Source organism: Streptomonospora mangrovi (assembly GCF_027604915.1).
Classification (GTDB): Bacteria; Actinomycetota; Actinomycetes; order Streptosporangiales; family Streptosporangiaceae; genus Streptomonospora; species Streptomonospora mangrovi.
Genome location: NZ_JAJAQC010000042.1, coordinates 1 through 53,819 on the forward strand (window position 1 = coordinate 1; position 53,819 = coordinate 53,819).

At 74.6% G+C, this 53,819-nt stretch carries 59 protein-coding genes and 1 pseudogene (1 of these 60 running past the window's edge); 30 read left to right on the forward strand and 30 right to left on the reverse strand.

What is annotated here, in order from left to right; genetic code table 11:
• A pseudogene (locus LG943_RS20970) lies at positions 1 to 389 on the forward strand (DNA polymerase III subunit gamma/tau); the annotation flags it as partial.
• 242 nt (positions 390 to 631) lie between these two features.
• Entirely contained in the window at positions 632 to 979 is a 348-nt protein-coding gene (locus LG943_RS20975; protein WP_270074113.1) for a YbaB/EbfC family nucleoid-associated protein, read from the forward strand.
• A gap of 66 nt (positions 980 to 1,045) precedes the next feature.
• On the opposite strand, the gene LG943_RS20980 is transcribed toward LG943_RS20975, so the two are convergent.
• Positions 1,046 to 1,771: a DUF6882 domain-containing protein gene (locus LG943_RS20980; protein ID WP_270074043.1), complete on the reverse strand. Its 726-nt coding sequence runs from the start codon at positions 1,769 to 1,771 to the stop codon at positions 1,046 to 1,048.
• Between the two features lie 194 nt (positions 1,772 to 1,965).
• Between LG943_RS20980 and recR the strand changes: the two genes are divergently transcribed.
• From recR to LG943_RS20995, 3 genes are all read left to right on the forward strand, one after another.
• On the forward strand, positions 1,966 to 2,565 hold the full coding sequence (recR, locus tag LG943_RS20985; protein WP_270074044.1) for a recombination mediator RecR: 600 nt from the start codon (positions 1,966 to 1,968) through the stop codon (positions 2,563 to 2,565).
• A gap of 236 nt (positions 2,566 to 2,801) precedes the next feature.
• Positions 2,802 to 4,073 (forward strand): aspartate kinase, encoded by a 1,272-nt coding sequence (locus LG943_RS20990; protein WP_270074045.1) that lies wholly within the window; start codon positions 2,802 to 2,804, stop codon positions 4,071 to 4,073.
• Positions 4,070 to 5,131 (forward strand): aspartate-semialdehyde dehydrogenase, encoded by a 1,062-nt coding sequence (locus LG943_RS20995; RefSeq protein WP_270074046.1) that lies wholly within the window; start codon positions 4,070 to 4,072, stop codon positions 5,129 to 5,131. Before LG943_RS20990 ends, LG943_RS20995 begins: the two co-directional genes overlap by 4 nt.
• A gap of 79 nt (positions 5,132 to 5,210) precedes the next feature.
• Here the strand turns inward: LG943_RS20995 and LG943_RS21000 are convergent, their stop codons facing one another.
• The 8 genes from LG943_RS21000 to LG943_RS21035 form a co-directional block, all read right to left on the reverse strand.
• The gene (locus tag LG943_RS21000) at positions 5,211 to 5,603 is read right to left on the reverse strand and encodes a hypothetical protein (RefSeq protein WP_270074047.1); all 393 of its coding nucleotides are present in this window, start codon (positions 5,601 to 5,603) and stop codon (positions 5,211 to 5,213) included.
• A gap of 77 nt (positions 5,604 to 5,680) precedes the next feature.
• Entirely contained in the window at positions 5,681 to 6,412 is a 732-nt protein-coding gene (locus LG943_RS21005; RefSeq protein ID WP_270074048.1) for a GntR family transcriptional regulator, read from the reverse strand.
• Between the two features lie 2 nt (positions 6,413 to 6,414).
• Complete coding sequence (locus tag LG943_RS21010) at positions 6,415 to 7,011, reverse strand: alpha/beta hydrolase family protein (RefSeq protein WP_270074049.1); 597 nt, start codon at positions 7,009 to 7,011, stop codon at positions 6,415 to 6,417.
• 113 nt (positions 7,012 to 7,124) lie between these two features.
• Positions 7,125 to 7,643, reverse strand: a complete 519-nt coding sequence (locus LG943_RS21015) for an NUDIX hydrolase (protein ID WP_270074050.1) — start codon at positions 7,641 to 7,643, stop codon at positions 7,125 to 7,127.
• A 277-nt stretch (positions 7,644 to 7,920) separates the two neighbouring features.
• A complete protein-coding gene (locus LG943_RS21020) occupies positions 7,921 to 9,252 on the reverse strand; it encodes a dihydrolipoamide acetyltransferase family protein (protein ID WP_270074051.1) in 1,332 nt (443 codons plus the stop codon).
• Between the two features lie 16 nt (positions 9,253 to 9,268).
• Positions 9,269 to 10,267: an alpha-ketoacid dehydrogenase subunit beta gene (locus LG943_RS21025; RefSeq protein ID WP_179768289.1), complete on the reverse strand. Its 999-nt coding sequence runs from the start codon at positions 10,265 to 10,267 to the stop codon at positions 9,269 to 9,271.
• A gap of 15 nt (positions 10,268 to 10,282) precedes the next feature.
• Positions 10,283 to 11,389, reverse strand: coding sequence for a pyruvate dehydrogenase (acetyl-transferring) E1 component subunit alpha (gene pdhA / locus LG943_RS21030; protein WP_270074052.1), 1,107 nt, complete (start codon positions 11,387 to 11,389; stop codon positions 10,283 to 10,285).
• A 423-nt stretch (positions 11,390 to 11,812) separates the two neighbouring features.
• A complete protein-coding gene (locus tag LG943_RS21035) occupies positions 11,813 to 12,490 on the reverse strand; it encodes a GntR family transcriptional regulator (RefSeq protein ID WP_270074053.1) in 678 nt (225 codons plus the stop codon).
• Between the two features lie 687 nt (positions 12,491 to 13,177).
• Between LG943_RS21035 and LG943_RS21040 the strand changes: the two genes are divergently transcribed.
• The gene (locus LG943_RS21040; protein ID WP_270074054.1) at positions 13,178 to 13,915 is read left to right on the forward strand and encodes a phosphatase PAP2 family protein; all 738 of its coding nucleotides are present in this window, start codon (positions 13,178 to 13,180) and stop codon (positions 13,913 to 13,915) included.
• 33 nt (positions 13,916 to 13,948) lie between these two features.
• Here the strand turns inward: LG943_RS21040 and LG943_RS21045 are convergent, their stop codons facing one another.
• Both LG943_RS21045 and LG943_RS21050 read right to left on the reverse strand, forming a co-directional pair.
• Positions 13,949 to 14,926 (reverse strand): TIGR03557 family F420-dependent LLM class oxidoreductase, encoded by a 978-nt coding sequence (locus tag LG943_RS21045; RefSeq protein WP_270074055.1) that lies wholly within the window; start codon positions 14,924 to 14,926, stop codon positions 13,949 to 13,951.
• A 186-nt stretch (positions 14,927 to 15,112) separates the two neighbouring features.
• Positions 15,113 to 15,748 carry a DUF1349 domain-containing protein gene (locus LG943_RS21050; RefSeq protein WP_270074056.1) on the reverse strand — a complete coding sequence of 212 codons (636 nt, stop codon included), beginning with the start codon at positions 15,746 to 15,748 and terminating at the stop codon, positions 15,113 to 15,115.
• A 263-nt stretch (positions 15,749 to 16,011) separates the two neighbouring features.
• Here LG943_RS21050 and LG943_RS21055 point away from each other — a divergent pair, with 263 nt between their 5' ends.
• The 7 genes from LG943_RS21055 to LG943_RS21085 all read left to right on the forward strand — a co-directional run bounded on the left by LG943_RS21055 (position 16,012) and on the right by LG943_RS21085 (position 21,572).
• Entirely contained in the window at positions 16,012 to 16,377 is a 366-nt protein-coding gene (locus LG943_RS21055) for a VOC family protein (protein WP_333486409.1), read from the forward strand.
• A gap of 472 nt (positions 16,378 to 16,849) precedes the next feature.
• Positions 16,850 to 18,286, forward strand: a complete 1,437-nt coding sequence (locus tag LG943_RS21060; RefSeq protein WP_270074057.1) for an endo-1,4-beta-xylanase — start codon at positions 16,850 to 16,852, stop codon at positions 18,284 to 18,286.
• A 256-nt stretch (positions 18,287 to 18,542) separates the two neighbouring features.
• Complete coding sequence (locus LG943_RS21065) at positions 18,543 to 19,028, forward strand: hypothetical protein (RefSeq protein ID WP_270074058.1); 486 nt, start codon at positions 18,543 to 18,545, stop codon at positions 19,026 to 19,028.
• Positions 19,025 to 20,254 (forward strand): NRAMP family divalent metal transporter, encoded by a 1,230-nt coding sequence (locus LG943_RS21070; RefSeq protein ID WP_270074059.1) that lies wholly within the window; start codon positions 19,025 to 19,027, stop codon positions 20,252 to 20,254. Before LG943_RS21065 ends, LG943_RS21070 begins: the two co-directional genes overlap by 4 nt.
• Positions 20,255 to 20,256: 2 nt before the next feature.
• Positions 20,257 to 20,664, forward strand: coding sequence for a hypothetical protein (locus LG943_RS21075; protein ID WP_270074060.1), 408 nt, complete (start codon positions 20,257 to 20,259; stop codon positions 20,662 to 20,664).
• Complete coding sequence (locus LG943_RS21080; RefSeq protein WP_270074061.1) at positions 20,642 to 20,977, forward strand: PRC-barrel domain-containing protein; 336 nt, start codon at positions 20,642 to 20,644, stop codon at positions 20,975 to 20,977. Before LG943_RS21075 ends, LG943_RS21080 begins: the two co-directional genes overlap by 23 nt.
• Positions 20,978 to 21,077: 100 nt before the next feature.
• Complete coding sequence (locus LG943_RS21085; protein ID WP_270074062.1) at positions 21,078 to 21,572, forward strand: YciE/YciF ferroxidase family protein; 495 nt, start codon at positions 21,078 to 21,080, stop codon at positions 21,570 to 21,572.
• 107 nt (positions 21,573 to 21,679) lie between these two features.
• On the opposite strand, the gene LG943_RS21090 is transcribed toward LG943_RS21085, so the two are convergent.
• The 3 genes from LG943_RS21090 to fes all read right to left on the reverse strand — a co-directional run bounded on the left by LG943_RS21090 (position 21,680) and on the right by fes (position 24,692).
• A complete protein-coding gene (locus LG943_RS21090) occupies positions 21,680 to 22,588 on the reverse strand; it encodes an alpha/beta hydrolase fold domain-containing protein (RefSeq protein ID WP_270074063.1) in 909 nt (302 codons plus the stop codon).
• A gap of 212 nt (positions 22,589 to 22,800) precedes the next feature.
• Positions 22,801 to 23,343, reverse strand: coding sequence for a MarR family winged helix-turn-helix transcriptional regulator (locus LG943_RS21095; RefSeq protein WP_270074064.1), 543 nt, complete (start codon positions 23,341 to 23,343; stop codon positions 22,801 to 22,803).
• Complete coding sequence (gene fes, locus LG943_RS21100; RefSeq protein WP_270074065.1) at positions 23,340 to 24,692, reverse strand: enterochelin esterase; 1,353 nt, start codon at positions 24,690 to 24,692, stop codon at positions 23,340 to 23,342. The genes LG943_RS21095 and fes overlap by 4 nt, the downstream gene beginning before the upstream one ends.
• A 56-nt stretch (positions 24,693 to 24,748) precedes the next feature.
• Here fes and fepB point away from each other — a divergent pair, with 56 nt between their 5' ends.
• On the forward strand, positions 24,749 to 25,708 hold the full coding sequence (gene fepB / locus LG943_RS21105; RefSeq protein ID WP_270074066.1) for a Fe2+-enterobactin ABC transporter substrate-binding protein: 960 nt from the start codon (positions 24,749 to 24,751) through the stop codon (positions 25,706 to 25,708).
• 75 nt (positions 25,709 to 25,783) lie between these two features.
• Here the strand turns inward: fepB and LG943_RS21110 are convergent, their stop codons facing one another.
• Entirely contained in the window at positions 25,784 to 26,626 is an 843-nt protein-coding gene (locus tag LG943_RS21110) for a helix-turn-helix transcriptional regulator (protein ID WP_270074067.1), read from the reverse strand.
• 168 nt (positions 26,627 to 26,794) lie between these two features.
• On the opposite strand from LG943_RS21110, the gene LG943_RS21115 reads away from it, so the two are divergent.
• From LG943_RS21115 to LG943_RS21140, 6 genes are all read left to right on the forward strand, one after another.
• The gene (locus LG943_RS21115) at positions 26,795 to 27,574 is read left to right on the forward strand and encodes an SDR family NAD(P)-dependent oxidoreductase (protein ID WP_270074068.1); all 780 of its coding nucleotides are present in this window, start codon (positions 26,795 to 26,797) and stop codon (positions 27,572 to 27,574) included.
• A 42-nt stretch (positions 27,575 to 27,616) separates the two neighbouring features.
• The gene (locus tag LG943_RS21120; protein WP_270074069.1) at positions 27,617 to 28,264 is read left to right on the forward strand and encodes a nucleoside/nucleotide kinase family protein; all 648 of its coding nucleotides are present in this window, start codon (positions 27,617 to 27,619) and stop codon (positions 28,262 to 28,264) included.
• 51 nt (positions 28,265 to 28,315) lie between these two features.
• Complete coding sequence (locus tag LG943_RS21125; protein ID WP_270074070.1) at positions 28,316 to 28,657, forward strand: VOC family protein; 342 nt, start codon at positions 28,316 to 28,318, stop codon at positions 28,655 to 28,657.
• A 162-nt stretch (positions 28,658 to 28,819) separates the two neighbouring features.
• Complete coding sequence (locus LG943_RS21130; protein ID WP_270074071.1) at positions 28,820 to 30,115, forward strand: glycoside hydrolase family 6 protein; 1,296 nt, start codon at positions 28,820 to 28,822, stop codon at positions 30,113 to 30,115.
• A 239-nt stretch (positions 30,116 to 30,354) separates the two neighbouring features.
• Positions 30,355 to 31,056, forward strand: a complete 702-nt coding sequence (locus LG943_RS21135; protein WP_270074072.1) for an alpha/beta fold hydrolase — start codon at positions 30,355 to 30,357, stop codon at positions 31,054 to 31,056.
• Positions 31,053 to 31,880, forward strand: coding sequence for a TIGR03619 family F420-dependent LLM class oxidoreductase (locus LG943_RS21140; RefSeq protein ID WP_270074073.1), 828 nt, complete (start codon positions 31,053 to 31,055; stop codon positions 31,878 to 31,880). Before LG943_RS21135 ends, LG943_RS21140 begins: the two co-directional genes overlap by 4 nt.
• Before the next feature lie 92 nt (positions 31,881 to 31,972).
• On the opposite strand, the gene LG943_RS21145 is transcribed toward LG943_RS21140, so the two are convergent.
• From LG943_RS21145 to LG943_RS21165, 5 genes are all read right to left on the reverse strand, one after another.
• Positions 31,973 to 32,749 carry a hypothetical protein gene (locus LG943_RS21145; RefSeq protein ID WP_270074074.1) on the reverse strand — a complete coding sequence of 259 codons (777 nt, stop codon included), beginning with the start codon at positions 32,747 to 32,749 and terminating at the stop codon, positions 31,973 to 31,975.
• Positions 32,746 to 34,920, reverse strand: a complete 2,175-nt coding sequence (locus tag LG943_RS21150) for a hypothetical protein (RefSeq protein WP_270074075.1) — start codon at positions 34,918 to 34,920, stop codon at positions 32,746 to 32,748. Before LG943_RS21150 ends, LG943_RS21145 begins: the two co-directional genes overlap by 4 nt.
• The gene (locus LG943_RS21155) at positions 34,913 to 35,791 is read right to left on the reverse strand and encodes a hypothetical protein (RefSeq protein ID WP_270074076.1); all 879 of its coding nucleotides are present in this window, start codon (positions 35,789 to 35,791) and stop codon (positions 34,913 to 34,915) included. The genes LG943_RS21150 and LG943_RS21155 overlap by 8 nt, the downstream gene beginning before the upstream one ends.
• 141 nt (positions 35,792 to 35,932) lie before the next feature.
• Complete coding sequence (locus LG943_RS21160; protein ID WP_270074077.1) at positions 35,933 to 36,910, reverse strand: bile acid:sodium symporter family protein; 978 nt, start codon at positions 36,908 to 36,910, stop codon at positions 35,933 to 35,935.
• Between the two features lie 68 nt (positions 36,911 to 36,978).
• Entirely contained in the window at positions 36,979 to 37,881 is a 903-nt protein-coding gene (locus LG943_RS21165) for a LysR family transcriptional regulator (protein WP_270074078.1), read from the reverse strand.
• A 72-nt stretch (positions 37,882 to 37,953) separates the two neighbouring features.
• Between LG943_RS21165 and LG943_RS21170 the strand changes: the two genes are divergently transcribed.
• Together LG943_RS21170 and LG943_RS21175 are read left to right on the forward strand one after the other, a co-directional pair.
• Positions 37,954 to 38,961, forward strand: coding sequence for a DMT family transporter (locus LG943_RS21170; RefSeq protein ID WP_270074079.1), 1,008 nt, complete (start codon positions 37,954 to 37,956; stop codon positions 38,959 to 38,961).
• Positions 38,962 to 39,050: 89 nt separating this feature from the next.
• Positions 39,051 to 39,347 (forward strand): hypothetical protein, encoded by a 297-nt coding sequence (locus LG943_RS21175; protein WP_270074080.1) that lies wholly within the window; start codon positions 39,051 to 39,053, stop codon positions 39,345 to 39,347.
• Between the two features lie 27 nt (positions 39,348 to 39,374).
• Here the strand turns inward: LG943_RS21175 and LG943_RS21180 are convergent, their stop codons facing one another.
• Positions 39,375 to 39,605, reverse strand: a complete 231-nt coding sequence (locus LG943_RS21180) for a hypothetical protein (RefSeq protein WP_270074081.1) — start codon at positions 39,603 to 39,605, stop codon at positions 39,375 to 39,377.
• A 117-nt stretch (positions 39,606 to 39,722) separates the two neighbouring features.
• Positions 39,723 to 40,673, reverse strand: coding sequence for a DUF389 domain-containing protein (locus LG943_RS21185; RefSeq protein WP_270074082.1), 951 nt, complete (start codon positions 40,671 to 40,673; stop codon positions 39,723 to 39,725).
• Positions 40,674 to 40,878: 205 nt separating this feature from the next.
• Between LG943_RS21185 and LG943_RS21190 the strand changes: the two genes are divergently transcribed.
• A complete protein-coding gene (locus LG943_RS21190; RefSeq protein ID WP_270074083.1) occupies positions 40,879 to 41,805 on the forward strand; it encodes an AEC family transporter in 927 nt (308 codons plus the stop codon).
• A 63-nt stretch (positions 41,806 to 41,868) separates the two neighbouring features.
• On the opposite strand, the gene LG943_RS21195 is transcribed toward LG943_RS21190, so the two are convergent.
• On the reverse strand, positions 41,869 to 42,711 hold the full coding sequence (locus LG943_RS21195) for an alpha/beta fold hydrolase (RefSeq protein ID WP_270074084.1): 843 nt from the start codon (positions 42,709 to 42,711) through the stop codon (positions 41,869 to 41,871).
• A gap of 91 nt (positions 42,712 to 42,802) precedes the next feature.
• Here LG943_RS21195 and LG943_RS21200 point away from each other — a divergent pair, with 91 nt between their 5' ends.
• Entirely contained in the window at positions 42,803 to 43,378 is a 576-nt protein-coding gene (locus LG943_RS21200; protein WP_270074085.1) for a TetR/AcrR family transcriptional regulator, read from the forward strand.
• A gap of 49 nt (positions 43,379 to 43,427) precedes the next feature.
• On the opposite strand, the gene LG943_RS21205 is transcribed toward LG943_RS21200, so the two are convergent.
• The 4 genes from LG943_RS21205 to LG943_RS21220 all read right to left on the reverse strand — a co-directional run bounded on the left by LG943_RS21205 (position 43,428) and on the right by LG943_RS21220 (position 45,262).
• Complete coding sequence (locus LG943_RS21205; RefSeq protein ID WP_270074086.1) at positions 43,428 to 43,895, reverse strand: hypothetical protein; 468 nt, start codon at positions 43,893 to 43,895, stop codon at positions 43,428 to 43,430.
• On the reverse strand, positions 43,892 to 44,047 hold the full coding sequence (locus LG943_RS21210) for a hypothetical protein (protein WP_270074087.1): 156 nt from the start codon (positions 44,045 to 44,047) through the stop codon (positions 43,892 to 43,894). Before LG943_RS21210 ends, LG943_RS21205 begins: the two co-directional genes overlap by 4 nt.
• Positions 44,048 to 44,220: 173 nt before the next feature.
• Positions 44,221 to 44,694, reverse strand: coding sequence for a hypothetical protein (locus LG943_RS21215; protein ID WP_270074088.1), 474 nt, complete (start codon positions 44,692 to 44,694; stop codon positions 44,221 to 44,223).
• Positions 44,695 to 44,833: 139 nt separating this feature from the next.
• Positions 44,834 to 45,262, reverse strand: coding sequence for a winged helix-turn-helix transcriptional regulator (locus LG943_RS21220; RefSeq protein ID WP_270074089.1), 429 nt, complete (start codon positions 45,260 to 45,262; stop codon positions 44,834 to 44,836).
• Positions 45,263 to 45,379: 117 nt separating this feature from the next.
• Here LG943_RS21220 and LG943_RS21225 point away from each other — a divergent pair, with 117 nt between their 5' ends.
• The 3 genes from LG943_RS21225 to LG943_RS21235 all read left to right on the forward strand — a co-directional run bounded on the left by LG943_RS21225 (position 45,380) and on the right by LG943_RS21235 (position 48,119).
• Positions 45,380 to 46,240: an SDR family oxidoreductase gene (locus LG943_RS21225; protein WP_270074090.1), complete on the forward strand. Its 861-nt coding sequence runs from the start codon at positions 45,380 to 45,382 to the stop codon at positions 46,238 to 46,240.
• Positions 46,241 to 46,461: 221 nt separating this feature from the next.
• Positions 46,462 to 47,073: a dihydrofolate reductase family protein gene (locus tag LG943_RS21230; RefSeq protein ID WP_270074091.1), complete on the forward strand. Its 612-nt coding sequence runs from the start codon at positions 46,462 to 46,464 to the stop codon at positions 47,071 to 47,073.
• 200 nt (positions 47,074 to 47,273) lie between these two features.
• On the forward strand, positions 47,274 to 48,119 hold the full coding sequence (locus LG943_RS21235; protein WP_270074092.1) for a DUF6585 family protein: 846 nt from the start codon (positions 47,274 to 47,276) through the stop codon (positions 48,117 to 48,119).
• 177 nt (positions 48,120 to 48,296) lie between these two features.
• Here LG943_RS21235 and LG943_RS21240 read toward each other — a convergent pair whose 3' ends face one another.
• Entirely contained in the window at positions 48,297 to 48,989 is a 693-nt protein-coding gene (locus LG943_RS21240) for a carbon-nitrogen hydrolase family protein (protein ID WP_270074115.1), read from the reverse strand.
• Between the two features lie 271 nt (positions 48,990 to 49,260).
• On the opposite strand from LG943_RS21240, the gene LG943_RS21245 reads away from it, so the two are divergent.
• The gene (locus LG943_RS21245) at positions 49,261 to 50,484 is read left to right on the forward strand and encodes an FAD-dependent monooxygenase (protein WP_270074093.1); all 1,224 of its coding nucleotides are present in this window, start codon (positions 49,261 to 49,263) and stop codon (positions 50,482 to 50,484) included.
• Between the two features lie 62 nt (positions 50,485 to 50,546).
• Here LG943_RS21245 and LG943_RS21250 read toward each other — a convergent pair whose 3' ends face one another.
• A complete protein-coding gene (locus tag LG943_RS21250; RefSeq protein ID WP_333486411.1) occupies positions 50,547 to 51,470 on the reverse strand; it encodes an alpha/beta fold hydrolase in 924 nt (307 codons plus the stop codon).
• Between the two features lie 166 nt (positions 51,471 to 51,636).
• Between LG943_RS21250 and LG943_RS21255 the strand changes: the two genes are divergently transcribed.
• Both LG943_RS21255 and LG943_RS21260 read left to right on the forward strand, forming a co-directional pair.
• Positions 51,637 to 52,290 (forward strand): TetR family transcriptional regulator, encoded by a 654-nt coding sequence (locus LG943_RS21255; RefSeq protein ID WP_270074094.1) that lies wholly within the window; start codon positions 51,637 to 51,639, stop codon positions 52,288 to 52,290.
• Positions 52,287 to 53,600, forward strand: coding sequence for a glycosyltransferase (locus LG943_RS21260; RefSeq protein WP_270074095.1), 1,314 nt, complete (start codon positions 52,287 to 52,289; stop codon positions 53,598 to 53,600). The genes LG943_RS21255 and LG943_RS21260 overlap by 4 nt, the downstream gene beginning before the upstream one ends.
• Before the next feature lie 25 nt (positions 53,601 to 53,625).
• On the opposite strand, the gene LG943_RS21265 is transcribed toward LG943_RS21260, so the two are convergent.
• Positions 53,626 to 53,819 carry the end of an alpha/beta fold hydrolase gene (locus LG943_RS21265; protein ID WP_270074096.1) on the reverse strand. It continues 613 nt past the right edge of the window, so 194 of the gene's 807 nt are visible here — the last part of the coding sequence; its start codon lies beyond the right edge, outside the window; the stop codon is at positions 53,626 to 53,628.

The following is a 53,819-nucleotide window of genomic DNA, read 5'->3' on the forward strand; positions in this document are numbered from 1 at the left end:
GGTGGGACGCCCCGCCCGACCCCGCGCCGCCGGCGCCGCCGTCCCGGCCCGAGCCCGACCCCGCCTCCGGCGCGCCCGCCGGCCCCGCGGCCGCCCAGCGCCCGCCCGGGCCGCCCGCCGCGCCGCACCAGCAGGAGCCGCCGCCCGACCCCTACGAGGACTCCGCCGCCCCGCCGCCCGACGACTCCGACTTCGGCGGCGCGCCCGCCGGGTCCCGGTCGGCTCCGGCCGCGAACCGCCCGGCCGCGCCCGCCTCGGCCGCGCAGGCGGCGCCGCCGCCTCCCGACGACCCCGCCGGGGCGGCCGGGCGCGCCGTCTCCGGCTTCGCGCTGATCGAAACCGAACTGGGCGGCAAGATCATCAACGAGATCGACCACACCGCGCCCTGACCCGCCCCGGCCCACCGGACGCGCCGGCGGCGCTGTCGACACGCCGACACGGTGACAGGCCGACACGGCTACACGGCGACATGTCCGCACGGGGACACGCCGCCCCGTGCCGCCCCCGGCCGTGGCCCGCCGGTGTCCGCCGCGCGCGAAAGCCGCGTCGGCGGCCGGGTCCGCCGCGAGCGGATACGCTCGCAGAGACGGACACGCAGGCAAGGAGAATCGCAGTGAACCCTGGCGGCGGAATGGACATGCAGGCCCTGTTGCAGCAGGCCCAGCAGATGCAGCAGCAGCTCATGGAGGCCCAGCAGCAGCTCGACGAGGCCCAGGTCGAGGGCACCTCCGGCGGCGGTCTGGTCAAGGTCACCGTCAACGGCCGCGGCGCGGTCGAGGAGATCGTCATCGACCCCCGCGCGATCGACCCCGCCGACCCCGAGGACACCGCGCAGACGGTCGCCGATCTCGTGCTGGCCGCCATCCGCGACGCCGAGTCCTCGGTCGAGGAGCTTCAGCAGGAGAAGATGGGCCCGCTGGCCGAGGGCCTGGGCGGCGGCATGCCCGGCGGCGGCATGCCGGGTCTGCCGGGCTTCTAGCCTCCCGCCCGCGCCGCCGGCCCCGCCCCCGACCGGCGGGGCGGGCCGGCGGCGCGCGGCGCGGGGTCAGCTCTTGGCGTTCTGCACCGACAGGTGCGCCAGCGCCCCGTGCTCGTTGAACTCCGCGGTCACCGCGCACTCCGGCCGCACGCCGCGCAGCGCGCGTTCGCCCGTGCGCTCCACCGTGAACCCGTGCCGCGCCAGGTAGCCGTGCACGGTCCCGGGCTGGTCGAAGGGGAAGATCTCGATGCCCTGCATGACCCGGCGGGGCAGGGTGACCATGTCGAACTCCGCGCGCGGGATCACGTCGTCCACCACCATCATCGCGAACCGCGCGCCGGTGTCGGCGGTCACACTGGCGTAGCCGTAGCCCGACAGCGTGCCGGTGGCCGCCAGGCACAGCCGCTCGGCGGCCATGCGCGGGTCGGCGAAGTCGCCGAACTCCAGCCGGGGCGTCACCAGTTCGGGGATCTCGTACTGCTCGCCGAACTCCCGCAGCGCGATCGACGCCGCCAGCCGGGGCGAGCCCGGCGGGTGCATGTGCGGGTTGGCCCACGCCCACAGCCAGCTCCCGTCGGTGCCGAACGTCCCCAGCGGGGCCACCCGCACGGTCTTGTCGCCCTGGCGGAACGTGCTCGCCTCGACGTCGACGTGCCATTGGCCCGTGGGGTGGTGGGTGTTGTACGTCTCGGTCTGCTCCGCCGCCCAGGCGGCGTAGGCGGCGCCCGCCCGCTCCATGGCGGGGCTGAACCAGCGCCGGGGCTCCTGCGGGGGCTGCGTCGGCTCGGTCATGGTGGCCGTGGTCCCTTCTTCTGTGTCGTCCGTGTGCTCCGACGCCGCGCGGCGCCGCGCGGATCCCCCCGCGCGGACGCGATCCGGGCGGGCCGCGCCGGCGCTTTGCCCGGATCGGCCGGCCCGGGGTGGCGCCACCGCGCCCCCGACTCGGCTACGGTGGGAGGCGAATTGCGGACACACGTGGGTGGGCGATGTACGAGGGCGCGGTCCAGAACCTGATCGACGAGTTGGGACGGTTGCCCGGCGTCGGTCCCAAGAGCGCGCAGCGGATCGCCTTCCACCTGCTCGCCGCCGAGACCGCCGACGTCAAACGCCTGGCCAACGCGCTGGTCGAGGTCAAGGAGCGGGTGCGGTTCTGCTCGGTGTGCGGCAACGTCGCCGAGGAGAGCGAGTGCCGCATCTGCCGCGACCCCCGCCGCGACACCGCCGTCATCTGCGTGGTCGAGGAGTCCAAGGACGTCGTCGCCATCGAGCGCACCCGGGAGTTCCGCGGCCGCTACCACGTGCTGGGCGGCGCCATCAGCCCGATCGAGGGCGTCGGCCCCGACGACCTCCGCATCAAGGAGCTGATGACCCGGCTCGCCGACGGCCAGATCACCGAGCTGATCCTGGCCACCGACCCCAACCTCGAGGGCGAGGCCACCGCCACCTACCTCGCGCGCCTGGTCAAACCCATGGGGCTGAAAGTCACCCGGCTGGCGAGCGGCCTGCCCGTGGGCGGCGACCTGGAGTACGCCGACGAGGTCACCCTGGGCCGCGCCTTCGAGGGGCGCCGGAGTCTGGAGTTCTAGCTCCCGGCGTCCGCACCCGCCCGGCCGGGGGTTTCGGCCCCGTGACCGCCGCAGGCGGGACCGCCCGTCGGCGCGGGGAGGAGTACTTGGCCCCGATCGGGGTACACCCCCGCCTCGGTGCCGCCCTCACCCGCCCTCAGCGGCGCAGCGCCGCAGGTGAGACGGCGTCCCGACCGTTCCGCTGACTACACTTCCTAGTTGATTACCGTGATCCCAACCCCTCAGGAGCAACGACCGTGGCTCTGATCGTGCAGAAGTACGGTGGGTCTTCCGTCGCCGACGCGGAGGCCATCAAGCGAGTGGCCCAACGGATCGTCGCTCAGAAAAAGGCGGGTTACGACGTGGTCGTCGTGGTCTCGGCCATGGGCGACACCACCGACGAACTCCTCGACCTCGCCGAGCAGGTCTCGCCGCTGCCCCCCGGGCGCGAGCTGGACATGCTCCTTACCTCCGGTGAGCGGATCTCCATGGCGCTGGTGGCCATGGCGATCGGCAACCTCGGCTACGAGGCCCGCTCGTTCACCGGCTCCCAGGCCGGAGTGATCACCACCTCGCTCCACGGCAACGCCAAGATCATCGATGTCACGCCCGGACGCATCCAGGAGGCCCTGGACGAGGGCTCCATCTGCATCGTCGCCGGCTTCCAGGGCGTCTCCCAGGACAGCAAGGACATCACCACCCTGGGCCGCGGCGGCTCCGACACCACCGCCGTCGCCCTCGCCGCGGCGCTGAACGCCGACGCCTGCGAGATCTACAGCGACGTCGACGGCGTGTTCACCGCCGACCCGCGGATCGTGCCCACCGCCCGGCGCATCCCCAAGATCTCCTATGAGGAGATGCTGGAGATGGCCGCCAGCGGCACCAAGATCCTGCACCTGCGCTGCGTGGAGTACGCGCGGCGCTACGGAATCCCGCTGCATGTCCGCTCGTCGTTCAGTCAGAAGCCCGGAACCTGGGTCGTCTCGGAAGTTGAGGAAGCCGAAGGCATGGAACAACCGATCATCTCCGGAGTCGCGCACGACCGGAGCGAGGCCAAGATCACGGTCGTGGGCGTGCCCGACAAGGTGGGCGAGGCCGCGGCGATCTTCGCGGCGCTGGCCGACGCCGAGATCAACATCGACATGATCGTGCAGAACGTGTCGGCGGCCTCCACCTCGCGCACCGACATCTCCTTCACGGTCCCCATGGACGCCGGCCAGACCGCGCTGGCCGCGCTGAAGAAGATCCAGGACGACGTCGGCTTCGAGGCGCTGCGCTACGACGACCAGATCGGCAAGGTGTCGCTGGTGGGCGCGGGCATGCGCTCCTACCCCGGTGTCACCGCGCGGTTCTTCGACGCGCTCGCCCGCTCGGGCACCAACATCGAGATGATCTCCACGTCGGAGATCCGCATCTCGGTCGTCGTGGAGCAGGACCAGATCGACACCGCGGTCGCCGCGGCCCACACCGAGTTCCAGTTGGACGCCGCCCAGGTCGAGGCGGTCGTGTACGGAGGTACCGGACGATGAGCGAACGCCTTCCCACCCTGGCCGTCGTCGGCGCCACCGGCGCCGTCGGCACCGTCATGCTCGACATCCTCTCCACCCGCGAGAACGTCTGGGGCGAGATCCGCCTGGTCGCCTCGGCGCGCTCGGCCGGCAAGCGGCTGACCGTCCGCGGCGAGGAGGTCGAGGTCCAGGCGCTGGCGCCGGAGGTCTTCGACGGCGTCGACGTCGCCATGTTCGACGTCCCCGACGAGGTCTCCAAGGAGTGGGCGCCCGTCGCCGCCGCGCGCGGCGCGGTGGCCGTGGACAACTCCGGCGCGTTCCGCATGGACCCCGACGTCCCGCTCGTGGTGCCCGAGGTCAACGCCGAGCAGGCCCGCAACCGCCCGCGCGGCATCATCAGCAACCCCAACTGCACCACCCTGTCGATGATCGTGGCCATGGGCGCGCTGCACCGCGCCTACGGCCTGACCGACCTCGTGGTGGCCTCCTACCAGGCCGCCTCCGGCGCCGGCCAGGAGGGCATCGACACCCTGCGCGACCAGATCGAGAAGGCGGCCGGCGACCGCACCCTGGGCACCCGGGCCGGCGACGTCCGCGCGGCGGTGGGCGAGCTGGGGCCGTTCCCGGCGCCGCTGGCCATGAACGTCGTGCCGTGGGCGGGCTCGCTGAAGGAGGACGGCTACGCCTCCGAGGAGCTGAAGGTCCGCAACGAGTCCCGCAAGATCCTCGGCCTGCCCGACCTGCGGGTCGCCGCCACGTGCGTGCGCGTGCCGGTGGTCACCACCCACTCCCTGGTGGTGCACGCCTCCTTCGCCGAGGAGGTCGACGCCCAGGCCGCCCGCGAGCTGCTGGCCTCGGCGCCGGGCGTGGTGGTCCAGGACGACCCCGCGCGCGGGGAGTTCCCCACGCCCGCCGACGTGGTGGGCACCGACCCCACCTGGGTGGGCCGCATCCGCCGGTCGATCGACGACCCGCGGTCGCTGGACCTGTTCCTGTGCGGCGACAACCTGCGCAAGGGCGCGGCGCTGAACACCGCGCAGATCGCCGAGCTGGTGGCCGCGGAGTTCACCGGCGCCTAGCGGGCGCCCAGGCCCCGACCCCTCGGCCGTCCGGCCCCGCGCACCAGGCGCGGGCCGGGCGGCCGCCGCGTCGGCGGGCTCAGCCGCGCGCGGCCGGGCGGCGGCGGGGGCGCGCGCCGATCGCGTCGACGTCGCGGGTGGTCAGCGCCGTGGCCTCCGGCACGCCGGTGCGGCGCGCCGCGGCCAGCCGCTCCTTGACCTCGCGCAGGGTGCGGGGCCGCCAGCCGGGGCCGCCGCAGCAGGAGGAGTGGAAGGTCACCCCGGCTTCCAGCAGGAGGGTCAGCACGCGCCAGCCCTCGTCGTCGCCGGCGCGGGGGACCGCCAGGTCCTGGCCGGCGTCGACCATGGTCCGCCCGCAGCGGGGGCAGTCGGTGGTGCCGTCGGCGCGCACCGCGTCGGCCCGCCGCTTCACCGCGAAGCGGCACGGCGGGCACACGCGGTGCAGTCCCAGCACCGTGGATCGCTCGCACACACCGCCAGGGTCGCACCGGCGCCCGGCTCGCGGCAAGTGAGCACAGGGGCCGGGCGCCGGGGCGGACCGCTGCGCCGCTACCGGGGCTTGCGCGGCGCGCGCGCCAGGCTGAGCCGGTAGAGCAGCCGGCAGTGGTCGACCGATCCCACCAGGTCGGAGGTCTCGACCGGGCGCCGGCCGCTGTAGTGGGTGCGCTCGACCACCAGCACCGGCAGTCCCGGCGCCAGGTGCAGCAGGCTGGACTCCGGTTCGCGCAGCGGGCGCACGCCGACCTCCTCGACCACGCGGTCGATGATGACCCCGGCGGCGGCCAGCCGCTGGAGCACGCTGGTGCCGGGCTCGGAGTCGGCGGGGGTGCGCAGGGTGCCCTGGGTCAGCGCCGCCGGCTCCCACGCGGTGTGCAGGGCCACCGGCGCGCCGTCGGACATGCCCAGGCAGCGGGTGCGGAACACCCGCTCGCCGTCGCGCACGCCCAGCCGGCGCGCCACCGCGCCGCACACCGCGTCGGTCTGGGTGCCCAGGTCGGAGCGCTCCAGCGGGTCCACACCGGAGCCGGAGGTGCGGTCGGTGCGGGAGAACCGGTGGATCTGGGGGACCGGGCGGACGTAGTAGCCCGAGCCGGGGCGGGCCTCGACCAGCCCCTCGCTGACCAGCAGCCGCAGGGCGTGCCGCGACACCTGCTCGCTGACGTCGTAGGTGCGGGCCAGCCGGGAGCGCGAGGGCAGCCGGGTGCCGGGTTCGAGTTCGCCGTTGAGGATGGGCCGGCGCAGCCGGTCGGCCACCCACAGGTAGCGGGGTCGCCCGTCCATGGCTACGACGCTCCCGCTGCCGCGCCCTCCCCTGCGGTGACTCTCAGTGCGAAGTCGAGTTCGGCGGCCGTCTGGCGGATGCGCTCGTCGGCCACGGAGGATCCGTGGCCCGCGTCGAATCGGTACACCTCGTGCTCCTTGCCGAGCGCCGCCGGCCGCGCCAGGTAGGTGTCGACCTGGCGGATCGGGCAGCGGGGGTCGTTCTCGCCGGCCAGCACCAGCACCGGGGCGCGCACGTGTGCCGCGTAGGTGATGGGGGAGGAGCGGCGGTAGCGGTCGGGAACCTCGTCGGGGGCGCCGCCGGACAGGGCGCGGTCGAACGAGCGCAGCGCCTCGGTCTCGGGGGGCGGGTGGGCGGCGCTCGACCACGCGTACTCGACCGTGCCGTCGGGCCGCTCGGCGGCGGCCGACACCACGCCCTCGGTGCCGTGGTGGCGCTTGGTCACCTGCCGCCGCTCGCCGGTCGCGCGGCCCCGGGCGTACAGCTCCCAGGTACCGCGGACGTCGCTGCGGAACAGGGAGTGGTCCGGGGCCTCCCGGGCCCACGAGGGGAGACCGACCCTGCCCGCGCGAAACCGTTCCTGCCAACGCTCACCCATGATCTCCAGTAAAGCAGCGGAGTTCCCGGTCAGGGGCGTGAATCGACGAGTCGACAAGGCGGCGCGCGGGATCGGTCACGGTTCGGTCGCGCCCGGGGCGGGGCGGGCCGCGTTCAGCGCACCAGCACGGCGGCCGACGGCGTCATCGTCACCCCGTCGGCGGCCAGCAGCCGGCGGACCAGGTCGGGGTCGTAGTCGGCCACCCCGGCGTCGTTGAGGATGACCATATCGGTGGGATGGGGCAGGACCTCGCACCAGTGCACCTGGGCGACCCCGGCGACCTCGCGGAGGTCGGCGCGGAACCCGTCGGCGACCGCGCACGGGCGCAGCGCGCGGTAGACGTGGGTGCGCAGCCAGTAGGGCCCGGTCTCGGGGGAGATCCCGCGCACGTCGTAGACCCCGGTGGGCGCCAGCGCGCCGGCCCGCACCCCGGCCTCCTCGGCGGCCGCGCGCCGGGCCGCCTGGTCGGTGCTCTCGTCGGCCTCCACGCCCCCGCCCGGCAGCAGCCAGTGCCCGGCGAACACCCCGCGCCGGCGCAGTACGAACGTGAACGTCCGCCCGGGACCCGGGACGATCGCCACGGCACCTCGAACCGGCTCCGCCCCGGCGGTGTGGGTGAATGCGGGAGTCATCAGCGGTGCCTCCTTGGTTCCAGGCGGGGGCGTCCCCCCGGACACCGGGCCGCCGACGGAGGAGGCCGCCGAGCCCGGTGCCGGAGCAGACGGGTCCAACAGCCTCGCGCATCCTCTCGCCCCAACGCCACCGACCAGCGAATACGGCGGTTCCGGTCACCACGTGCCCAGCCCGGCGAACGGTTTCACGTGGAACCATGCCGGGCGCCGTGCCCTCCAACGCGCGGCGGCGCCCAACCCCCGGATAGGGGCGGGCGCCGCCGGTGGTGCCTCTGGGCTAGAGGATGATGCGCATCGGGTTCTCCAGGACCTCGGCGAGGTCCTTCAGGAAGGCCGCGCCGACCGCGCCGTCGACCGCGCGGTGGTCGACCGACAGCTCCAGCGCGATGGTGTTGCGCGCGACGATCTCGCCGTCGCGCACCACCGGCTGCTGGCGCATGGCGCCCACGGCCAGGATCGCCGCCTCGGGCGGGTTGATGACCGCCGAGAAGCTGTCCATGCCGAACATGCCGAGGTTGCTCACGCTGAACGTGCCGCCGCTCATCTCCTGCGGCTTGAGCTTGCCGTCGCGCGCCTTGCCCGCGAGTTCGCGGGTGCGCGTGGCGATCTCCGACAGCGGGGTCTTGTCGGCGTCGTGCAGCACCGGCACCAGCAGCCCGGCGTCCACGGCCACCGCCACGCCGACGTTGATCCGGCCGTGCTGGAGCAGCTTGTCGTCGACCCAGGAGGTGTTGACCTCGGGGTGGGCGCGCAGCGTGGTGGCCGCGGCCTTGACGATCAGGTCGTTGAAGCTGACCTTGACGCCGGTGCTCTCCAACTGCTCGTTGATCTGGCCGCGGAACGCCTTGAGCGCCTCGGCGTCGATCGTGCGGCGCAGGTAGAAGTGCGGCACCTCCTGCTTGCTCTGGGTGAGACGGCGCGCGATCACCTTGCGCACGTTGCTCACCGGCAGTTCGGTGGAGGCGCGGCCGTCGTCGTAGGCCTCCTGGCCGCGGCCGGCGGGGGCGGCCGGGGCCTGCGCGGCCGGCTGCTGGGCGGGGGCGGCGCCGTCCTGGCGCTGCTTGGCGGCGGCCTCGATGTCGGCGCGGACCACGCGGCCCTTGGGACCCGAGCCGGTGATGGCCTCGATGTCCAGGCCGTACTCGCGGGCCAGCCGGCGGGCCAGCGGGGAGCTGCGCGGCCGGGTGCCCTGCTGCGCGCCGTCGCCGTCCTGGGCGGCCGGGGCCGCCTGCGGCTCGGCCGCGCCGCCCGCGGGCTGCGGGGAGTCCTCCCCGGCCGGCGGGGCCTGCTCGGCCTCCTCCGCCTGCGCGGCCTGCTCGGCCTGCCCGCTCTGCTCGGCCGCGCCGCCGCCCGACTCCTCCGGGGCGGCGTCGGGGCTGTCGCCGATGTAGCCGATCACCGCGCCGATGGGCACGGTGTCGCCCTCGGAGACGGCCTGTTTCACCAGGTAGCCGTCCTCGTAGGCTTCGTACTCCATGACGGCCTTGTCGGTCTCGATCTCGACCAGGACGTCGCCCGAGGCCACCTTGTCGCCGACGCTCTTGACCCAGGAGCTGATGACGCCTTCCTCCATGGTGTCGGAGAGGCGCGGCATGTAGATCTCACTCATCGTCTGCTTCTCCCCTTTACCCGACCCGCTTGCCGACGGCGCTCAGGGTCTCCTTGATGGCGGTGGTGACCGACTCGGTCGACGGCAGCGCCGCGTTCTCCAGCGGTTTGGCGTAGGGCAGCGGCACCTCGGCCATGGCCACCCGGCGCACGGGCGCGTCGAGGTAGTCGAAGGCGCCCTCCTGGATGGAGGCGGCGATCTCGGCGCCGATGCCGTAGGTCAGCCAGTCGTCCTCGGCGACCACGGCGCAGCCGGTCTTCTTCACCGAGTCGACGATGGTCTGCCGGTCCAGCGGGCGCAGGCTGCGCAGGTCCACGACCTCGACGCTGATGTCCTCCTTGGCCAGCGCCTCGGCCACCTGGGTGCCCAGCGCCGCCATGCGGGAGTAGCCGATGAGGGTGATGTCGCTGCCCTCGCGGGTGACGGCGGCCCGGCCGATCTCGGCGACGGACTCGTCGTCGTCGGGGACCTCGCCCTTGGTGTTGTAGAGCCCCAGGTTCTCCAGCAGCAGCACGGGGTCGTCGTCGCGGATGGCGGCGCGCAGCATCGACGCGGCCTCGGCGGGGGTGCTGGGCGCCAGGACCTTGAGGCCGGGCACGAAGGCGTAGAACAGCTCGATGTTCTGGGAGTGGGTGGCACCGAGCTGCTGGCCGCCGCCGCCGGGGGTGCGGATGACCATCGGCACGCTGTTCTGGCCGCCGAACATGCCGTAGATCTTGGCGGCGTGGTTGATGATCTGGTCGATGGCGATCAGCGAGAAGTTGATCGTCATCAGCTCGACGACGGGGCGCAGCCCCAGCATCGCGGCGCCGACTGCGGCGCCCACGAAGCCCTCCTCGGCGATGGGGGTGTCGCGCACCCGGCGCTCACCGAACTCGTTCAGCAGCCCCTCGGTGATCTTGTAGGACCCCTCGAAGACGCCGATCTCCTCGCCGAGCAGGATGACGTTCTCGTCGCGGTGCATCTCGGCGCGCAGGGTGTCGCGCAGGGCCTGGCGGTAGGTGATCACTGACATGTACCCGCTCCTTGTCTACTCGGCGAACACCGGGTCGGCGGGCATGCGGCGCGACTCGTTCGCCACGGGGGTGGCGTAGGTGTAGTCGAACAGTGTCGACACCTCGGGGTGGGGGCTGTTCTCGGCGAAGTCCGCGGCGTCGGCGACCTCGGCGCGGACGGATTCGGCGATCTCCTGCTTCTTGTCCTCGGTGAGGATCCCGGCCTGCTCCAGTCGGTGCTCGAACGCCAGCACCGGGTCGTTGGCGCGGGCCTCCTCGATCTGCTCCTGGGTGCGGTACTTGGCGGGGTCGACCACGGAGTGGCCTTTGAGCCGGTAGCTGGTGGCCTCCAGCAGGTAGGGCCGCTGCTCGGAGCGGGCCTTCTCGACCAGGCGGGTGGCGGCGTCGCGCACGGCCAGCACGTCGCGGCCGTCGACGCGCTCGCCCTCGATGCGGAAGGCGGAGCCGCGCTTGTAGAGGTCGGGCTCGGCCGAGGAGCGCTCGACGGTGGTGCCCATGCCGGTGAAGTTGTTGATCACCACGTAGACGATGGGCAGGTTCCACAGCGCGGCGATGTTCAGCGACTCGTGCCAGGCGCCGATGTTGGTGGTGCCGTCGCCCATCTGGCACATGACGACCTCGTCGCCGCCGCGGTAGGACACCGCCAGCGCGGCGCCGGTGGCCAGCGGCAACTGCCCGCCGACGATGCCGTAGCCGCCCAGCATGCGGGTCTTGGTGTCGAACATGTGCATGGAGCCGCCCCAGCCCTTGGACACGCCGGTGGAGCGTCCGTACAGCTCGGCCATGACCTCGCGGGCGCTCATGCCCTTGCCGATGGCGTACCCGTGGTCGCGGTAGTTCGTGAACAGGTAGTCGCTCTCGCGCAGCGCCTGCATCAGACCGACGACCGTGGCCTCCTCACCCAGGTTGAGGTGGCAGTAACCGCCGATGCGGGCCTGGGTGTAGGCCTGGCCGGTGCGCTCCTCGAACCGGCGGATGAGCAGCATCTGCCGGTAGAAGTCGAGGAGGGTCTCCGGTGTCTCGTCGGCGAGGCGCGAGGAGGTGTCGTCCTTGCGGCTCCGCCGGCGGCCCCCCGTGCTCCCGGCGGTGCCGCCGCCCTTGGCCTTGGCCGTGTCAGCCATGCTGGTGCCTTTCTACGTGCCGAGGTGGCCCGTGCCGTGCCGGTGGGCGCGGGGGCCTGCTGCCCGGGTGCGTCGGCCGACGCCCGCCCGGGCGGGTGCGCCGCCGCCGGGCTCAATCGGCGGGCGCGCGAGTGGCTGTATGCGGTTGTCGCGCTCGCTCGCCTTCCGGTGATGCTGCCCAGTTCGGGCGCTGACATCACGCGTGCGGGGCGGCTCGCGTTGCTCTCCTGACGCACGTACCGTGTGATGTGCGTCGCGCACACTCTACGTACTGATCGATGATCGATCAATACGACTTTAGGGGAGGTCCCGGGCGAAACGGGCCGCGGGTGGGGCGTCGTCCAGCCGCCCGCGAGACCGGCGCCATTTTGGGGCCACCCGGGCGCGACACCGACACCACCCGGGCGCGACCGGCCCTCGGCCTCAGCCGGTGCGGTCGTAGGACTTCAGCGCGGCCTCGACGTAGTTGAGCACGTGCGCGCGCACCATGGCGCCCACGCCGGGATCGCGGCGGCAAAACGCCTCGGTGATCTGGGCGTGGTCGGCGGCCTTGGCGTGCAGCTCCATGTTCAGCCAGCGCACCGACAGCCGGGTCCACACCTCCACCCCCAGCGACTCCCAGGTGTGGGACAGCACACTGTTCTCGGCGGCGCGCACGATCTCGCGGTGGAACTCCACGCTGTGCTTGATCTGGCCCTCGACGTCGCCGTCGGCGGTGGCCCGGCGCAGCGCCTCGACCTCGCGCTCCAGCGGGCGGGGGTCGGCGGCCAGCCGGGGCGCGGCGAGTTCGGCCGCCACCAGCTCCAGCCCGGCCCGCACCGGGTAGATCTCGGCCATGTCGGCGACACCGAAGTCGCGCACCCGGGCGCCCTTGTTGGGCACCGACTCGATGAGGCGCAGGGTCTCCAGCTCGCGCAGCGCCTCGCGCACCGGCGCCTGGCTGACGTTGAACTCGGTCGCCACCCGGCGTTCGACGATACGCTCTCCTGGCTGCCAGCGGCCCGACAGCAGGCCGTCGACGAGCATGCGGCGGATCTGCTCCCGCAGCGGGTTGCGGGCCAGGCGGGAGGGATCATCCGGCCACTCGGGCAGGTCGACCATCAACGGCCTTTCCGGTCGGGGCTAATCGCGTGCGGCGCGTGGGCGGCACCGGTCTCAGCCGGGTCCATACGGCGGGCTCAGCCGTGTCCATTACGAAGAGTGCCATACGGTGCCGCGGCCGCCGGACACGGTCGAGCTTGGCTAACGGAACGCCCACGTCCGGGCGGCGCGGGGATGAACAGTGGCCGGGAGGTCCCTGACGGAACGGGAAATCCGCAGGTGAGAAGGGTTTCCCCTGGGGGACGGCAGTGCCGCGCCGGGTGACGGGGCGCTATGCTCTGCTGTCGGAAATGTTCCACAAATACTCGGTACCGTGGAGGGGTGTGTCCCGCCCCGGCGGCAAGGCCGACCGGACGGCGGTGCCGACCGCCTGTCCCCGGAGTGGATCCCGGCGGGTTCGGCCACCCGCCTCGGGGGCACTCCCCTGTCCGTGTCCCCGATCGTTGACCGCCTCTACCGACGTCCCGACCCCAGCGGCGAGCCCGTCCCCCCAACGCACACCAGTGCCGCAGGCCAGCCCACGATGCGTGAGACAGCACTGAGCACATGATGCAGACACTGCGGATCCGGTCGACCCCGCCGCTATGGGCAGGGATTCCGATACCCGTCTTCCGGCCCCGGCGCGCACTCGACGCCGCGCACCGGGCCGCCGTCGAGCGCGCGCCCGGCCGCCGCCCGCGGTCGCCCATGGTGAGCTGGCCCAGTGTGAGCGAGATCGCATGGGGGCTGGCCTCGGACAAGACGGCGATCGTCATGGCCGTGGCGCTCATCATCATGACGGTGCTCTCGGCCGGCCCGCTCCACCCTATCGACAACTTCATCAACAACGCACCTCGACCGTACTGGGACCAGATCCGCGAATTCCTCATCTACTGGCCCGACACGGTCGCCTCCCGGTTCGTGGCGCTGCCGGTCCTGGGGGTCACCGCGCTGCAACTGGCCTACTGGCACCGGTCCTGGCGGCCGATCATTCTCAGCGCGGTCAGCGTGTTCGGCATGCTCAGCCTGGTGGCGTCGATGAAGCTGCTGTTCGCCCGCAGCCACCCGCGCACCGAGGACCCCGCGTTCTTCTCCGCCGACGGGGTGTCCTTCCCCTCCGGGCACGGCGCCAACGCCATCCTCATCTACGGCCTGGTGCTGTTCCTGATCGTCCGCTACCAGGCCGCGCGCCCGCACATCGTGCGCCGGCTGGGCTACTGCATCGTGGGCATCGCCGTGCTCCAGGCGGTGGTGTCGGTCTACCTGCGCTTCCACTGGTTCACCGACCTGCTGACCGGCATGGTCGCGGGCGGGCTCGTGCTGGTGCTGACCATCCGGCTGGACCGGATGATCCCGCAGGGCCGCACCTTCACCTGGTGGCCGTGGTACGGCCGCAACCCGTGGAACGGCGCCGACCGCGCGCCGGCCGCCGCCGAGCGCGGCTGAGGCGCCGGCCGGTCCCGGCGCGCGGGGCCGGCATCACCGCCCCGGGGTCGCCGGGGTGAGCGCGCGCACGCGTTCGTTCAGCTCCTTCTCGAAGAAGTCGAAGAACCCGTCCGGGTCCGGCCCGGCGTTGACCAGCGCCAGCCGGTCGAACCCGGCCTCGGCGAACTGCTGGACCGCCGCCACGTGGCGCTCGGGGTCGGGGCCGTAGCCGAAGGACGAGCGCAGGTCTTCGGGGCGCACGAACGCGGTGGCGGCCTCGAAGTTCACCACGTTGGGCAGTTCGGCCTGCACCTTCCACCCGGTCACGCCGAACCGGAACAGCCGGTGCGCCGACTCCAGGGCGGTGTCGTCGTCGGGCGCCCACGACAGCGGGACCTCGGCGTACCTCGGCCCCCGGCCGCCCGCCTCGGTGTAGGCGCTCACCAGTTCGGGCTTGGGCTCGGTGGCGAAGACGGCGTCGCCCAGTTCGGCGGCGATCCGCGCCGAGGCGGGGCCGCTGATGGCCACGGCGATCTCCGGTGGCACCTCGGGCAGGTCGAAGACCTGGGCGTCCACGAGCCGCAGGTGGCGCCCCTCGAAGGACCGGTAGCCGCCCTGCCACAGCAGCCGGATGATCTCCAACGCCTCGCGCAGCATCTCGTGGCGCTCGCGGGCGGCCGGCCAGGGGCGGCCCACGACGTGCTCGTTGAGCTGCTCGCCCGCGCCCACGCCCAGCACGAACCGGCCGTCGGAGAGCAGCGCGGTGGTGGCGGCCGCCTGGGCCACGATGGCGGGGTGGTAGCGGATGAACGGGCAGGTCACGCCGGTGGCCAGCCCGATGCGCTCGGTGCGCGCGGCGATCGCCGCCAGGATCGACCAGGCGAACCCGGAGTGCCCGTGGTCGTTCAGCCAGGGATGGTAGTGGTCGCTGATCTCGACGAAGTCGAAACCGGCGGCCTCGGCGCGTTCGGCCTGGCGCACCATCTCCTGCGGGGAGTACCCCTCAGCGAACAGCTTGTAGCCGATCAACATGGTTCCTCCACCCACCCGGGACGGCACCCGGCCCACGGGGGACGGCACGCGGCGGACCGCGCGGCCGCCCGGGGACCGGTGTCGTCGTTCCGTGTGGTCGTGCCTGTCGTGTTCGGGTCGCGGTTCCGCTACCCGAGCCGTTCGACCGGTATGCGCGGGTGGGGGAGGGGGCGGTGATCTTCGCCGCTAACTGCCGTCGCGGATGTCGGCGAGGCGGGTGGGCGTGTAGGTGATTTCGGAGAAGCGCGCCGTGCAGCCCGGCCCGGTGGGGCTCTGGGCCAGGAAGCCCACCTCGGGGGCGACCGCGCCCTCACCCGCCCCTCCGCCCTCTCCCGTCAGCGCGAAGTAGCGCACCAGGTCCCAGCGGCCGCCGCCCACGCGGACGTGGAAGGCGTAGGCGGGCCCCAGGCGGCTGACGCGCATGTGCACGGTGTCGGAGCCGGGGTCGACGGTCATCGAGTTGCAGTCGTCGGAGACCCCGCGCGTCACCACCGACACCACGGTGGGCCGGCCCTGCGGCGACAGTTCCAGGCAGAACTTGGCCCAGGAGTCGGGACCGGCGTGCAGCAGCAGCACCGCCGCGTCGTAGGAGGCGGCGAGGTCGACGTGCACGCGGGCGCTGAGGGTGAAGTCGCCCTCGATCCGGCCCACCAGCGCGGGCGCGTTGGCGTACCGGGCGCTGCCGTCGGGGTCGGTGAACAGGTCGGTGGCCCCGGCCGCGCCGAGGACGAGCGCGTCGTCGCCGACGGCCTTGGCGTGGACCGGTTCGTTCAGGGTGCGCAGCGGTGCGGGGAAGGCGGGCAGGGAAACGGTCTCGGCCACAGCGGCTCCTCGGCGGACGGGGGAGTGCCATGGGAGCGCTCCCGGCAACGGACGCTAACGGACGCCTGCGGCGCGGGCAACGGGGTGTCCGCAAACGGCCGGTCGGTGCGCGTGTTCCCCGAGGAGACACGCGCGGGGCGGGGGCACCGAGGCCCGAGGCCCGGGCGCGCGGGGGAGGCCGCGCTCGGCGGGTGTGGCGCGGCGCCGTGCGGGCAGCATTGGGGCCGGCGGCGGTGAGCGGCACCGCCCGGCCCGGAAAGGGGATGACGACGATGGTCGGTCGGCTGCGAACGGTGGTGCTCGACGCGGCGGACATCGCGACACTGGCCCGCTTCTACTGCGAACTGCTCGGGATGTCGATCCTCAGCGAGCAGGACCACTGGATCGACATCGGCGCGCCCGGCGGCTCCGTCCTGGTGAGCTTCCAGCACGCGCCCGACCACGTGCCGCCGCGCTGGCCCGACCCCGCTCACCCCCAGCAGGCCCACCTCGACGTCCGGGTCGAGGACATCGAGGAGGCCGAGCGGCGGACGCTGGCGCTGGGGGCCACGCACCTCCACAGCGACACCGCGTTCCGGGTCTACGCCGACCCGGCCGGCCACCCCTTCTGCCTGGTCTTCGGGGAGTAGCCCCGGCCCCTCGGCCTCGACCCCGCCCCGCCCTCGGCGAGCGTGCGCGGGCGCCTCCCGGCCGGAGGCGCCCGCGTTTCTCCTGTCTCGTATCGGATTGCTTTTTCCGCCCTTTCCGGTGTTCCGTAAAAGCCGATAGACCGCCGAAAGGCAATCGAAACTATCGGATTCCATTCTCCGTAGAGGCCGCCACCACACCTTCCCTCCTGCCGCGCTCGCCCTGTTCTCGGTTAAGGGGCGCCGTTTTCCCGTCTTTTTGGACCGACGTATACCGCCCATTTCGCACCGATAGTTTCGAATTTCGTGATCTCCAACCATGAAACCCCTGGTGCCGGACTCACGTACGTGCGTCCCGCCGTTCGTCCGTAATTTCTTCTTCACGAGCCGACGCGCCCGGTGTTACGTTCGTCACGCTCATGAGCGGGGAGCGCTCCCACGTCACTGTCCGACGACCGCACCCGGAGGTGCAGCAGTGAGAGCAGATCGACGCGGCAGGCGCGGCACCGCGCGCCGCCCCCTCGGCCGCCTGGCCCGGCGGCTGCTGGGGGCGACGCTCGCGGCCGTCGCCGGCGTTGCGGTGCTGGCCCCCGCACCGGCCGCCAACGCCGACTCCCCGCTCCGCGTCCACGCGGAGGAGCAGGGGTTCGAGATCGGCGCCGCGCTCGCCGTCAACCACCTGAACAACGACAGCCAGTACCGCGCCATCGCGGCCCGCGAGTTCAACGCCGCCACCCCCGAGAACGAGATGAAGTGGGACACCACCGAACCCTCGCGGGGCAACTTCCAGTTCGGCCCGGCCGACCAGTTCATGGACTTCGCCCAGGCCAACGACATGACGGTGCGCGGGCACACCCTGGTGTGGCACAGCCAGCTCCCCCCGTGGGTGGAGGACGGCAACTGGACCCAGTCCGAGCTGCGCACCGTCATGTACGACCACATCGACGCGGTCGCCGGGCGCTACCGCGGTGAGATCGCCTACTGGGACGTCGCCAACGAGATCTTCCTGGAGGACGGGTCGTGGCGGCCGTCGGTGTTCTACAACACCCTCGGCTCGGGCTTCGTGGCCGACGCGCTGCGCAGGACCGCCCAGGCCGACCCCAACGCCGAGCTGTGGCTGAACGACTACAACATCGAGGGCATCAACGCCAAGAGCAACGCCTACTACGAACTGGCCCAGGACCTGCTGGCCCAGGGCGTGCCGCTCGACGGCATCGGCATCCAGGGCCACCTCATCAACGGGCAGCTCCCAAGCGGCATCCAGCAGAACATCCAGCGCTTCGCCGACCTCGGCCTGAAGGTGGCGATCACCGAGCTGGACGTGCGCATCCAGATGCCGGCCGACCAGAGCGAGCTGGCCCAGCAGGCGCGCGACTACACCACCGTCATGAACGCCTGCCTGGCGGTCGACGGCTGCGTGGCCGTGACCGTCTGGGGCGTGTCCGACCAGTACTCCTGGGTGCCCGACGTGTTCCAGGGCTACGGCGCGCCACTGCTCTACAACAGCAATTACCAGGCCAAACCCGCCTACGACGCCGTGCACACCGCCCTGGGCGGCGACGACGGCGGCGGACCCACCGATCCGCCACCCGGCTCCTGCGCGGTCACCTACAACGTGGCCAACCAGTGGAACTCCGGGTTCACCGGAACGGTGTCCTTCACCCACAACGGCACCTCGCCGCTGAGCGGCTGGGAGCTGGAGTTCGACTTCCCCAACGGCCAGCGGGTGACCAGCGGCTGGTCGGGCCAGTGGGCGCAGTCGGGGTCCACCGTCACCGTCTCCAACGCGGCGTGGAACGGCACGGTCGCCGCGGGCGGCACCGTGAGCCTGGGCTTCAACGGCTCCCACACCGGCACCAACAACGAGCCGACCTCCTTCTCCCTCAACGGCCAGGAGTGCACGGTCTCCTGACCTCCTGACTCCCGACCCCCTCCGCCGCGCCGCAGGGCGGCGCGGTCGCCGCCGGTCCGGCCGACCGGCATCCCCCAGCTCGGCCGGCCCGGCGGCTTCGCGCGCCCCCTCCCCCTCACGGCGGAGGGGGCGCCTTGGCGTACCCCCCGGCGCCGCCGGAGGCACCTGAGGCACCGGCGCGGCCGGGTTTCAGCCCGGCCCGCGCTGGTAGTGCGCTGACATGGGGGTATCGGCAAGGCGCGGCCGGTGGCGGGCAATGTTCGCCAAGTCGGCCGCCGGGCCGTCCGCCCGGCTGGCCGTCGGCCTGGCCGCCGGGCTCGCCGTCGCGGCGGCCGCCGCCGGGTGCGTGCCCGGTCCCGCGCTGACCGCCGAGGGCTACCACCGCCACGTCGAGCAGAGCGCCACCGCGCTGCTGTCAGCCGTGCGCACCGGGACGCTCGCCGCCCGGCTCGCCGAGGAGGGCCGCGCCTTCGGCCCGGCCCTGGACACCGCCGTGAGCGGGGCCGAGGACGACGCCCGCTCGGTCGCCGACACCTTCGCCTCCCGCCAGCCGCCCACCCCCGGCGAGGACGCCGTGCGCGACCGGCTGACCGGGCTCGCCGACAACGCCGGCGACGGCCTGGGCGACCTGCGGATCGCCCTGCGGCGCGGCGACGACGCGACCGCGCGGCAAGCCGCCGGCGACCTCGCCGACACCGCCCAGAGCCTGGAGGCGGTCCTGGCGGCCGAGGCGCGGCGATGAAGCGCGTCCTGGCCTTCACCCTCGGCTTCCTCACCGCCATCGGCGGGTTCCTGGACGTCGGCGACCTGGTGGCCAACTCCCTGGTCGGCGCCCGGTTCGGGATGTCGCTGGCGTGGGTGCTGCCGGTGGGGGTCGTGGGGGCCGCCCTGTTCACCGAGATGTCGGCGCGGGTGTCGGCCATCAGCGGCCGGGCGACGTTCGACCTGGTGCGCGAGCGGATGGGCGCCCGCGCCGGGCTGGCCAACCTGCTCGCCTCCTACACCATCACCCTGCTCACCCTCGCCGCGGAGATCGGTGGCGTCGCGCTGGCCCTGGAGATCGCCACCAGCGTGCACTACCTGCTGTGGGTGCCGGTGGTGCTGGTGCTGGTGTGGATCGTGCTGTGGCGGCTGCCGTTCCAGGCGATGGAGCAGACCTACGGGCTGCTGGGGCTGGCCCTGGTGGCGTTCGGCGTGGCCCTGTGGCAGTTGGGCCCCGACTGGGGCGCCCTGCTCGGCGGCGCGCTGCACCCGGCGCCGCCGCCCGGCGAGGACTGGCCGACCTGGTGGTACTACGCCATCGCCGTGTTCGGCGCGGCCATGACGCCCTACACCGTGCTGTTCTTCTCCTCCAGCGGCGTGGAGGAGGGCTGGACGAAGAAGGACCTCGGCCAGGCACGGACCAACGTGTTCATCGGCTTCCCGCTGGGCGGCCTGCTGGCGCTGGCGGTGATGGCGTGCGCGGCGGTGGTGTTCATGCCGGCCGCGATCCAGGTGGAGCACCTGTCGCAGGTGGCCCTGCCGGTGGCCGCCGGCCTGGGGCGGATCGGCCTGGCCGTGGTGATCGTGGGGCTGTTCGCCGCGACGTTCGGCGCCGCGCTGGAGGCCGCGCTCGCCGCCGGCTACAGCGTCTCGCAGTACTTCGGCTGGGCGTGGGGCAAGGCCCGCGCGCCGGCGAGCGCGCCCCGGTTCCACTCCGCGGTGCTGCTGACCCTGCTGCTGGGCACGGCGGTGATCCTGACCTCGCTGGACCCGATCAAGGTCACCGAGTACAGCATCGTGCTGTCGGCCGCCGCGCTGCCGCTGACCTACCTGCCGATCCTCATCGTCGCCAACGACCGCGACTACCTGGGCGAACACGTCAACTCCCGGGTCACCAACGCGCTGGCCACCGGGTACCTCGTGCTGGTGCTCGTGGTCTCGGTGGCGACCCTTCCACTGATGGTCTACACGAAGGCGGGGCAGTAGCCGTGCCGGACCCGGACACGACCGTGGAGGTGCTGCGCCTCGGCTTCGCGGCGCTGGACCGCCAGATCTACGACAGCGACGACCGCCCGGTGGGCAAGGTCGACGACATCGAACTGGCGTGGGGCGAGGCCGACACCGCCCCGCGCGTCTCGGCGGTGCTGACCGACACCGCCGCCCTGGGGCCGCGGCTGTCGGGCCGGCTGGGCCGGGCGTGGGCGGCGTTCCTGCGCCGGGCGGGCGCCGGCGGCGGACCGGTGCGGATCCCCATCGGCTCGGTCGTGGAGTTCCGCCCGGCCACGCGGCTGTCCATGCGCGCGCCCGCGCGCGTGTGGGCGGCCGAGGACTGGCTGCGCGAGCACGTCATCGGACGCATCCCGGGGGCCGGCCGTGCCGACGATCCTGGTCAGTGACCTGCTGGGCCGCGAGGTCCGCGACAGCCGCGGCACCGCGCTGGGCCGCGTGCAGGACGTGGTCGTGCGCCGCACCGCCGACGGCGGCTACGAGGTGGTGGGGCTGGTCACCGGCCGCAGTTCGGTGGCCGGCCGGTGGGGGTACGGCGGCTCGCTGGCGCCGCCCCCGCTGCTGCGCGCCGTGCTGCGCCGGCTGCGCGCACACGAGCGCTACCTGCGGTGGGACCACATCGCCGAACTGGGCGAGACGGTGCGCACCTCGGTGCCGGGCGAGCGGTTGGGGCGGCGGTGGAGCGACGTCGACCCCGCGTGAGCGCGACGGCCTGCCGCAGGTGCCTCTGCCAGAGGTGTCGCAGGTCAGGGTCGGGGTAGCGGCCCGGGGTCCGGAAAACCATCGCTGTAAGGGAGGCACCATGCGCCTCAAAGAGCCCAGGGACCTGCTCCTGTACGAGCTTTCGGCCATCTACGCCGGTGAGAAGGCGATCGCCGACATGCTCAAGGAGGTGGCCGGCGACGTCGACGACGACAACCTCGCCAAGATGCTCAAGACCCACCAGCGCGAGACCAAGGACCAGGCCAAGATCCTGGACACCTGTTTCAAGCACCTCGGCGAGACGCCGATGGACGTCCCCTGCGGCGTGATCGACGCCATCCGCCAGGAGTACCGGGAGTTCACGGCGAACAAGCCCGCGCCGCAGGTGCTGACCATGTTCGCGCTGGGCGGTGCGCTGAAGGTCGAGCACTTCGAGATCGCCACCTACCGGGGGCTGGTCGACAAGGCGATGATGATGGGCGACACCGAACTCGCCCAGAACCTCACGACCATCCTGCACCAGGAGGAGGAGACCGCCGGCAAACTGGAGCGCTGCGCCAGCGAGCTGGACCACAAGGTGCTCGCGCCGGCCTGAGGCGGACCGGCTCGGCCCGGCTCCGCCGTACCCGCACCCGCGTCCGCCGCCGGGCGCGGGTGCGCGCGTCTCGCGGCCGGTGCGCCCGGCCCGCCCGGCCCGTCGGCTCAGCCCGCCAGCGGCCGGATGGCCGCCACGATCTGGTCGCGCGCCCGCCGCCCCTCGGGGATGCGGTAGAGCGGGTAGGCGTGCAGTTGGTCGGGCGCCTCGTGGAAGTCGACCTCGACCCCGGCCTCGCGGGCGAGGCGGGCGAACCGGTGGGCGTCGGCGTTGAGGGTGTCGCGGGTGCCGCTGTAGAGCGAGACCGGCGGCAGCCCGGCCATCTTTCCGTTGATGGGGCTGACGGCGGGGTCGTCCGTCGGCAGGTGGTGCGCCCAGACCCGGCCGGCGAACCGCAGCGCCGGGCGCGACAGTTCGGGGTCGCCCTGCTCGGCGGTGATGGTCTGGGGGTCCTCCATGGTGACGTCCAGCCACGGCGCGATGAGCACCAGCCGGTCGGGGCCGCGCGTGCGGTCGGGATCGTCGCGCAGCCGCTGCGCGGCGGCCAGCGCCAGCCCGCCGCCCGCGGAGTCGCCGGCGAACACCACGCCGTGCGGCGCGGCCTCGGCGATGTCGCCCGCCAACTTGGTGACCTCGGGGACGACCCGGGCGGCGTTGCCGGCCGGCGCCAGGGTGTAGACGGGCACGGTCACCCGCGCCCGCAGTTCGTCGACCAGTTGCTGGACCATGCGCCAGTGCATGCCGCTGATCTCGTCCACGTAGGCGCCGCCGTGGATGAACAGCACGTCCACGGCCGGCTCGCCCCGGCTGGGGGCCACGGTGTAGCACGGCCAGCCGTAGTCGAAGTCCATGTCGACCCGGGTGGCGCGGGTGAGGCGGCGCGGCGGCGCATAGGAGGCCGGCTTGACGTAGTTGTCCTCGATCTTGCGCCGCACGGTGGCGGGGTCGCGGTACTCGACCCGCTCGCCGATCACCGACGCCGTCATCAGCAGCAGCCGGCTCCGCAGACTCGGCATGGGTCCTCCCGTCCGTCCTCGGCTCCGCTCACGCGGGAGCGCTCGCTCCCCCTTCCTCTGCCCGTCTGGCCGCGCGCATCACGTCGGCGGGCGGGTCCGAAGGCGCTGACCTGCGCGGACACCGCTGCGGGAGCCGGTCGCGGCCGGGGCGCGGCACGGCGGCGCCGCCGGACCGCGCGGGGGCCGGCCGCGACCGGCCGCGCGGGCACGCGCTAGTCGGCGGCGGGCTCGGGGGAGGGCGCGGGGGCGTGCGCGCCGCCGGGCGGCAGGCGCTCCAGTTCGGCCAGGACGGCGGCCAGGTCGGCGACCCGCTCGGGGGGCAGGTGGGACAGCGGCGAGCGCTCCGCCAGCCCGGCGCCGATGGCGGCGAGGACCTCGCGGCCGCGCGGGGTGGGCGTGGTCAGCCGGACCCGCTTGTCCGAGCGCGAGGCGCGGCGCACCACCAGGCCGCGCGCCTCCAGGTCGCGGGTCAGCGCCGAGACCACCGAGGGCGTGCAGCCCAGTTGGCGGGACAGTCCGCCCTGGGTGGGTCCGCCGCTGAGGGCGCGCAGGGCCCGCGCCTGGAGCGCGCTCAGCCCGTGCTCCTGGGCGAGGTCGGTCAGCAGGCCGTTGAGGCGCTCGGCCGCGCGCAGCAGGGCCTCGCCGGCGTCGCGGGCGGTGGGGCCGGCCGAGCCGGGCGGCGCGGGCGCCGGCTGGGGCGTCGCCGCCGTCGACGCGGGCGTCCGGGGCGCGGGGGTGCCCGCCGCGCGCGTCACCGGGGCCAGTCCGCGGTGACGCGGGCGAGCGCCGCCGGCAGGCCGGCCTGCCAGCAGGCGCGGTCGTGGCCGCCGTTGAACTCCGCGTAGTCCAAGGCGGCACCGCGCTCCTCCAGCAGCGCCCGCAGCCGGCGGGTGGGGCCGAGCAGGGTCCACTCGTGCAGGCCGACGCTGAGGTGGAGGCGTTCGGGCAGTTCGGGCGCCTCGGCGAGCAGGCGCAGCATGAGTTCGGACCCGGGTGCCTCGCCCTCGGCGGTGGGCGCGTTGGGCCACCACAGCGAGCCCGACTGCGACAGCGCCCGCCCGATCCGGCCGGGCGCGGTGTGGGCGGCGAACAGCGCGGTCAGGCCGCCGAGGCTCTGCCCGGCCACCACCGTGCGCGCTGGGTCGGCGGTCGCGCCGTGCTCGCGGCGCAGCAGCGGCAGCAGCGTCGCGGTGAGGAAGTCCACGAACGGCGGGTGGCAGCCGAGTTCGCGCACGCGGGTGGCGAAGTCGAGGGAGGGCACCAGCGCCACCAGCAGGGGCGCCAGTTCGCGCGCGGCGACCATGCGGTCCACCTCGGCCAGGAACGGGGTCGGGCGCCAGTCCTGGCCGTCGAGCAGCACGAGCACCGGCCACCCGCCGGGCTCGGGCGGCGCGCCCGGCGGCGTGTACACCGCGACCTCGCGGGTGTTGCCGAGGCCGGTGCTCGCGACCTGGTGGAGGCGCACCCGCTCGGGCGGCACCTCGCCGCCGCGCGGGCCGGCGGGGGCCTCGGGCAGCGCCACCACCGACCAGGCGGCGTCCAGGCGCTCGCGGGCCAGCGGGTCGGGGCGGGAGTGCGCGAGCGCGTCGAACCAGCGGGCGATGGCGGGGGCGTCGGCGGGGTCGGCCGCCGCCAGGGCGCGCGAGCGGCGCACCGCCAGCATGGGGTCGGCGGGTCCGGGGGGCGCGGCGCCGGGGTCGGCCGGGACGGGGGCGACGGCGTAGGAGCACCGCCAGTCGGCGCGCATCCGGTAGGTGAGGTGCCAGAGGTCGGTGCCGGGCACCCGCGCCATGCGGTTGCGCTCGTAGGACTCCGCGTCGGCACTGCGGTCGGCGACCAGCACGACGTCGGCCAGGCCGGCGCCGCGCCACAGGAAGGTGACCAGCCGCTCGGCGGGGTCGGCGGCCGGTTCGACCACGGGCGTGCCCTCGGCGCGTACCCGCCGCCAGAACGCCTCGACGGCCGCCGGCCCCTGTGCGGCGGCGCGTTCGGCGGCGGCCACCACGGGCGCATGGTCGCGCGGGAAGGGCGGCCGGGGCGGGCGGCCCTTGGGGGGCACGCCGGTGACCTGGGGTTTGCGGGCTGCGGGTGACGTCTGCGGCATTGACAGGAGCATAGGCGGACATAACAATGCTTGCAATGAAGACAACAAGGTTTGCCTTGCCTAAGTTTGCGTCGGTGCTGGTCGCGGCGGTGCTGGTTCCGGTCGCCGGCTGCTCCGCCGGCGGGCCGGACGACTCCGGGCAGTCGGAGACCCCCACGCGCACGGTGGAGCACCTGTTCGGCTCCAGCGACATCCCCGCCGACCCCCAGCGCGTGGTCTCGGTCAGCGTGACCAGCACGGCGAGCCTGCTCAGCCTGGACGTCCCGGTCGTCGCCTCCGGCACCACCGCCCCCTCGGGCCTGACCGACGACTCCGGGTTCTTCGCGCAGTGGGCCGAGGTCGCCCACGAGCGCGGGGTCGAGGCGCTGCCCGGGCCCGAGGTCGACCTGGAGGCCGTGGCCGCGGCCGAGCCCGACGTGATCGTGGGCAACGGGTTCGGCGCCGACGCCGTGGACGAGGCCGCCTACGACCGGCTGTCGCAGCTCGCGCCCACCGTGGTGCTGGGGGAGTCCGACACCTCCTGGCTGGAGCTGACCGAGGAGACGGCCGCCGTGTTCGGGGCGGAGGAGGCCGGCGCCGAGGTCGAGCGGGAGTACGCCGACCTGGTCGAGGAGACCTCCGGCCGGCTCGACACCGGCCACGACGTGGTGGTGCTGACGGGCACGCCCCACGGCTTCAACGTCTTCACCGAGGAGTCCGCCCTGGGCGGACTGGTGACCGATCTCGGCCTGACCCTGCACGAGTTCGCCGAGGGCGAGGCCGTGGAGCGCGCGGACAGGGCCGACACCGTGGAGGTCGCGCACGAGAACGCCTCGGCGTTCGGCGACTCCACCCTGCTGTTCGTCAACACCCAGGACGAGGCGGTCGAGGACTACCTGGAGACCGCGCCCAACCTCGCCGAGACCCCGGCCTACCGCGAGGACCGCGCCTTCACCCTGGGCGCGGAGTCCTTCCGCATGGACCACTACAGCATCCCGCTGGTGGCCGAGCGCCTGACCGAGGTCCTCGGCGACTAGCCCGGCGCCCGCCAGGACGGCGCCCCGCCGCCCGAGCCGGCGGCCCGGCCCGCACCGGCCGCCCGCGCGGCCGCCTCAGCCGGGGCCGGCACCGGGGCGGCCGGGCGCCGCGGCGGCGGAGAGCAGGGCCAGCCGCTCGGCGTCGCCGGTGCCCGGAGCGGCCGAGTAGACCATGACCCGCAGGTCGTCGCCTGCCACGTGGAGCACGTCGCAGTCCACGGTGATGGGTCCGGCCTCGGGGTGGTCGACCGTCTTGCGGGCGTCCTGGTGCTCCTGCGCCGCGCCGGAGTCCCACAGGTGCGCGAACGCGGCGCTGCCCGCGCGCAGCCGCGCCACCAGGTCGCGCAGCTTCGGGTCGTCGGGGTAGCGCGCGGCGGTGCGGCGCAGGTCGGCGGCCAGCAGCCGGCGCAGCCGCCCGTTGGACTCGGGGGTGTGGCGCACCCGGGTGGCGGCGGAGACGAAGGCGCGCCAGACGGCGTTGCGGTCGTCCCCGCTCCAGCGCCCCATCAGCGCATCGTAGAGCGGGTTGGCCAGCAGCAGGGTCCAGGCGGGGTCGTAGACGGCCACGGCGCATCCGCTCATCCGCTCCAAAATTCGGCGGGCGGCGGGGGTGACGCCGCGCGGGACGGCGGCGGCCCCGGGGGCGGCGAGCCCGGCGAGGTGGAAGAGGTGCTCGCGCTGGGCGCGGTCCAGGCGCAGGGCGCGCGCGAGGGCCTCGGTGATCTGCGGCGAGGGGTGGTGCGCGCGGCCCTGTTCAAGGCGGACGATGTAGTCGGCCGACACCCCCGCGAGCTGGGACAGCTCCTCGCGGCGCAGTCCCGGGGCGCGCCTGCGGGCGCCGGAGGGCAGGCCGACGCTCTCGGGGGTGAGGCGGTCGCGCCAGGCGCGCAGCGCGTCGCCGAGGTCGGTCCGGGGCATGCCGCCATTGTCGCAAACGCCCGCCGCCGTCCCTGGTATCCGCGGTCCCAGGAACGCGGGGCCACTTCCCGGTGATCGCGGTGGCGCGCATGCTGGTCGTGTTCCCCACCCCGGCGCGGTCCTCGCGGACGCCCCCTCCCGGGCCGCCTGACGACGTATGGAGCACCCATGAGCGGACTCGCCCTCATCACCGGCGCGACCTCCGGAATCGGCGCGGCGTTCGCGGAGCGCTTCGCCGCCGACGGCTACGACCTGATCCTGGTCGGCCGCCGCGCCGAGCGCCTCCAGCGGTTCGCCGCCGACCACCCCGAGGTGGCGGTGCGCCCGGTCGCGGCGGACCTGGCCACCGAGGAGGGGATCGCCGCCGTCGCCGCCCACTGCGCCGACGAGCCGCTGGACGTGCTGGTCAACAACGCCGGCGTCGCCCACTACATGCCGCTGGCCGACCTGCCCGCCGCCAAGGCCCGCGAAGTGGTCAACGTGAAGGTCCTCGCCCCCACGCAGTTGGCGCGCGCCGCCGTCGGCGGCATGCTGGCGCGCCGGAGCGGCACCGTCGTCAACGTGGCCGGCATGCTCGCGTTCTCCGGACCCGCCGACGCGGGCTTCATGCCCCGCCGCGCCGTCTACGCCGGGGCCCTGGCCTACCTGGTGGCCATGACCCAGACCCTGGCCGCCGAGGTGGCCGGCTCCGGCGTGCGGGTCCACGCGGTGTGCCCCGGCGTGGTGGCCACCGAGTTCCACTCCGTCCAGGGGATGGACCTGAGCGCCGTCCCGCGGATGAGCGCGCAGGACGTGGTCACCGGCGCCCTGCGCGGCCTGGAACTGGGCGAGACCGTCAGCGCACCCGGGGTGGAGGACTACCGGCTGCTCCAGGACGCCTTCGCCGCCGACCTCGCCGCCTTCGGCGGCCAGCGCCCCGAACTGGCCTCGCGCTACCGCGCCGGCTGAGGCGCCGCGCCGCCCGGTCGGCGGGGTGTCTAGAGTGGCGCCATGCTGGAGGAGTTGGCGGGCGCCGCCCGCGGGCTGGCCGCCGGGGCGGCGCCGCGGGCGTTCCTGGGCCTGGCCGGTGCGCCCGGAGCGGGCAAGTCGGCGCTGGCGCGGTACCTGGTGGCCGAGGTGCGGGCGGCGTACGGCGCGGACGCCGCCGCCTACCTGCCCATGGACGGGTTCCACCTGTCCAACGCGCAGCTTGACCGGCTGGGCCGGCGCGGCCGCAAGGGCGCGCCCGACACCTTCGACGTGTGGGGCTACCTCGCGCTGCTGCGCCGGCTGCACGCGGCCGAGGACGCCCCCGTCTACGCGCCCGACTTCGACCGCACGCTGGACGAGCCGGTCGCCGCCCGGCAGGTGGTGGCGCCCGGCGCGCGGCTGGTGGTGACCGAGGGCAACTACCTCGCCGACGACGCCCCGCTCTGGCGCGAGGTGCGCGGGCTGCTCACCGAGGTCTGGTACGTGGAGGCGCCCGACGCCGTGCGGGAGGAGCGCCTGGTCGCCCGCCAGCTCGCGGGCGGCCGCGACCCCGAGTCGGCCCGCGCGTGGGTGGCGGGCAGCGACCGCGCCAACGGCGAGCTGGTGAAGGCGAGCCGGGCCAACTGCGCCCGGGTGGTGCGGGTGGACCACGACCCCCGGCTGGGCTGAGCCGCCGCCGTTGCCGCCGCGGCTGTCGTAGGCCGCGGCTAGGATCGCGGCATGGCACTGGACCTGTTCGCCGGGATTCCGGTCAGCGACCAAGCCGTGGCGCTGGCGTGGTACGAACGCCTGCTGGGCGCGCCGCCCACCTACGTCGCCGGCCCCACCGAGGCCGTGTGGGAACTGGCCCAGCACCGGTCGCTGGCCGTGGAGCACCGGCCCGAGCACGCCGGGCACGCGCTGACCACCGTGTTCGTGGACGACCTCGACTCCCTGGTCGCGGATATCGCCGAACGGGGCGTCGAACCCGTGGGCCGCGAGACCTACCCCAACGGCGTCCGCAAGGTCACCTACCGCGATCCCGACGGCAACGAGATCGGTTTCGGCGGGGCACCGCTGTAGCGCGGGGGCGGGTGCGGTCGCCGGGCAGGCGACCCTCGTTGGGCTCCTTTACAGGGCGGAAGCTTCTTGTTACCTTCCGAGACATGACATGGGAGCGCTCCCAGCCCTGGGCGCCCCCATCATCCCCCACGGGGCGAGCCCTACGACCGTAAGGAACCGTGCATGTCCCGCAGACCTCTGCGCCCACTGCTGAGCGCCGGCCTCGGCATCGTCGCGGCCGCCGCGCTGGCGGCGGCGCCCACTCCCGCATCGGCCGCGGAGTCGGCCTTCTACGTCAACCCCGACACCGCCGCCGCCCAGTGGGTGCGCGCCAACCCGGGCGACTCGCGCGCCGACGTCATCGCCGAGCGGATCGCCGACGTCCCCCAGGGCACCTGGTTCACCCAGTACAACCCCGGCGAGGTGCGCGGCGAGGTGGACGCCCTGGTCGGCGCCGCCGAGGCCGCCGGTAAGATCCCCATCATCGTCGTCTACAACATCCCCAACCGCGATTGCAGCAACCACAGCAGCGGGGGCGCGCCCAGCCACTCCGCCTACCGCGACTGGGTCGACGAGGTCGCCGCCGGGCTGGAGGGGCGCCCGGCGACCATCGTGATGGAGCCCGACGTGCTGTCGCTGATGAGCAACTGCATGGACCAGGGCCAGCAGAACGAGGTCATGGCCTCGATGGCCTACGCGGGCAAGGCGCTGATGGCCGGCTCCGACCAGGCGCGGGTGTACTTCGACGCCGGGCACTCCGGCTGGCACGCGCCCGGCACGATCGCCGCGCGGCTCAACGGCGCCGACATCGCCAACAGCGCGCACGGCATCTCGACCAACGTGTCCAACTACAACTGGACCGCCGACGAGGTGCGCTACGCCGAGCAAATCATCGCCGCCACCGGCCACAGCGGCCTGCGCGCGGTCATCGACACCAGCCGCAACGGCAACGGCCCCGCCGGGTCGGAGTGGTGCGACCCGCCCGGGCGCGCCATCGGCACGCCCAGCACCACCGAGACCGGCAACTCCCGGATCGACGCGTTCCTGTGGGTGAAGCTGCCGGGCGAGGCCGACGGCTGCATCGCCGGCGCCGGGCAGTTCGTGCCGCAGCGGGCCTACGACCTGGCGATGGCCGCGCCCGCCGAGGAGCCCGACCCCGATCCGGACCCCGACCCCCAGCCCGAGGGCGACTGCACCGCGGACTACCGGGTCACCAACCAGTGGTCCGGCGGGTTCCAGGCGGGGGTCACCGTCACCGCCGCCACCGCGATCGACGGCTGGGCGGTCACCCTGGAGTTCCCCGGCGACCAGCGCGTCAACCAGGTCTGGAACGGCACGGCCGAGGGCGGCGGCTCCCGGGTCGTGGTGACCGACGCCGGCTACAACGGCGACCTCGCCGCCGGCGAGACCGCCGAGTTCGGCTTCACCGGAACCGGCAGCGCCACCGGCGAACCCACCGTGACCTGCGCGGCCCGCTGAGCACCGCACACCCGGCGGGCCGGGGGCCGCGCGCTCCCGGCCCGCCGGCCGGCGGAGGCGCGGCACCCGCCCGCGAGAACGCTCCGGACGGCGCGACGAGGAGCGCGGCACCCGCGCGCGGCGCCCGACCCGGGTCGGGCGCCCCGCCGGACGGGGTTCGGGGGTGTGGCACGGCCCACGGGTCCGCACGCCCGCGAGGGCTTGACCTTCACACCGGTGTACGGCTTTAGCGTCGCGCCATGACCACGACAACGCAGTCGCCGGACCTGGCGACCACCGTTCTCGGCAGCGGCCCCGCGCTGCTGCTCGCCCACGGGGCCGGCGGCGGCATCCAGCCCAACTACGGCGCCGTCATGACCCGGTGGGCCCGCCGCCACACCGTCATCGGCCCCGACTACCCCGGCACGGGCGCGACCCCGCGCTCGCCCGTCCCCCTCGACCTGGACGACCTGGCCGACCGCCTGGTCGACTCCGCCGTGCGCGCCGGCGCCGAGCGCTTCGCGCTGCACGGCTACTCGCTGGGCAGCGCGGTCGCGGTGCGCGCCGCCGTGCGCCACCCCGAGCGCGTCACCGCCCTCGTGCTCGCCGCCGGGTTCGCCCACCCCGACCCCGCCTTCCGCGCGTTGCTCACCGCCTGGCACGACGACGTGGCGGCCGCCGGCCCCGCCGCGGACCCGCCCGGCGCCGCCGACCACGTGGACCTGTGCCTGCGCGTGGACACCCGAGCTGACCTGCCGCGCGTCGCGGCGCCCACGCTGGTGATCGCCACCGCCCAGGACGACCTGGTGGCGCCCTCCCACTCCGACGTGCTCGCCGAGGCCATCCCCGGCGCCCGCCGGGTCGACCTCGCCTCGGGCCACCTGATCTGGGAGGACGCCCCCGAGGAGTGGGCGCGGCTGGTCGAGGACTTCCTCGCCGAGCACCCCGGCGGTGCGGCGTGAGTACGGCCCGCCCCGCCCTGTACGCGGTGCTGCCCGCGGAGTCCGCCGACCTCGACCCCCGCGCCGTGGTCGACCTCGCCCGCCGCGCCGAGGACCTGGGCTACGGCGCGGTCTGGCTGCCCGACCACCCGCTGCCGCCCGCCGGCTACAACGCCACCTACGGCGGGGTGTTCGAGCCCCTGGTACTGCTGACGGCCGTCGCCACGGCCACGGCGACCATCCGGGTAGGAACCTCGGTGGTGATCCTGCCGCTGCGCGACCCCTTCCTGCTGGCCAAGCAGGCGGCCACCCTGGAGCGCCTGGCCCCGGGCCGGCTGGTGCTGGGGGTGGGCGCCGGCTGGGAGGAGGCCGAGTTCACCGCGCTGCGGGCCGACTTCGCCGACCGGGGCGCGCGCACCGACGAGGCGCTGGCGCTGATCCGGCACCTGCACACGGTGGGGCGCGGCCCGTTCACGGGTCCGCGCTTCGGGTTCGAGACCGGGGTTTTCGCGCCCGCGCCCACCGCGCCGGTGCCGCTGCTGGTGGGCGGGATGTCGGGCGCGGCGCTGGACCGCGCGGCCCGCCACGCCGACATCTGGCAGGCGGTCCCCGGTATCACCGCCGAGCGGTTCGGCGCGCTGGCGGCACAGGTGCGTAAGCGCGCCGGCCGCCCGATCGAGACGGGCGCCCGCATCTCCCTCCCCGCCGGCCGCGCCTCCGCCGAGGCCGCCGAGGAGGCCGCCGCCCTCGGCGCCGCCGGCGCGGCGCACGTCTCCGTCTGGTTCGGCTCCCCCGACGGCTACGCCGACCGCATGGAGGCACTGTCCCGCATCGCCCTCAGTTGAAAGAGGGACCACTGCCGCCCCGCCCCTGCCTCCCCGCAGGAGGGGCGGGTGAACCCGGGCGGGGAGGCCCCGGCCCGAGTTCACCGCCCGCGTCACCCGGGTCCGCCCTCGCCGGACTCCCCGTCCGCCCGCAGCCGCGCCGCCAGGTCGCGTCTGCCGAAACCGCTGATCAGCAGGGCGAGGCGGTCGATGACCTCCGCGCGCTCTCCGGAGCTGAGCCCGCCCAGCAGCACGCGGACCGCCGTTCCGGCCGCCTCGGCCTCGGGCGGGGATCCCTTCTCATCCTCGGCCAGCACGAGGCGCAGTTGCATGGCCGCGGTGGCCAGGTCCCGTATCTGCTCCGGATTGCGGTCGAACCACCAGCGCAGCGCCACGGCCGGGTCGCTGTAGACGTCCTCGGTGAGCCGTTGCAGGTGCCGCATCTGCGCGCGGTGCTCCTCGGCCTGGACCGCGCCGCGCGGGCCGCACCTCTCGCGGAGCTTGACCAGTTCGACGTCCTCCGGGTCGGCGGCCAGCCGCACCGCGATGCTGCCGAAGGAGATCTCGGGGTCGTCGACGACGACGTCCTCCAGGAGTCGGCGGGAGACCTCGGCCTCGGCGAGCCCGAAGTCGGCCACGGAGAACTGCCGGGCGACCTGCCCGGAGAACTCCACGACCCGCGTCCTGACCGCGCTGGCGGCGCTCTGCCGCCGGAGCCGGGACCGCGAGGTGATGCGCAGGGCCAGTTCGTAGTCGGCGGAGAACCACAGCCCGTCGTCGGTGCTCGGCAGACGGGCCGGGAACGTCAGCCATTCCTCGGTCCCGCGCAGTGCCGCGCTCCACGGGCGTGCTCCCGGTTCGGCCGCGACGGCGCGCCAGAGCAGGCTCATCCCCGACCCCCTCCGGCAGCGGCGGCCGGCCGGAGCAGGGGGTCGGCCCGCGGAACCCGGGCCAGCAGCGCCGCGAACCCGCGACCGGGCCGCTCGTGGTCCCACACGGCCAGGCGCCGGCTCATGCGGACGTTGGCCGCCGTACTGACGCCGGCGGCGCGGACCAGTACGTGTTCGAGCAGGGCCCGTTCGTGCCCGGCGGCGGCGCGCTCCACCGGGGCGAGCCAGGCGTCCAGGACGGAGTCGGCCGCCCGCGCGTCGGAGGCGCCCAGGGCCGCGGCCAGAGCCTCCGCGACCAGCTCCGGCGGGGTGTCGTCAGGTCGGTCGGCGGCCTCGGTGAGCCGCAGCGGAAGCCCGCGCTCATCCACCGCGCGGAGGAGGACGCCGAGGTGGTCCCGCGCCACGCCGGCCCGCTGCCGCCCTTTCCCGTCGCGCTCCCACGCCACGAGGGCGCGCAGCAGGGCGGGTCGGCACTCCTCCTCGTCGGCGATCTGGGCCAGCGCGCGGTCGACCTCCTCGGCCGCCGCCCCGATGGCCCGGTCCGCCAGGCGGGCCAGGCGGACGAGGGCGGCGTGCGGCTCCACCCGGCCGTACTGGCCGCACACCTGCGCGACCACCGTGTCGAGCGCCCCGTCCTCGGGTCCGGTGTCCGCCAGCCGGTAGAGGTACCGGCGCACCTCCGGACCGAGTTCGTCGTGTGCGGCGGCCTGCGCCACCACCGGGACGACCGCCGACCTCAGCCGGGCGTCGCGCCCCCAGGCGGGCAGCAGGCCGATCACGGGCTTGGGGTCGGACTGCCGTTCGGCGAGCTGGAGCCACCGCTGCGCCACCTCGCGGCGCTCCGGGGGCGGGACGTCGCGGACGGCCTGGTTGGACCACGTCAGCAGGGAGGACCGGGCCTTCGGGTACTCCCGCCACAGCCGGTCGAGCGCGGCGTCGCCGTAGCCCACCTTGGTGAAGCGGATGCGGTCGTTGGCGTCGACGTAGGCCTGGACCTCCCGCAGCATGGCCGTCAGCCCACCCCCGGAGATGGGCGAGGGGAGGACGACCGGAACGTTCCACTCCTCGGCGAGCTTGTCGACGTTCACCAGGACCGCGTCGGAGGGGCACCCCTCCAGCACCGCCGTCGCCTCGAACAGGACCCGCAGGTAGTCACCGGGTCTGAGTTCCTCGCGGCGGTCGGGGCTCCTGCCGTTCCCCTCGGCGATCCGGTAGCGGTCCCGCTCGGCCCGCGCGGCGGCCTTCTCGTGCTCCTCGAACCACTCGCGCACCTCCCGCGCCCAGTTGCTGAAGATGCCGAGCACCGTGTTCAGGTGAGCAGTGAACGGGGCGCCGCGCTCGGCGCTGACCACCCGGTCGATCTGCTTGGCGACGCGGGCGCCGTGGGCCGGGTCGCGGTCCGCCAGCAGCGCGCGGACCTCCGGCTCGCCCAGCCAGCGCCGCGCCGCCTCCTCCCCTTGGAGAAAGGCCAGGTGGCGTCGGCAGACCTCCTCGACGGGCGGCGGCCGGAGCGCAAGCACGGCGTAGCCGTCGGCCGGATCCTCGCTCCACTGCTCGGCGACCACGGCCAGCCGCGACTCCTCCGCGCGCACGCGGGAGGCGAACCGGAGGATTTCCGAGCGCAGGGCGTCGGTCCGGACGTCGACCCCGGTGGCGTCGAGCAGGTAGGAGTGCCCGTGGTCGACGCTGATGCGGTCCAGGCGCCACCGGTTGTCGTGCGCCTCGGCGGTGCACTCCTCGATCCGGCCTTCGCCGAGGTCCAGCGTGCGGACGGCGGTGGTGGCGCGGCCCGTGCCCGGCCGTCCGATGATGACGCCGACGCGCAGCTCCCAGAACTCGCGGACGAAGGTGCTGTAGCCGGCCGGCTGCGCGAACGTCCTGCTGATCACGTCGACCCGCTGCGGATCGATCCGGCGCGCCGCGCGGACCAGCCGGGTGACCTCCGCCCCGAAGGCGACGCCCTCCGGCCCTTCGCCGTGGAAGTGCAGGCCGCCGTAGATGACGGCGTCCTGGACGAGTTGGCCGTAGTTGTCGGCCGCGCTGTTGGAGGCGCGTTCGCCGGTGCGATCCGGTCGCTTCTCGCCGCCGGCCGGGGCGGCACCGCCCTCGGCGTCTTCGGCCGCCTGCTCGGCGCCGTCCGCGGACGTGTCCTCATGCGGCTCCTCAGCCATTGGCGCGCCCCCGGAAATCGCCGTGGAGCCCGCCGCTGAAGGTCCCGCCTTGGACGGCCTGGCCGTAGTTGTCGCGGATCCGGTTGGTGGTCGTGCCGGCCTCCGCGCGCGGGCGAGCGCCCTCGGTCGGCCGGTGCCGGCTGCCGGCGGCCGGCGCGCCACCGTCCTCAGCGGGCGCGCAGTCGCCGGCGGGCGCCGTCCGCGCTTCGGCGCCGCCGCACCGCGAGGGGAGCGGGACGTGGAGGTAGCCCTCGTGCCGGAACCGCTTCTCGGGCATCTCCACGTCGACGGGGCGGAACAGGTGCGGGCTCAGCCCGACGTAGCCACCGCGGACCGCCTCCTCGTGGACTCGCCCGGACACGATCGCGACGAGCAGCGTGGTGTCGGGATCGGACTGCCGCAGTTCCTCGCGCACCGGTGGGGAGTCCAGCAGGCGGTGGGTGTCGTTCATCGCGCGCCCGATACCGTCCAGCGGGTCGCCCTGGTGGGTGCTGTCGGGCAGGGGGCCCACGTCGATGCTCGCGCGCAGCCGCAGCCGCAGGTCCCGCTGCCGCGCGGCCAGGTGCGGCTGGGTGTCCTCCAGGACCTGCTGGAGGTGGGCCAGCATCGGATGGATCATGAACGGCAGGTGCTCGGTGGGGAATCCGACGACATAACCGTCGCCCGCCCGCTGCGGGAACCGCCGGTCCTGCCACACCTCCTCCAGGCCCGACCGGCTGAACGCCTCTTCGAGCACGCTCTCCACGGTGGTGCTCAGGAAACCCTGGTGGTAGGAGGAGTTGCCGGTGTAGCTCTCGATGTCCACGGCGAGGACGGCCCGGTAGGGCGGGAGGGGCGAACTGGTGCGCGGTGGACGGGGGTGCGTGGGCATGGCGACTCCTGAGGACCGGGTCCGGTGGTGTCCGGACCGACGCCCAGCACTCTGTCGCACGCTCGCGCCGGCGAGTGTCCGGAATCCGACACAGCGGCCCCACTCGTCGAACCAGCGTGCCGACGGCCGGCGGCGGTCGGTTCAGGGGGTGGCGGTCGGCTCGGTGGGCTCGGTCGGCTCGGGGGGTTCGGTGGTGGTGGGGCGGCGGGACCAGATGCCGGCGACCAGGGCTCCGGAGATGTTGTGCCAGACCGAGAACAGGGCGGCGGGCAGGGCGGCCAGCGGGGTGAAGTGGGTGGTGGCCAGGGCGGCGGCCAGGCCGGAGTTCTGCATGCCCACCTCGACGCTGATGGCGCGGCGGGCCGACTCCGGCAGGCGCACGGCCAAGGCCGCGAGGTAGCCCAGGGCCAGGCCGGCGGCGTTGTGCAGCACCACCGCGAGCACCACCAGCGCGCCCGTGCTCAGCAGGGCGTCGGCGTTGGCGCCCACCACGGCGGCCACGACCACCACGATGCCGCCCACCGACACCAGCGGCAGCAGCGGCAGCACCCGTTCGACCAGCCGCGCGAACAGCAGCCGCACCACCAGGCCCAGGATTACCGGCACCAGCACCACCTGGAGGATCGACGTCAGCAGCCCGGCGGCGTCCACCGGCAGGATCGAACCGGCCAGCAGCAGCACCAGCAGCGGTGTCAGCACCGGCGCCAGCAGGGTCGACACCGAGGTCATGGCCACCGACAGCGCCACATTCCCGCGCGCCAGGTAGACGATGACGTTGGAGGCGGTGCCGCCGGGGGACGACCCGACCAGCACCATGCCCACCACCAGTTCGGGCGGCAGTTGCAGCGCCATGGCCAGCCCCCAGCCGGCCAGCGGCATCACCACGAACTGGGCCGCTACCCCCACCAGCGCGGCCTGCGGATGGGTGGCCACGATCTTGAAGTCGGCCGGGCGCAGGGTCAGGCCCATCCCGAACATGATGATGCCGAGCAGGGGGTTGACCCAGGTGACCAGTTGCGCGGTCTGGTCGGCCGCGAGCAGCCCGACGACCGCGCTGGCCAGGACCAGCACACCGAACCAGCGGCCGACGAACGCCGCGAGCGCCACCAGGAAAGCCATGCGCTCCATTCCAGCAGGTGGCGGCGGACGCCCGCGCACCGGGGCGGCCCCGCCGGTGGCGGGGCCGGTCAGGCGGGTTCGGCCCCGGCGTCGCGCAGCGCGCGCAGCACGGCGGTGAGGGCGGGCCGGCGGGCGGAGTCCTGGTGCCAGAAGGCGAACACCTGCCGGGTCAGCGCGGGCTGCACCGGCACCAGCCGCACGCCCTCGGGCACCGTGCCCAGGCCCAGCCGGGGCATGACGGCCGCGCCCAGACCGGCGGCGATCATGGTGAGCTTGGTCTGGTGCTCCTCGACGGTGTGGGCGATCACGGGTTCGGCGCCGCGCGCCCGCAGCATGCCGTGCAGCCAGTCGTCGCAGATGGAGCCGCCGCGCCAGCTGATCCAGGGCTCGTTCACGACCTCGTCGAGGTCGAGGATCTCGCGGTGGGCCAGGGGGTGGTCCACCGGCAGGGCGATGTCGGCGACGTCGACCATGATCGGCGTCTTGACCATGGTGGTGGGCAGCTTGACCGGGGCGCCCTCCCAGTCGACCTCCAGGCCGAGGTCGCACTCGCCGCGGGTGACGGCGGTGACGGCGTTGAGGGGTTCGGTCTCGTTCAGTTCGACGCGCAGCCGCGGGTGGCTGTGGGCGAGCAGGCCGATGGCGGGCACGACCAGGCCGCGCGCGCCGGTGGCGAAGGCGGCGATGCGGATGGTGCCGATGACCTCGCTGCGGTGCTCCTCGAGCGCGGCCTCGGCCCGCTGCACCAGCGAGAGGATCTGGCCGGTGTGCTCGACCAGGATGCGGGCGGCGTCGGTGAGCCGCACCCCGCGGCCGTTGCGCTCGACCAGGGCCTGGCCGACCTCGCGTTCGAGCTTGGCGAGCTGCTGGGAGACGGCGGAGTTGGTGACGTGCAGGGACTCGGCGGCGGCGTTGAGGGAGCCGTTCACGGCGATGGCGTGCAGGACCCGCATCCGCTCGACACTCAGCATGAAGCGATACTAATCCACAGGTTAAGCAGAATGAAGTGGACCTAAGACTGCGCCGGGCGATATGCCTGTTCCATGAGCGTCCTCCCGTCCGACAGCCGATCATCCCTCCCCGCCGCGGTGCCCGAGGGCGTGCCCGCGCCCGCCGCGCCCGCCGCACCGGTCCCGTCGGCCCCGGCGGCGCCCCCGCTCCCGCGCCGCGCCGTCGACTGGCGGCTGAAGTTCCTGCTCCTGGCGCTCGTCTGGGGCTCCAGCTTCATGTTCATCGGCATCGCCGCCCAGGTGCTGGTGCCCGTCCACATCACGCTGGGCCGCATGGTCACCGGCCTGCTGCCGCTGGCCGCCGTGCTCCTGGTGCGCCGGGGCCGGCTGCCGCGCGGGGTGCGCACCTGGTTCCACCTGTCGGTCACCGCGTTCCTCCTCAACGTGGTGCCGTTCACCCTGTTCGGCTACGCCGGGCAGCTCATCCCCTCGGCGCTGTCGGGTATCTGCAACGCCGCGACACCGCTCTTCGCCCTGTTGTTCACCCTGCTGCTGCTCTCCGACGAGCGGCCGACCCGGGCTCGCCTGGCCGGGCTGGGCCTGGGCTTCCTGGGGGTGCTGGTGGTCTTCGGCGTGTGGACGGGGTTCGCCGGCGCCGGCCCGGTGGGCATGCTGCTGGCCGTGGGCGCCGCCGTCTGCTACGGGATCGGCACCCCCTACCTGCGGCGCTTCCTGTCGGGCACCGGGCACAGCCCGCTGGAGCTGTCCACCGCCCAGCTCATCACCGGCACCGCGCAGATCGGGATCGTCGCCGCGCTGTTCACCGACGCCCCCGCCGCCCTGCCGCTGCCCGTCCTGGCGGCCGTGGCGGTGCTGGGCGCCCTGGGCACCGGGTTCGCCTACGTGCTCCAGTACGCGGTCATCCGCGAGGCCGGCGCCACCGTCGCCTCCACGGTCACCTACCTGGCGCCGGTCGTGGCGATCGCGCTGGGGGTGCTGCTGCTGGGCGAGGACCTCGCGTGGAACGAGCCGGTCGGCGCGCTGGTCATCATCGCGGGCGCGGCGCTGGCCCAGTACCGGCCGCGCCCCCTGCCGGGGTGACCGCGCGCCCGGCCCCCCGCGGCGCGGAGCGCGGGGGGCCGGGCGGCGGCGCACTGGCGCGCCGGCGCCGGGGGCGGGACCATGCTTGCGTGAAGCAGATCCGATCCGGCGGAGTCCTGGTCGCCTTCGAGGGCGGCCCGCTCGACGCGCGGACCTACCGCGTGGACGAGGCGCCTGAGGCCGTCGTCGTCATCGAGCGGTCCGCCGAGCCCGACTCCGTGCCCGGCGAGCACCCGGCCGACCGCCTCCTGCGGCTGGCCTCGGCGCAGCCCGCCCTGCACCGCTACCGCCGCACCGGCACCCGCGAGGGGGTGCGCCGCTACGGCTACGGCGGCGAGGTCGAGCGGGCCGACGCCGGGCTGCTGTTCGTGCCGCACCGCCCCTGAAAGCGGGCGCGCGGCGCGCGGCGGCCTTTAGCCGTTCTCGCGCTGAAGGCGCTCCAGCAACATCTTCTTGCCCTGGTCGCCGGCCTTCTTGTTGTTCTCCTGGATGCGGCGCAGCCAGTCGGCCAGCTCCTGGTCGCCATCGCGCTCGGCGTCCTGGATGAAGTTCTCCAGCCGCCACACGTTCTCCAGCGACTGGTGGACCGCCCACACCAGGTTGTAGTTCTTGTCCTTCAGCGGGCTGCTCGGGGTATCCGCCATCGTCGCACCTCCGTGGTCGCGCTTGGTGACTGCTTCGTAGCGCCACCGCTTCCCCGCGCGCGCCCGAACATGCCCGCCCACCCCGCACGGACCGCGTTTTGGCCGGTCGGCCCGCTGCTACCGGCGGCTCAGCGACCGGCCCGGCGCGCCCTTGCGGCGGTCGCGGCCGGTGCGCACGGCCAGCACGAGGGTCGCCGCGATCATGATCCCGACGAGGTTGATCACCAACTGCTCCAGCGACTGCACGGCCCGGTGCCACTCGGCGAGCGTCAGCGCGACCACGGCGTAGGCGGCGGCCGGCACCGTGGTGACGGAGATGAACACGCCCACCAGCGCCGCCGACTTCGCCGACACCAGGCTGAGCATGCCCGCCGCGCCCGCCAGCAGCGCCACGATCAGCGAGAACGGGCCGACGTCGTAGATGAAGTCGACCTGGCTGCCGTCGCTGAGCCCCGGCGGCGAGAACGACACCAGCCCCGACAGTTCCAGCAGCAGCATGAACACCGCCGTGACGGCCATGGCCAGCACGAACCCGGCGGCCGTGGTCACCGTGGACTGGCGGACGAGGTCCCAGCGCCGGCCCACGATCCCCACTCCGAAGGCGGCCAGCGGCCCGAAGTCCGGCGCGACCGCCATGGCGCCCACCACGGTCACGGGCGAGTCGGTGACCACGCCGACGGCGGCGATCATCAGGCCCAGCGTGAGGAACGTCAGGTAGACCCAGTTGAGGTGGGAGTCGTCGTCGGCGCGCGAGATCAGTTCGTCCCACACCACGGCCTCGTCGCCGTGGCCGGGCGCCTTGGCGCGCGCGACGTCGGCGGAGTCCGAGAGGGTGGTCTCCAGCGCCTCCAAGGTGATGGCGCCGCACCGGTCGATCTCCAGGTCGGCGAGGGCGCTCAGCACCGCGTCGACGCACTCGCGGGCGAGGTCGGCCTCCACGGCGTCGCCCGGGGGCCGCACGGCGGCGTCGCGGAACACCACCACGTGGGCCACTCCGACCTGGCGATCCAGCACGGCGAGGACCTCGTCCGTGCGCTCCCGCGGCGTGATCACCCTCAGGTGCAGCAACTCCCGCGCCTTTCCGTGTTGTTGTGAGGTACCACCATAAAGCCGGAAGCACGGTGTTTCGGCGGTTTTCAGGGGCCTGCGCCCCAGGCCGGCCGCCACGCGGCGGTGCGCCCGGGCCACCGGGTGTGACGTGCGCCGTGGCACGGTCGCGCGATCGCGGTTAGCCTCAACGCGTTCCTTGGCCGGATATCTGGAGGGCCGCCCCTTGTCCGGGGTCATCGTCGGTTTCGGGGTGATCGCCAGCATCGTCGCCGTCGGCTACATCCTGGGCCGGCTCGACGTGCTCGGCGACAACGGCCGCGAGGTGCTGAGCCGGCTGTCCTTCTACGTCGCCACCCCCGCGCTGCTGTTCGACATCCTCTCCACCGCCGACCTGTCGGTCCTGGTGTCGGCGCCGCTGCTGGTCAGCGCGATCAGCATGCTGGTGGTGGCCGCGCTGTTCATCGCCGCCGGCCTGCTGCGCCGCTGGGGCGTGGCCCGCACCACCATGGGCGCGCTGTGCGCCTCCTACGTCAACGCCGGCAACCTGGGCATCCCCATCTCGGCCTACGTGCTGGGCGACGCGTCGCTGGTGGCGCCCATCCTGCTGTTCCAGCTCCTGGTACTCGGGCCGATCGGCCTGACGGTGCTCGACGTCAACCGCGGCGGCCCCGGCGGCCGCACCGGCCCGCTGCGCATCCTCACCACCCCGCTGCGCAACCCCGTGGTGATCGGCTGCCTGGCGGGCGTGGCCGTCGCCGCGACCGGGTGGAGCCCGCCCGCGCCGTTCATGGAGCCCTTCCAGTTGGTCGGCTCGATCTCGGTGCCCGCCGTGCTGCTGGCCTTCGGCATCTCGCTGCACGGCAGCCCGCTGCCCTTCCGCGGCCCGGAGAAGGCGGCGGTGGGGCTGGCGGTGCTGCTCAAGTGCCTGGTGCAGCCGGCCGCCGCGTGGGCGGTGGGCGTGTTCGCGTTCGGCCTGTCGGGCGCGGACCTGTTCGCCGTGGTCGTCCTGGCGGCGCTGCCCACCGCGCAGAACATGTACACCTACTCCCTGCGCTACGGCGCCGCCGAGACCATGACGCGCGAGATCGTGCTGCTCTCCACCCTGCTCACCCTGCCGGTCCTGGTGGCCATCGCCTTCCTCCTGGGCTGAGGGGCACCACCCGAACCGCACGGCGCCCCCGCCGGCGAGGGGAGGGGGCGCCGCGCGGCGCGGTCAGCGGGTGACGAAGGGGACCAGCGCCTCGTTCACCTCGGTGGCGTGGGTCCACAGGAGGCCGTGCGGGGCGCCCTCCACCTCGACGTACTCGGCCTCGGGCAGCGCCTCGTGGAAGGGGCGGCCCGTGGCGTCGATCGGCAGGATGCGGTCGGCGGTGCCGTGCAGGATCAGGACGGGCCTGCCGGAGTCCCGCACGGCCGCCACGTCGCCGCGGAAGTCCTCGATCCAGGCGGGGACCACCGCGTAGGCGGCCACCGGCGCGCTGGAGACGGCGGTGTTCCAGTTGGCGTTGACGACCTCCTGGCTGATGCGGGTGCCCAGCGTGTCGTCCAGGTTGTAGAAGTCCTGGAAGAACTGGGTGTACCAGGCGTAGCGGTCGGCCCTGGCGGCGGCCGCGATCCCGTCGAATACCTCCTGCGGCACCCCGGTGGGGTTGTCGTCGGCGCGCACCAGGAAGGGCTCCAGCGAGGCGAGGAACGCCAGCTTGGCGACCCGGTCGGCGCCGTGGCGGCGGACGTAGCGGGCGAGTTCGCCGGTGCCCATGGAGAACCCGACCAGGACCACGTCGGTGAGGTCGAGGGTCTCCAGCACGGTGTTGAGGTCGGCGGCGAAGGTGTCGTAGTCGTAGCCGGTGCCGGTCTTGCTGGAGCGGCCGAAGCCGCGGCGGTCGTAGGTGATGACGCGGTGGCCGGCGGCGATCAGCTCGCGGGCCTGCAACTCCCAGGAGGAGCCGTCGAGCGGGTAGCCGTGGATGAGCACCACGGGCCGGCCCGCGCCGTGGTCCTCGTAGTACAGCTCCACGGCGCCGCTGTTCTCGTTGCCGACGGTGATGTAAGGCATGGCACGCTCCCTGCCAGCAGTGGAGAACGGTCGTTCTCCGGCATGTGGCCTACAGTAGAGAACGAACGTTCTCTAGGCAAGGAGCACGCCGATGACTGATGAGTCACAGCTCCGCCGGCAGGTGGTCGAGGCCGCCGACCGCCTCTTCTACGCCCACGGCGTCCAGGCGGTGGGCATGGACGCCGTGCGCGCCGAGGCCAAGGTGTCGCTGAAGCGCCTGTACTCGCTGTTCGCCTCAAAGGACGACCTGGTCATCGAGGTGCTGCGGTTCCGCTCGCGGCAGTGGGACACCGGCATCGCCGCCACCGCCGAGGGCGCCCGCACCCCGCGCGAGAAGCTGCTGGCGGTCTACGACTTCCTGGGGCTGTGGTTCGAGCAGGACGGCTTCCGCGGCTGCGCGTTCATCAACTCCTTCGGCGAGCTGGGCGGGGTGTCGCCGCGTGTCGCCGAGGTGGTGCGGCGGCAGAAGGCCGACTTCCAGCGCTACGTCGCCGACCTCGTCGCCCAGACGGGCGCGCCGCCCTCCCTGGCCCCCCAGTTGGCCCTCCTCGCCGAGGGCGCCCAGACCACCGCCGCGATCGCGGGCGACAGCGCGGCCGCCGCCGACGCCCGCCGCGCCGCGGAGACCCTGATCGACGCCGCATTGGCGGCGGGCGCGGCGCGGTAGGGGCGGGGCGGGCGTCCGCCCCGCCCGCCCCTCCGCCCGGCCGCGCCCGTCAGCGCGGGCGGCGGCGGGCGGTCAGGCGGGTCAGGGGCCAGGCGACCGCGCCGCTGAGGGCGCCCACGGCCGTTCCCGTGACCACGCTGCTGACGAAGGCGAACCCGCGCAGCAGCGCCGCCTCGGCCGCCGGGGGCAGCGCGCCCTCGAGGTTGCCGCCCAGGCGCGGGGGATCGCCGCCGAACCCCTGGGTCCACAGCAGCAGGTGCACCGCGCCCAGCAGGATGCCGTAGCACGCGCCCACCGCCACCAGGGTGAGCAGGGGATTGGGCACCCGCGCCCACACGGCCGCCGCGATCCACACCACGATCGGCGCGAACACCAGGACCGCGTTCACCGCCGGCCCGGCGAGGTCGAGGTCGTGGGCGACCGCGCGCGGCACCGCGAGCGCGGCCAGGCCCAGGACCGCGAGCGGGTGCAGGCCCAGGCGCCGCCGCGGGCCCTGGGGTCGCGGCCGCGCCGTCATCGCGCGCCCTCCCCAAGCCGGGCGGCACGGGTGGCCGCGCCGGGGGCGCCCAGGGCGCGGGCGCGGGGAAGGGCGTCGGGGTGGACGGCGGCGGCCTCGGCCGCGCCGCCGCCGGAGGTGTCCTTCGCCACCCGGGTGGGGGCGGCCGCCACCGCTGTCTCACATGTTCGCCTGCGCATACGCCTCGCTCCGGGTCCGGGGGTGCCGTCCCGACGACGGTAGGCGCGCGGCGGCCGCCCGATCCTCCGCCTCGGCGCTCTTTCCGGCTACATCCCGCGATGTAGCCGCGCCGCCCGGACTACACCCGGGGGCGCTGCCGGCGGCCTCAGGCGGCGCGCCGGCGGCGGGCGAAGAAGGCGTTGGAGGCGGGCAGGAACAGGCAGACCAGGGCGGCGAGCCCCAGCAGGGCCGGCACGGTGTCGCGGAGGAGTTCGTAGGCCGAGGCGCCGGCGAAGACCTCCGGGCCGTCCATGGCGACGGTGGCCAGGTCCAGCAGCGCGACGAGGGCGGCGGCGCCCACGAGCAGCAGCCGAGCCCATCCGCGCCCCTGGCGCACCATGACCGCCAGCAGCACGCCCAGCCCGATGACCAGCAGCGTGAACGCGCCCGAGACGGCCGCCTGGCGGAAGGCGCCCACGTCGCCGGAGGCCGCGCGCATGTCCGCCAGCCCGGTGGGGGCGATGACGAACATGTCCAGCACCCAGGTCACGGCGTCGAGGGCGATCACGGCAAGCAGGAGGAGGAACGCCGCCTCCACCGCCCGGGGGCGCCCGGTGCTCTCGGCGGTCGTACTCGCCATGGGTCCTCGATTCACGTGCTGCCGGCGGGGCGGCGAGCCCCGGGATGGGCCGTCCGAACGGTGCCGGACTGTACCGGAACCGCCCGCGCCCCGCCAGGGGCGGGCGCGGCACGCGCGGAGGCGGCGCGGCGCGCGCGGGTCAGGCGGGGGAGCCCTCGGCGCGGCCGGAGTCGTAGCGCTCCTGGGCGGCCAGGACGGCGGGCATGTGCGACTCGAGGTGGTCGATGAGGTCGAGCAGTTTCTCGGCGGTGGTGCGGCCCAGTTCGGTGAGGCTGTACTCCACGCGCGGCGGCATGACCGCGTGGACCTCGCGGTGCACGAAGCCGTCGCGTTCGAGGGCCTGGAGGGTCTGGGCCAGCATCTTCTCGCTCACGCCGTCGATGCGCCGGCGCAGGGCGTTGAAGCGGGCGGGCCGGGCGTGCAGGCCGGTCAGGACGAGCACCCCCCAGCGGCCCGTGAGGTGCTCCAGAACCGGCCGGGACGGGCAGGCGCGGGCGAACACGTCGAACGCGAGGTCGCCGGCCTGGGTGTCGGAGTCGGTCGCGGTCTGCGGCGCGGTCGTGGACATGCCTCTAGACTACCCAGCACACAGCACTTTCCAAAAGTTTGTGCTTTCCATTGGAAAGTGTACGGTGGGGTGCGCCGGACACCGGCACACCTCTCCCGACCTGCCAAGGAGCCCTCGATGATCGTCGTTACCGGAGCCACCGGCCAGCTCGGCCGCCTGGTCGTGGACCACCTGCTGCGCCGCGGGGTGCCCGCCGGCGAGGTCGTCGCCGCCGTGCGCGCGCCCGAGCGCGCCGCCGGCCTCGCCGCCCGGGGCGTGGTGGTCCGCGAGGCCGACTACGACCGGCCCGACACGCTCGCCCCGGCGTTCGCCGGCGCCGACAAGCTGCTGTTCGTGTCCTCCAGCGGTCCCGACGACCTGCGCGTCCCCCAGCACCGCGCCGTGGTCGAGGCCGCGCAGGCCGCCGGCGCGGGCCTCGTCGCCTACACCTCGATCGTCAACGCCGGCGCCAACCCGCTGAGCCTGGCCCGCGTGCACCGCGCCACCGAGAAGTTCCTGGCCGCCTCCGGCCTGCCGACGGTGCTGGTGCGCAACAACTGGTACACCGAGAACCGCACCGCCGGCCTGGCCGCCGCCGTCGAGCACGGCGCGATCGCGGGATCGGCCGGCGCGGGCCGGATCGCGTCGGCCAGCCGCGCGGACTTCGCCGAGGCCGCCGCCGTCGTGCTGACCTCCGACGTCGCGGCCGGCGCGGTCTATGAGCTGACCGGTGACACCGCGTGGAGCCTGCCGGAGTTCGCCGCCGAGGTGAGCGCCGCCTCCGGCCGCGAGGTCGCCTACACCGACCTGCCGCCCGAGCGCTACGCCGACCTCCTGGCCGGCGCCGGCGTGCCCGGGTTCATGGTGGAGGCGCTGGTCGACGCGGACGTGCGGACCGCCGAGGGCGCGCTGGCCCACGTCACCACGGACCTTTCCGACCTGCTGGGCCGCCCGACCACGCCCCTGGCCGAGACCGTCGCCGAGGCGCTCAAGGGCTGAGGCCGCCCCCGCGCCCCGGCCCGCTCCCGCCTCGGCCCGCTCCCGCCTCGGCGGCCGGAGGGAGCGGGACGGCGGCGGGCCGGCCGGTTGAAACCCGCCGGAGGGCGGTATGCCCACACCGCGGCGCCGGCACGGCCCGGCGCCGCGGCCGGCGGGCGCCTGCGGTGCGCGGGCGCCGGCGGAGGGGACGCCGGCCTCCCGTCCGGAAGGTGTGGTGCGAGATGAGACTGGTCATCCAGGAGTTCCTGTCGCTTGACGGGGTGTCCCAGGGCCCCGGGGCGCCCGACGAGGACCCCAGCGACGGGTTCACGCGGGGCGGCTGGTTCACGCCCTACGTGGACGAGGAGTTCGAGCGGCTGGCCACCGACTGGATCGCCGAGGCCGACGCCTTCCTGTTCGGCCGCCGCACCTACGAGAACTTCGCCCGGGACTGGCCGCGCATGCCCGACCACCCGTGCGCGCCGGCGCTCAACGGGCTGCCCAAGTACGTGGCCGGCCGCGCCTCCACCAGGGCCGACTGGAACCCCACCACGGTGCTGTCCGGCGACGTCCTGGCCGAGGTCGCCGAGCTGCGGCGGCGGCCGGGCCGGGAGTTGCAGGTCCACGGCAGCGCCCGGCTGGCGCGGTCCCTGCTCGCCGCCGGGCTGGTCGACACCCTGCGGCTGGCGGTCGCGCCGGTCGTGGTGGGCCAGGGCCGCCGCCTGTTTCCCGACGAGGGCCCGCCGGCCGGGCTGCGGCCCGTGAGCCAGCGCACCACCTCGGGCGGACTCTCGGTGCACGTCTTCGCCTGGGAGGGCAGCCCCCGGTTCGGCGCCTACGGCGCCGACGCGTGAGGCCAGCTCGGGAATCGCGGGTGCGGTGTCCGGTTTCCCGGTGTCACCGGCATTTCCGGACCGCTTTTCACGCCAACTCCGATCACTTCTTTAATAGCGGCTGAATTCTGCGGAAAACCCCGATTCCTCCGCTATTGCCCCCATCGCGGGTAGTTGAATCCTGGACTAAGCTCCGGCGGACACCCGCGAAGGAGGCCCCCATGGTAGGCGCCGCGTCGCCCCGCGAGCCCGGTGAACAGGACGATCACGACCCGGTACTGGGCCGGCGGATCGCGGTCTTCCGGCCGGTCCGCCCCTCGCCGGTGGTGCCGGTCATCGTCGCGGCGGCCGCCCTGGTGTTCGGCGGGATCATCCTCTACCTGCTCATCGTGTCGGGGTTGATCGCGAGCATATTCGGCATTGTGCTCATCGGCGCCGGCGTGGTCGTCCTCGGTTTCTCCGTGGCCGGAATGTGGATGACGGCCAACGACTACCGCAGCGGCAAGGAACTGCGCGTCTACGAGCACGGCGCGGTCGTGCGCCCTCGCGGCGACATGCCGCTGACCTTCCGGTGGGCGGACACCCGGCTGCTGGTGAGCGTGGTGCGGCGCACGTCCGTCTACACCTACGCCTACGCCCTGCTCGGTTCGGGCAACCGACCGGTCGTCATGGGGCAGAACATCATGCTCGTCAACGTCCTCTCCAACACCGAGGGCGACTCCGACTACGGCGACCTCCTCACCGCGCCCTTCTTCGAGCGCATCGACGTGTGGGGCCCGATGCTGGAGGAGGGTGTCACCCGCGCCCACCTGCCCCGCGTCCGGGCGGAACTCACCGCGGGCCGCGCGGTGGAGTTCGGCCCGGTCACCGTGTCACCCGAAGGGCTGACCGTCGACCGCACCCAGATCCCCTGGGGCGAGGTCGCCGGCATCACGATCGACAACGGCTACCTCCACATCAAGCGCACCGGCCACCTCTTCCGCACCTCCCAGCCGGTCAGCCACATCCCCAACTTCCTCGTCCTGGTCGCCGTGGTCCGCGAGTTCACCGGCACGTCGCTGACCTAGCCGCCCCCGGCCCGCGCCGAAGCCCGGGTGCCGACGTTCGGGTCGCCTGGCGTGGACGGGGCGCGGTCATCGGCATGACCGCGTCTCCGGGGGCGTGGCCGGTCCTCGCCGCGCCGGCGCCGGGCTCGGCCGGGGAGATGGGGGTGCGGGTCGGCGGGTCGGCGGCGCGCTACGGCTTCACCCGGTGAAGACCGCCCGCGCGATGCCGCCGGGCTCGGGACCCGCCTCGGCGAGCCTTTCGCCCCGGGCGGACCAGATCCCCGAACGGCCGGACGTCCGGTCGAAGCCGCCGCCGGTGGGACCGGCGAAGGCCGCCGTGGCCGTCCACACCCCGTGGTCGGCGGCGACCCGGCGGGCGCGCTCGCCGTGCAGCCCGGACTCCTCGGCGGAGTGGACCACCCCGGCGACATAGCCGTCGGCGCCCAGCGCGACCGTCGTGGCGGCGTGTTCGGGAATCCCTGTGTCGCGGCAGACGGCGAGCCCCAGCCGCCAACCGTCCACCTCGACCACGGCGGGCTCGCCGGGCGTGAAGTGCGCGGCTTCCTCGCCGTGCAGGTGGACCTTGCCGTAGGCCACGCGCGCGCCGGCCGCGTCCACGGCCAGGACGCCGATGCGCGGCCCCGGGACGGGCGCGCCGACCAGGGCGAGCGCCCCGGTCGCGGCGCAGGCGGCCGCGATCACCGCCAGCCGCTCGTCGTCGGGGGAGACCGGCGCCGCGTCCAGGTGGTACCCGGTCAGCGACATCTCGGGGAACACCACCACCCGCGCCCGCGCCGCCCGGACCGCCTCGGCGTGGGCCGCCGCGTTGGCCGCCACGTCGTAGGCCGCGCACCTCGGCTGCGCCACGGCGACGCTCAGCGCCGACCGCATCGCCACCCGCCACCCCCTTCATCAAGGCGCGGCCAGCCTATCCGGCGTCCCCCGCCGGCCCGCCGCGCACCCGCCCCGGCGGCCCGCCGGCCACCGGGCGCTCCCTACCCTGGTACCACCCCGCGCCGCACCCGGCGGCGCGGCACGCGACCATGGGACTCCACGGCGTGCTTGCCCCCGACCCCCAGGCCGCGGGATCCACCGGGCCGGGCGCCGGCCCCTCCCCCTCACCCCGCATCCGCCAGGACGGCTCCCCGAAGGACGACCGCACATGACCGGCACGCCCTTACCCGCGCCTCCCTCACCCGAGCCCGACGACGCCGAGCCCGAGCCCGCCCGCCCCGCCGGCACCGCCGTGGTCGTCGGCGGCGGTATCGGGGGCCTGGCCGCCGCCTTGGCCCTGCGCCGGATCGGGTGGAGCGCCACCGTCCTGGAGCGCGCCCCCGCCTTCGGTGAGGTGGGCGCGGGCATGTCCCAGTCGCCCAACGCGCTGCGCGCCCTGGACGCCCTGGGGGTCGGCGAGCGCGCCCGGTCCGTGGGCGTCCCCTTCCACGGGCCGTTCGACCTGCGCACGCCCACCGGGCGGCACCTGGTCAAGGCGCCGCCGGACAGCGGGACGCCGCTGCTGGGCTTCCACCGCTCCGACCTCCACCGCGTCCTGCTCGAAGCCCTTCCGCCCGCATGGCTGCGCACCGGTGCCGAGGTGACCGGGGTGCGCCAGGTGGCCGGCGGGGCCGTGGTCGAGTCCGCCGTCGGCGACCTGCGCGCCGAGGTGGTGATCGGCGCAGACGGCGCGCACAGCATCGTGCGCCGCACCCTGTGGCCCGAGGCCGGTCCGCCCCGGTTCACCGGCGGCACCGTCTGGCGCGGCATCGCCCCCACGCGCCTGGAGCGCGGGTTCATGGTGATGGGGCGCGGCGCCTACGCGCTGGCGATGCCGGTGGCGGGCGACCGGGTCTACTGGGCGCTGGCCTGGAGGGCGGACGGCCCCGGGCGCCGCTACGACGACGAGCACGCCGAGGTCGCCCGGCGCGTCGCCGACTGGCCTGACGACCTGCGCGCCCTGGTGGCGGCCACCCCGGCCGAGGCCGTCCTGCACCACGACGTGTTCGACCTGGCCCCACTGCCGGACCACGCGCGCGGAACCGTCGCCCTGCTGGGCGACGCGGCGCACCTGATGTGCCCGGACCTGGCCCAGGGCGCGGGCCAGGCATTGGAGGACGCGGTGGTGCTGGCCGCCGCGCTCGCCACCGAGAGCGGGACGCGCGCCGCGCTCGCACGCTACGACGCCGAGCGCCGCCCGCGCTCCCAGTGGGTGGCCAGAAGCGCCCGCGACAACGCCCGCCAGAACCTCGCCGCCGGCCGCGTCGCGCACGCCGCCCTGGTGGTGTCGATGTCGCTGGTGCCCTCCTCGCGCTGGGCGCGGTGGGCCGAGCGGGGCCTGGCGAAGCTGTGGGGGTGGCGTCCGCCCGCGCTGCCGGAGCCGCGGCCCTGAGCGGGTGACCGCGCCGCCGCGCTGCGGCGTCGGCGCGGTGCCGCCCGAGCGGGCCGCCGCCGTCAGCTCCGCGCGGCTGCGTCGAGGTCGCGCAGCAGGGCGCGGACGCGGGCGGGATCCTCGTGCGGGGCCAGGTGGCCGGCGCCCTCGACGGTGTCCACGCGCGCGGCCAGCAGGTCGCGGGCGGGCGCGGCCAGCCGGGCGGGCGGGAAGAAGCGGTCGTGGGATCCGGTGGCCACGTGCACGGGGGTGTCGCGCCAGCGGCGCACCGCGTGCTCGGGCAGGGGGCCCGGGGCCAGGCTGGTGCGGCAGGAGCGGGCCACCAGGGTCATCCAGTCGGCCAGTTCGGGCGGCACCTCCGCGCCGGGACCGCTCATGAACGCCAGCAGCCGCGCGCTGCTTCCCGGTGAAGGGGCGGCCAGCCACGGCAGGGTGACCCGCATCAGCGCGGCGCTGAGCGCGGCGGGCGCCAGCCCGGCCGGGTTGACCAGCGCCAGCCCGGCCACGCGGTCGGACGGCTCGGCGGCCAGCGCCACCGCCGCCCCCAGCGAGTGGCCCAGCACGAGGACCCGGCGCTCGGCCGCGCCGGCGAGCACCTCGCCCAGCCAGGCGCCGTAGGCGCCCAGGCGGTCGCCGCCGGGCCGCAGCGGTGCGGCCAGGCCCGGCTGCCCGGGCAGGTCGACCAGGTGCACCGTGCGGTCGGGCGCCAGCGCCCGGGCGAGCGCCAGTCCGGTGGCGCTGTTGAAGTTGGTGCCCGGCAGCAGCAGCACCGGTGTGCCGTCTCCGCCGTCGGCGGTGAAGAGCGGGGTGGCGCCCAGGCCGGTGGCGAGGGTGCGCTCGCGCAGGCGGGGGTCCGCCGCCAGGCGGGAGCGGCACCAGGCGCGGACGCGCCGCTCGGCCGCAGCGCCCCGGTAGATCCGGGCCGGGCGGCGGAGGGAGCGGGCGGGGGCGGGGGAGAGGGCCATGGCGGCCTGCCTTCCGGTCACGACGACGACACCGCCGACCAGACTTCCCGGCACACCGGGCGCACCACGCGCCGTCCCCCCATCCTGGCGGCAGGCGTCGCGCCCGTCCATGCCGGGCCGCGTCCCCACCGCTAAGAGTGCGCTAATACCGGCACACCGCACTGAATGTACGTTTATTGTGCTGAACATGCGTTCAACAGAGGACCTGACCGCCCGGGCGCGCATCCGCGACTCCGCCCTGGCCCTGTTCGCCGACCACGGCCCGGCGGCCGTCAGCGTCGCCGCCGTCGCGCGGGCGGCGGGCGTCTCCCCGGCCCTGGTCATCCACCACTTCCAGTCCAAGGACGGCCTGCGCCGCGCCTGCGACGCGCACGTGCTAGCCCTGGCGCGCGGCCGTCCGGGCGAACCCGCCGACGCCGCCTCCCGCGACACCGCCGGCCTGGCCGCGGTGCTGGAGGAGGCCGGACCCGCCCGCACCTACCTCGCCCGCGCCCTGCTGGACGGCACCCCCGCCGCCGCCGACCTGTTCGACGACCTGGTCGCGGCCACCGCCGCCTGGCTGGAGGAGGGCCGGCGCGAGGGCTGGGTGCGTCCCTCGTCCACCGAGCCGCGCGCCCAGGCGGCCGTCTACGTGGTCTGGCTGCTGGCGCCCATGGCCTTCGGCGGTCACCTGTCCCGCGCCCTGGGCACCGACCTCACCGGCCTCGACGCCACGCTGCGCGTCTCCCGTATCGGCCTGGAGATGCTCACCGGCGGCCTGTTCGCCGACGACCGCTGGCTGCGCGCCTGGGACGGCGTCCTCGCCCGCCGCTCCGGCGCCGCCCCGAAGGAGGACACATGAAGGCGCTCCTGCTCACCCAGGGCACCCGGGGCGACGTGCAGCCGTTCCTCGCCTTGGCCCGCGCCCTGCACCGGGCCGGGCACAGCGCGCTGGTCGCCGGCCCCGCCGCCAGCGCCGGACTGGCGGCCGAGCACGGTGTCGACTACCACCCCGTCGACGACGGCCCCACCGCGCTGATGGGCGATCCCGAGTTGGGCGGGGCCATGGCCACCGGCCTGCGGGGGCTGCGCGGCACGGCCGAGGCCGTGAAGGTCATGCGCCGCATCAAGCCGCTCATGGGCCGGGTCTACGCCGGCATGGCCGACGCCGCGGAGGGAGGCGCCGACGTGGTGGTGTACAACCCCAGCACGCCCGGCGGCCACATCGCCGAGTACCTGGGGGTCCCGGCGGTGCCCGCCCTGCTCCAGCCCACGTGGGTGCCCACCGCCGCCTTCCCGGCGGCGGGGTTCCCCGCCGCCCAGGTCCCGGCCGCGCTGAACCGGGCCACCTACACGGCTCTGGCGCTGTCGGTGCGGGCGCTGGCACCGGTGGCCGACCGGCTGCGCGCCGAGCGGCTGGGCCTGCCGCGCCGCCCCGGCCGCCACGACATCCTGCGCCAGGCCGACGGCACCTTCTCCACCGTCCTCCAGGGCTTCAGCCGCCACCTGCTGCCCGCGCACACCGGCTACCCCGACCGCGTGCACACCACCGGCTTCTGGTTCCCGCCCGCCTCAGGAGCGGGGCTGGACCGGCGCGTCGAGGCGTTCCTGGCCGCCGGCCCGCCGCCGGTGTTCATCGGTTTCAGCAGCATGCCCGGTGCCGACCCGGCGCGCAGCGGCCGCATGATGGCCGGCGCCGCGCGGGCGGCGGGGGTGCGGGCGGTCATCGCCTCGGGCTGGGGCGGGATCGACGCCTCCGCGCACACCGGAGATGACGTGCTGGTCATCGGCACGGCACCGCACGACCTGCTGTTCCCCCGCTGCGCGGCGGTCGTGCACCACGGGGGAGGCGGCACCACGGGCGCGGCCCTGGCCGCCGGGCGCCCGCAGGTCATCTGCCCCTTCTGGGGGGACCAGCCCTTCTGGGCCGAGCGCGCCCACGCCTCGGGCGCCGCCGTCCGCCCGCTGCGGGGCCAGGAGATGACCGCCGAACGCCTGGCGGCGGCCATCACCGAGGCCGTGACGAGTACGGCGATGGCCGCCCGCGCCCGCGACCTGGGGGAACTCGCCCGAGCCGAGGCCGGTGCCGAGGGCGCCGTCCGGATCCTGGAACGGGTCCGGGGCGGCACCGACCCGGCGGGGCGGGGGGACGGAGCCGGCGCGGGGGCGTGACCGCGCCGGGCCGCCGGCCACGGCCTCAGCTCCGCTCGCGGCTGAGGTCGGCGACCTCGCGGACGGCCGCGGTGACGGCCGGGTAGTCCTTCTTGAGCAGGGCGCCGTGGTTGCTGGGGACCTTCGCGGCGACCGTGATGTTGGGGTTGCGCTCGGTCACCCCCGTGAGGCTGGTGCGGATCAACTCCTGCTCGTCGCCCTTGCTGCCGAAGGAGGTGC

Excerpts from the sequence above, each read along its gene's own strand:
- LG943_RS20975 (WP_270074113.1), top strand. The coding sequence starts at position 632 with ATGGACATGCAGGCCCTGTTGCAGCAGGCCCAGCAGATGCAGCAGCAG.
- LG943_RS20980 (WP_270074043.1), bottom strand. The coding sequence starts at position 1,771 with ATGACCGAGCCGACGCAGCCCCCGCAGGAGCCCCGGCGCTGGTTCAGC.
- recR (WP_270074044.1), top strand. The coding sequence starts at position 1,966 with ATGTACGAGGGCGCGGTCCAGAACCTGATCGACGAGTTGGGACGGTTG.
- LG943_RS20995 (WP_270074046.1), top strand. The coding sequence starts at position 4,070 with ATGAGCGAACGCCTTCCCACCCTGGCCGTCGTCGGCGCCACCGGCGCC.
- LG943_RS21005 (WP_270074048.1), bottom strand. The coding sequence starts at position 6,412 with ATGGACGGGCGACCCCGCTACCTGTGGGTGGCCGACCGGCTGCGCCGG.
- LG943_RS21010 (WP_270074049.1), bottom strand. The coding sequence starts at position 7,011 with ATGGGTGAGCGTTGGCAGGAACGGTTTCGCGCGGGCAGGGTCGGTCTC.
- LG943_RS21015 (WP_270074050.1), bottom strand. The coding sequence starts at position 7,643 with ATGACTCCCGCATTCACCCACACCGCCGGGGCGGAGCCGGTTCGAGGT.
- LG943_RS21020 (WP_270074051.1), bottom strand. The coding sequence starts at position 9,252 with ATGAGTGAGATCTACATGCCGCGCCTCTCCGACACCATGGAGGAAGGC.
- LG943_RS21025 (WP_179768289.1), bottom strand. The coding sequence starts at position 10,267 with ATGTCAGTGATCACCTACCGCCAGGCCCTGCGCGACACCCTGCGCGCC.
- pdhA (WP_270074052.1), bottom strand. The coding sequence starts at position 11,389 with ATGGCTGACACGGCCAAGGCCAAGGGCGGCGGCACCGCCGGGAGCACG.
- LG943_RS21035 (WP_270074053.1), bottom strand. The coding sequence starts at position 12,490 with ATGGTCGACCTGCCCGAGTGGCCGGATGATCCCTCCCGCCTGGCCCGC.
- LG943_RS21040 (WP_270074054.1), top strand. The coding sequence starts at position 13,178 with ATGGTGAGCTGGCCCAGTGTGAGCGAGATCGCATGGGGGCTGGCCTCG.
- LG943_RS21045 (WP_270074055.1), bottom strand. The coding sequence starts at position 14,926 with ATGTTGATCGGCTACAAGCTGTTCGCTGAGGGGTACTCCCCGCAGGAG.
- LG943_RS21055 (WP_333486409.1), top strand. The coding sequence starts at position 16,012 with ATGACGACGATGGTCGGTCGGCTGCGAACGGTGGTGCTCGACGCGGCG.
- LG943_RS21065 (WP_270074058.1), top strand. The coding sequence starts at position 18,543 with ATGTTCGCCAAGTCGGCCGCCGGGCCGTCCGCCCGGCTGGCCGTCGGC.
- LG943_RS21070 (WP_270074059.1), top strand. The coding sequence starts at position 19,025 with ATGAAGCGCGTCCTGGCCTTCACCCTCGGCTTCCTCACCGCCATCGGC.
- LG943_RS21085 (WP_270074062.1), top strand. The coding sequence starts at position 21,078 with ATGCGCCTCAAAGAGCCCAGGGACCTGCTCCTGTACGAGCTTTCGGCC.
- LG943_RS21090 (WP_270074063.1), bottom strand. The coding sequence starts at position 22,588 with ATGCCGAGTCTGCGGAGCCGGCTGCTGCTGATGACGGCGTCGGTGATC.
- fes (WP_270074065.1), bottom strand. The coding sequence starts at position 24,692 with ATGCCGCAGACGTCACCCGCAGCCCGCAAACCCCAGGTCACCGGCGTG.
- LG943_RS21110 (WP_270074067.1), bottom strand. The coding sequence starts at position 26,626 with ATGCCCCGGACCGACCTCGGCGACGCGCTGCGCGCCTGGCGCGACCGC.
- LG943_RS21115 (WP_270074068.1), top strand. The coding sequence starts at position 26,795 with ATGAGCGGACTCGCCCTCATCACCGGCGCGACCTCCGGAATCGGCGCG.
- LG943_RS21120 (WP_270074069.1), top strand. The coding sequence starts at position 27,617 with ATGCTGGAGGAGTTGGCGGGCGCCGCCCGCGGGCTGGCCGCCGGGGCG.
- LG943_RS21125 (WP_270074070.1), top strand. The coding sequence starts at position 28,316 with ATGGCACTGGACCTGTTCGCCGGGATTCCGGTCAGCGACCAAGCCGTG.
- LG943_RS21130 (WP_270074071.1), top strand. The coding sequence starts at position 28,820 with ATGTCCCGCAGACCTCTGCGCCCACTGCTGAGCGCCGGCCTCGGCATC.
- LG943_RS21135 (WP_270074072.1), top strand. The coding sequence starts at position 30,355 with ATGACCACGACAACGCAGTCGCCGGACCTGGCGACCACCGTTCTCGGC.
- LG943_RS21145 (WP_270074074.1), bottom strand. The coding sequence starts at position 32,749 with ATGAGCCTGCTCTGGCGCGCCGTCGCGGCCGAACCGGGAGCACGCCCG.
- LG943_RS21150 (WP_270074075.1), bottom strand. The coding sequence starts at position 34,920 with ATGGCTGAGGAGCCGCATGAGGACACGTCCGCGGACGGCGCCGAGCAG.
- LG943_RS21155 (WP_270074076.1), bottom strand. The coding sequence starts at position 35,791 with ATGCCCACGCACCCCCGTCCACCGCGCACCAGTTCGCCCCTCCCGCCC.
- LG943_RS21160 (WP_270074077.1), bottom strand. The coding sequence starts at position 36,910 with ATGGCTTTCCTGGTGGCGCTCGCGGCGTTCGTCGGCCGCTGGTTCGGT.
- LG943_RS21165 (WP_270074078.1), bottom strand. The coding sequence starts at position 37,881 with ATGCTGAGTGTCGAGCGGATGCGGGTCCTGCACGCCATCGCCGTGAAC.
- LG943_RS21170 (WP_270074079.1), top strand. The coding sequence starts at position 37,954 with ATGAGCGTCCTCCCGTCCGACAGCCGATCATCCCTCCCCGCCGCGGTG.
- LG943_RS21180 (WP_270074081.1), bottom strand. The coding sequence starts at position 39,605 with ATGGCGGATACCCCGAGCAGCCCGCTGAAGGACAAGAACTACAACCTG.
- LG943_RS21195 (WP_270074084.1), bottom strand. The coding sequence starts at position 42,711 with ATGCCTTACATCACCGTCGGCAACGAGAACAGCGGCGCCGTGGAGCTG.
- LG943_RS21200 (WP_270074085.1), top strand. The coding sequence starts at position 42,803 with ATGACTGATGAGTCACAGCTCCGCCGGCAGGTGGTCGAGGCCGCCGAC.
- LG943_RS21205 (WP_270074086.1), bottom strand. The coding sequence starts at position 43,895 with ATGACGGCGCGGCCGCGACCCCAGGGCCCGCGGCGGCGCCTGGGCCTG.
- LG943_RS21215 (WP_270074088.1), bottom strand. The coding sequence starts at position 44,694 with ATGGCGAGTACGACCGCCGAGAGCACCGGGCGCCCCCGGGCGGTGGAG.
- LG943_RS21220 (WP_270074089.1), bottom strand. The coding sequence starts at position 45,262 with ATGTCCACGACCGCGCCGCAGACCGCGACCGACTCCGACACCCAGGCC.
- LG943_RS21225 (WP_270074090.1), top strand. The coding sequence starts at position 45,380 with ATGATCGTCGTTACCGGAGCCACCGGCCAGCTCGGCCGCCTGGTCGTG.
- LG943_RS21230 (WP_270074091.1), top strand. The coding sequence starts at position 46,462 with ATGAGACTGGTCATCCAGGAGTTCCTGTCGCTTGACGGGGTGTCCCAG.
- LG943_RS21235 (WP_270074092.1), top strand. The coding sequence starts at position 47,274 with ATGGTAGGCGCCGCGTCGCCCCGCGAGCCCGGTGAACAGGACGATCAC.
- LG943_RS21240 (WP_270074115.1), bottom strand. The coding sequence starts at position 48,989 with ATGCGGTCGGCGCTGAGCGTCGCCGTGGCGCAGCCGAGGTGCGCGGCC.
- LG943_RS21245 (WP_270074093.1), top strand. The coding sequence starts at position 49,261 with ATGACCGGCACGCCCTTACCCGCGCCTCCCTCACCCGAGCCCGACGAC.
- LG943_RS21255 (WP_270074094.1), top strand. The coding sequence starts at position 51,637 with ATGCGTTCAACAGAGGACCTGACCGCCCGGGCGCGCATCCGCGACTCC.
- LG943_RS21260 (WP_270074095.1), top strand. The coding sequence starts at position 52,287 with ATGAAGGCGCTCCTGCTCACCCAGGGCACCCGGGGCGACGTGCAGCCG.